39 protein-coding genes, 3 tRNA genes and 1 riboswitch (2 of these 43 cut by a window edge) are annotated in these 57,671 nt (G+C 48.8%); of the genes, 20 read left to right on the top strand and 22 right to left on the bottom strand.

Features of this window, described 5'->3' with window-relative positions:
• Positions 1 to 1,169, top strand: the 3' portion of a protein-coding gene (locus ACW9SV_RS19180; RefSeq protein ID WP_479558379.1) for a M20/M25/M40 family metallo-hydrolase. 424 nt of this gene lie to the left of the window's left edge; only the last 1,169 of its 1,593 coding nucleotides appear in the window; its start codon lies off the left edge, out of view; its stop codon occupies positions 1,167 to 1,169.
• 161 nt (positions 1,170 to 1,330) lie between these two features.
• Here ACW9SV_RS19180 and ACW9SV_RS19175 read toward each other — a convergent pair whose 3' ends face one another.
• The 18 genes from ACW9SV_RS19175 to ACW9SV_RS19090 form a co-directional block, all read right to left on the bottom strand.
• Positions 1,331 to 2,257, bottom strand: coding sequence for an alpha/beta fold hydrolase (locus ACW9SV_RS19175; RefSeq protein WP_479558378.1), 927 nt, complete (start codon positions 2,255 to 2,257; stop codon positions 1,331 to 1,333).
• Positions 2,258 to 2,463: 206 nt separating this feature from the next.
• Positions 2,464 to 4,119: a M1 family metallopeptidase gene (locus ACW9SV_RS19170; protein WP_479558377.1), complete on the bottom strand. Its 1,656-nt coding sequence runs from the start codon at positions 4,117 to 4,119 to the stop codon at positions 2,464 to 2,466.
• A gap of 256 nt (positions 4,120 to 4,375) precedes the next feature.
• A complete protein-coding gene (locus ACW9SV_RS19165; protein ID WP_479558376.1) occupies positions 4,376 to 6,958 on the bottom strand; it encodes a cellulase family glycosylhydrolase in 2,583 nt (860 codons plus the stop codon).
• Positions 6,959 to 7,179: 221 nt separating this feature from the next.
• Positions 7,180 to 8,094 carry a carbohydrate kinase family protein gene (locus tag ACW9SV_RS19160; protein ID WP_479558375.1) on the bottom strand — a complete coding sequence of 305 codons (915 nt, stop codon included), beginning with the start codon at positions 8,092 to 8,094 and terminating at the stop codon, positions 7,180 to 7,182.
• A complete protein-coding gene (locus ACW9SV_RS19155; RefSeq protein WP_479558374.1) occupies positions 8,094 to 9,431 on the bottom strand; it encodes a sugar porter family MFS transporter in 1,338 nt (445 codons plus the stop codon). Before ACW9SV_RS19155 ends, ACW9SV_RS19160 begins: the two co-directional genes overlap by 1 nt.
• 527 nt (positions 9,432 to 9,958) lie before the next feature.
• On the bottom strand, positions 9,959 to 10,867 hold the full coding sequence (locus ACW9SV_RS19150) for an ROK family protein (protein WP_479558373.1): 909 nt from the start codon (positions 10,865 to 10,867) through the stop codon (positions 9,959 to 9,961).
• A gap of 27 nt (positions 10,868 to 10,894) precedes the next feature.
• The gene (locus tag ACW9SV_RS19145; RefSeq protein ID WP_479558372.1) at positions 10,895 to 12,838 is read right to left on the bottom strand and encodes a glycoside hydrolase family 97 protein; all 1,944 of its coding nucleotides are present in this window, start codon (positions 12,836 to 12,838) and stop codon (positions 10,895 to 10,897) included.
• 119 nt (positions 12,839 to 12,957) lie between these two features.
• Positions 12,958 to 15,156, bottom strand: coding sequence for a GH92 family glycosyl hydrolase (locus ACW9SV_RS19140; protein WP_479558371.1), 2,199 nt, complete (start codon positions 15,154 to 15,156; stop codon positions 12,958 to 12,960).
• Positions 15,157 to 15,403: 247 nt separating this feature from the next.
• Positions 15,404 to 16,819: a glycoside hydrolase family 125 protein gene (locus tag ACW9SV_RS19135; protein ID WP_479558370.1), complete on the bottom strand. Its 1,416-nt coding sequence runs from the start codon at positions 16,817 to 16,819 to the stop codon at positions 15,404 to 15,406.
• Positions 16,820 to 16,928: 109 nt separating this feature from the next.
• Entirely contained in the window at positions 16,929 to 18,089 is a 1,161-nt protein-coding gene (locus ACW9SV_RS19130) for a glycoside hydrolase family 76 protein (RefSeq protein ID WP_479558369.1), read from the bottom strand.
• A gap of 78 nt (positions 18,090 to 18,167) precedes the next feature.
• Complete coding sequence (locus ACW9SV_RS19125) at positions 18,168 to 19,307, bottom strand: SusE domain-containing protein (protein ID WP_479558368.1); 1,140 nt, start codon at positions 19,305 to 19,307, stop codon at positions 18,168 to 18,170.
• Between the two features lie 34 nt (positions 19,308 to 19,341).
• Positions 19,342 to 20,967: a RagB/SusD family nutrient uptake outer membrane protein gene (locus ACW9SV_RS19120; protein WP_479558367.1), complete on the bottom strand. Its 1,626-nt coding sequence runs from the start codon at positions 20,965 to 20,967 to the stop codon at positions 19,342 to 19,344.
• 12 nt (positions 20,968 to 20,979) lie between these two features.
• The gene (locus ACW9SV_RS19115) at positions 20,980 to 24,285 is read right to left on the bottom strand and encodes a SusC/RagA family TonB-linked outer membrane protein (protein WP_479558366.1); all 3,306 of its coding nucleotides are present in this window, start codon (positions 24,283 to 24,285) and stop codon (positions 20,980 to 20,982) included.
• A 153-nt stretch (positions 24,286 to 24,438) separates the two neighbouring features.
• The gene (locus tag ACW9SV_RS19110) at positions 24,439 to 25,515 is read right to left on the bottom strand and encodes a FecR family protein (protein ID WP_479558365.1); all 1,077 of its coding nucleotides are present in this window, start codon (positions 25,513 to 25,515) and stop codon (positions 24,439 to 24,441) included.
• 242 nt (positions 25,516 to 25,757) lie between these two features.
• Complete coding sequence (locus ACW9SV_RS19105; RefSeq protein ID WP_479558364.1) at positions 25,758 to 26,426, bottom strand: RNA polymerase sigma factor; 669 nt, start codon at positions 26,424 to 26,426, stop codon at positions 25,758 to 25,760.
• A 490-nt stretch (positions 26,427 to 26,916) separates the two neighbouring features.
• Positions 26,917 to 26,990: transfer RNA gene (locus tag ACW9SV_RS19100), tRNA-Arg, on the bottom strand.
• A gap of 65 nt (positions 26,991 to 27,055) precedes the next feature.
• A tRNA-Pro gene (locus ACW9SV_RS19095) sits at positions 27,056 to 27,129 on the bottom strand.
• A gap of 112 nt (positions 27,130 to 27,241) precedes the next feature.
• A tRNA-Ser gene (locus ACW9SV_RS19090) sits at positions 27,242 to 27,329 on the bottom strand.
• A gap of 282 nt (positions 27,330 to 27,611) precedes the next feature.
• Between ACW9SV_RS19090 and ACW9SV_RS19085 the strand changes: the two genes are divergently transcribed.
• The 12 genes from ACW9SV_RS19085 to lysA all read left to right on the top strand — a co-directional run bounded on the left by ACW9SV_RS19085 (position 27,612) and on the right by lysA (position 46,003).
• Positions 27,612 to 28,580 (top strand): VWA domain-containing protein, encoded by a 969-nt coding sequence (locus ACW9SV_RS19085; protein WP_479558363.1) that lies wholly within the window; start codon positions 27,612 to 27,614, stop codon positions 28,578 to 28,580.
• The gene (locus tag ACW9SV_RS19080; RefSeq protein ID WP_479558362.1) at positions 28,577 to 29,488 is read left to right on the top strand and encodes a tetratricopeptide repeat protein; all 912 of its coding nucleotides are present in this window, start codon (positions 28,577 to 28,579) and stop codon (positions 29,486 to 29,488) included. The genes ACW9SV_RS19085 and ACW9SV_RS19080 overlap by 4 nt, the downstream gene beginning before the upstream one ends.
• 213 nt (positions 29,489 to 29,701) lie before the next feature.
• Positions 29,702 to 30,886 (top strand): acetyl-CoA C-acyltransferase, encoded by a 1,185-nt coding sequence (locus ACW9SV_RS19075; protein ID WP_479558361.1) that lies wholly within the window; start codon positions 29,702 to 29,704, stop codon positions 30,884 to 30,886.
• Positions 30,887 to 30,957: 71 nt separating this feature from the next.
• Entirely contained in the window at positions 30,958 to 32,283 is a 1,326-nt protein-coding gene (locus ACW9SV_RS19070) for a toxin-antitoxin system YwqK family antitoxin (protein ID WP_479558360.1), read from the top strand.
• A 162-nt stretch (positions 32,284 to 32,445) separates the two neighbouring features.
• Entirely contained in the window at positions 32,446 to 33,483 is a 1,038-nt protein-coding gene (gene bioB, locus ACW9SV_RS19065; RefSeq protein WP_479558359.1) for a biotin synthase BioB, read from the top strand.
• 9 nt (positions 33,484 to 33,492) lie between these two features.
• A complete protein-coding gene (locus tag ACW9SV_RS19060; RefSeq protein ID WP_479558358.1) occupies positions 33,493 to 34,656 on the top strand; it encodes an aminotransferase class I/II-fold pyridoxal phosphate-dependent enzyme in 1,164 nt (387 codons plus the stop codon).
• On the top strand, positions 34,605 to 35,258 hold the full coding sequence (bioD, locus tag ACW9SV_RS19055) for a dethiobiotin synthase (RefSeq protein ID WP_479558357.1): 654 nt from the start codon (positions 34,605 to 34,607) through the stop codon (positions 35,256 to 35,258). The genes ACW9SV_RS19060 and bioD overlap by 52 nt, the downstream gene beginning before the upstream one ends.
• Complete coding sequence (bioA, locus tag ACW9SV_RS19050) at positions 35,248 to 36,525, top strand: adenosylmethionine--8-amino-7-oxononanoate transaminase (RefSeq protein WP_479558356.1); 1,278 nt, start codon at positions 35,248 to 35,250, stop codon at positions 36,523 to 36,525. Before bioD ends, bioA begins: the two co-directional genes overlap by 11 nt.
• A 36-nt stretch (positions 36,526 to 36,561) precedes the next feature.
• Complete coding sequence (locus ACW9SV_RS19045) at positions 36,562 to 37,776, top strand: beta-ketoacyl synthase N-terminal-like domain-containing protein (protein WP_479558355.1); 1,215 nt, start codon at positions 36,562 to 36,564, stop codon at positions 37,774 to 37,776.
• A gap of 331 nt (positions 37,777 to 38,107) precedes the next feature.
• Complete coding sequence (locus ACW9SV_RS19040; protein ID WP_479558354.1) at positions 38,108 to 43,414, top strand: Ig-like domain-containing protein; 5,307 nt, start codon at positions 38,108 to 38,110, stop codon at positions 43,412 to 43,414.
• A 116-nt stretch (positions 43,415 to 43,530) separates the two neighbouring features.
• A complete protein-coding gene (locus tag ACW9SV_RS19035; RefSeq protein WP_479558353.1) occupies positions 43,531 to 44,865 on the top strand; it encodes an aspartate kinase in 1,335 nt (444 codons plus the stop codon).
• Positions 44,858 to 46,003: a diaminopimelate decarboxylase gene (gene lysA / locus ACW9SV_RS19030; RefSeq protein WP_479558352.1), complete on the top strand. Its 1,146-nt coding sequence runs from the start codon at positions 44,858 to 44,860 to the stop codon at positions 46,001 to 46,003. The genes ACW9SV_RS19035 and lysA overlap by 8 nt, the downstream gene beginning before the upstream one ends.
• 298 nt (positions 46,004 to 46,301) lie before the next feature.
• Here lysA and ACW9SV_RS19025 read toward each other — a convergent pair whose 3' ends face one another.
• Genes ACW9SV_RS19025 through ACW9SV_RS19015 form a run of 3 tightly spaced genes read right to left on the bottom strand, consistent with a single transcriptional unit; the run spans position 46,302 to position 49,926 of the window.
• Entirely contained in the window at positions 46,302 to 47,549 is a 1,248-nt protein-coding gene (locus ACW9SV_RS19025; protein ID WP_479558351.1) for a homoserine dehydrogenase, read from the bottom strand.
• Positions 47,528 to 48,583 (bottom strand): homoserine O-acetyltransferase family protein, encoded by a 1,056-nt coding sequence (locus tag ACW9SV_RS19020; protein ID WP_479558350.1) that lies wholly within the window; start codon positions 48,581 to 48,583, stop codon positions 47,528 to 47,530. Before ACW9SV_RS19020 ends, ACW9SV_RS19025 begins: the two co-directional genes overlap by 22 nt.
• A gap of 5 nt (positions 48,584 to 48,588) precedes the next feature.
• Entirely contained in the window at positions 48,589 to 49,926 is a 1,338-nt protein-coding gene (locus ACW9SV_RS19015) for an O-acetylhomoserine aminocarboxypropyltransferase/cysteine synthase family protein (RefSeq protein WP_479558349.1), read from the bottom strand.
• A gap of 281 nt (positions 49,927 to 50,207) precedes the next feature.
• Positions 50,208 to 50,322: riboswitch (SAM riboswitch) on the bottom strand.
• Between the two features lie 202 nt (positions 50,323 to 50,524).
• On the opposite strand from ACW9SV_RS19015, the gene ACW9SV_RS19010 reads away from it, so the two are divergent.
• The 6 genes from ACW9SV_RS19010 (at position 50,525) to trpS (ending at position 55,926) form a co-directional block, all read left to right on the top strand.
• Complete coding sequence (locus ACW9SV_RS19010; protein WP_479558348.1) at positions 50,525 to 51,460, top strand: phosphoribosylaminoimidazolesuccinocarboxamide synthase; 936 nt, start codon at positions 50,525 to 50,527, stop codon at positions 51,458 to 51,460.
• 68 nt (positions 51,461 to 51,528) lie between these two features.
• Positions 51,529 to 51,906: an STAS domain-containing protein gene (locus ACW9SV_RS19005; protein ID WP_062545662.1), complete on the top strand. Its 378-nt coding sequence runs from the start codon at positions 51,529 to 51,531 to the stop codon at positions 51,904 to 51,906.
• A 19-nt stretch (positions 51,907 to 51,925) separates the two neighbouring features.
• Positions 51,926 to 52,843 (top strand): ribonuclease Z, encoded by a 918-nt coding sequence (locus tag ACW9SV_RS19000; RefSeq protein ID WP_479558347.1) that lies wholly within the window; start codon positions 51,926 to 51,928, stop codon positions 52,841 to 52,843.
• 531 nt (positions 52,844 to 53,374) lie between these two features.
• Positions 53,375 to 54,172 carry a queuosine precursor transporter gene (locus ACW9SV_RS18995; RefSeq protein WP_479558346.1) on the top strand — a complete coding sequence of 266 codons (798 nt, stop codon included), beginning with the start codon at positions 53,375 to 53,377 and terminating at the stop codon, positions 54,170 to 54,172.
• A gap of 29 nt (positions 54,173 to 54,201) precedes the next feature.
• The gene (locus ACW9SV_RS18990) at positions 54,202 to 54,855 is read left to right on the top strand and encodes an alpha/beta fold hydrolase (RefSeq protein ID WP_479558345.1); all 654 of its coding nucleotides are present in this window, start codon (positions 54,202 to 54,204) and stop codon (positions 54,853 to 54,855) included.
• Between the two features lie 96 nt (positions 54,856 to 54,951).
• A complete protein-coding gene (gene trpS / locus ACW9SV_RS18985) occupies positions 54,952 to 55,926 on the top strand; it encodes a tryptophan--tRNA ligase (protein ID WP_479558344.1) in 975 nt (324 codons plus the stop codon).
• A gap of 259 nt (positions 55,927 to 56,185) precedes the next feature.
• Here trpS and ACW9SV_RS18980 read toward each other — a convergent pair whose 3' ends face one another.
• Positions 56,186 to 56,584 (bottom strand): hypothetical protein, encoded by a 399-nt coding sequence (locus ACW9SV_RS18980; protein WP_479558343.1) that lies wholly within the window; start codon positions 56,582 to 56,584, stop codon positions 56,186 to 56,188.
• 156 nt (positions 56,585 to 56,740) lie between these two features.
• Here ACW9SV_RS18980 and hppD point away from each other — a divergent pair, with 156 nt between their 5' ends.
• On the top strand, positions 56,741 to 57,671 hold the 5' portion of the coding sequence (gene hppD, locus ACW9SV_RS18975; protein ID WP_479558342.1) for a 4-hydroxyphenylpyruvate dioxygenase. The gene runs 170 nt beyond the window's last position; 931 of the gene's 1,101 nt are visible here — the first part of the coding sequence; its start codon is at positions 56,741 to 56,743; its stop codon lies off the right edge, out of view.

The following is a 57,671-nucleotide window of genomic DNA, read 5'->3' as shown; positions in this document are numbered from 1 at the left end:
CCCTCCCTGAGACGGTTACTGATTCAATAGCTTTCCAAAGATGGCTGCCTACCGTGAAAGGCAAGTTTGTGCTGATCTCCATGCCGCAGCCCACCGGCAGACCCGATTACAACTGGCAGGAATTCGCCACCAAAGAGTCTTTTGAGAAAATGAAGACCGATCGTACCGCCCAAACTGAGGCGTGGCGCACCAAGATGACCAAGATGGGCTACAACAACCGCACGTTGCCCGTTGCTTTGGAAAAAGCCGGAGCTGCTGGCGTGGTCATGTCTAACTGGTCATCGGGCTTTGGGGTGAACAAGATTTTTAGTGCGTACACCAAGAAAATACCAACTGTAGACCTTTCCCTGGAAGATTACGGCATGCTGTACCGCCTCACGGCTTCAGGACAGAAACCCAGAATCAACGTGCAGGCTGAGTCTAAAGAGCGCGGCATGGTACCTACGTTTAACACCATCGCGGAGATGAAAGGCACCCAGAAACCAGATGAGTACGTGATCCTATCCGCGCACTTTGACTCTTGGGACGGGGCCACCGGCGCCACCGATAACGGGACTGGTACCCTGGTCATGATGGAAGCCATGCGTATTCTCAAGAAAATCTACCCTAATCCTAAAAGAACCATTCTGGTAGGACACTGGGGCAGCGAAGAACAAGGGTTGAACGGTTCCCGCGCGTTTGTGGAAGACCACCCCGAAATCGTGAGTAAAATACAGGCGGTATTTAACCAGGATAACGGAACTGGCCGGGTAGCTAATTTAAGCGGCTCTGGTTTCCTGCATTCTTATGAGTTCCTGAACCGCTGGTTGGCCCCTGTCCCGACGGATATCCGCTCGCACATCCAAACCAACTTCCCGGGCTCCCCAGCCGGAGGCGGATCTGACCACTCATCGTTTGTGGCAGCAGGCGCCCCAGCCTTTTCGCTAAGCTCCCTTAGCTGGTCTTACGGCACCTACACCTGGCACACCAACCGCGACACGTATGACAAGATTGTGTTTGACGATGTTCGCAGCAACGCCATTCTCACCGCCATCTTAGCATACATGGCCAGCGAAGACCCAACCACCACTTCCCGCGAGAAAAGTATCTTACCAGCCAACCAAAGAACCGGTCAGCCCGGCACCTGGCCCGCTCAAACCAAGCCTACTCGTAAAGGTGGTGTTGAGTAGAACTTTAAATCCATAAGACTTTAAACCTTAGAATCTAAAGCTTATTTGAAGGCAGAAAAGCCTCGGAAATAGTAGGTGTACAACCTGCTATTTCGGGGCTTTTAATTTTTAAAAGAAGTTAAACCAAAAAGTTTAAGATAAGAGAAGTTAAACCAATAAGTTTAAGAAGCACTTCTACGAGCCAGCCAAAATCCACAAGCGGCAACGGCTAACCCTACTCCCAGAATAGCTGCCCAGTTTCTGTGGGTAGTAGTGACGGACGGCTGCATCTCTGCGGATAGCAGGGGTTCATAGTTGATGCCGCTGGTAACGGTGAGCACCAATTGCACGGCTTCCTCCGGCGAATCCCATTGCGGAAAGTGGCCGCAGCGCGAAAACCAATGAAGGCAGGCATCCGGGAAAAGCGCTAATGCCCTCTTGGCTTGCTTCGGAAGGCAAACCCGGTCATGTCGGCCCCACCCTATGATCAAAGGCGCTTGCAACGTACCACGCGGGGTTCCTTTCTGGGTTTCGCCGTAAGATAGGTTGTACAACAAATCATCAAACGAGGCCGAAGTAGCGAAGGTCCGCATTTCTTCCTGCACTAGCTCTGCGGGCAGTTCCCAGGGACGGGCCGAAAATTGGGGCAACAGCAGGGTGCGTCCTACCGGGTTTGCGGCAATGGCGGGTATAGCGGGTAACAGTCCCTGCACCAACCTTCTGGATGCCGCCACTGAAAAGTAGAAGAAGGGTTTCTCCCAACCTTCCCAAAACCCGCCAGGGTTCAGCGAAACCACCGCCCCTACCACTCCCCCGCGCCGGGCCAATTCCAGCACCAGCCGGGCACCCATGGAGCTACCCACCGCATCTATGCCTAGAAGACTATGGCTTTCCAGAAAGGAGGTCACCGCATCGGCCAGGGTACGGATGGACACCTCTCCTTCCAAAGGTGGGGTAGCGCCGTGCCCGGGTAAATCTATGGCGATCACCTCACGGCCCGCCTCAGCTAAACCATCTATCATCAAATCCCAGGAGCGGGAGCTTCCGCCAATGCCATGAATCAGTAACAGAGGTTTTCCCTCGCCCCGCCGGATGAAGTGCATGTCCATGTGAAATCAGGTTAGGTACTCAATTCGTTATGAGTTGCTTAGAGATACGAGGTTGAAGCACCTCGGTTCAGACTTAACCTTGATCTAGATTCCATTAAGAAAACCTAGTCGCAAAAAAGGAGGCCCTGTTTCGAGAAAGACTTAGCTAAATTTAACTCAAAACAGGACCTACAGACAAAGTAATTTCTAGTTCTGTTACTAACGGCTTATTGAACCTGTTTTTGGGTCACGTAGAAGTTAGGATCCACTTTTACCTCTGTAGTACCACCTGTTAGATTTGCTTTCTTCCAAGTGGTAGTTACAGGCTGCAACCATATTTCTTTTCCGGCGGCAATAACTTTTACGGGCAGGTTAAAACCAGTAACTGCGTTGTTCCAGCGGTACGAAAGGGTGTTCCCTTCCATCTTGTACTCCAGCACCGGAATGCGCACGTCCCGAAGGTATTGGTTAAAAAAGGCATTCAAGTCTTTCCCGGTCTGCTTGCTCAAATAGTTTTCTATCTGCGCTGAAGTGACCGTCTGGTGATAGAATTCCTTGTTCATCCCGCGTAAGATGTTGCGCCATTTTTCGTCATCGTTTACTACCTGCCGAAGGGTGTGCAGCATGTTGCCGCCTTTGGGGTACATGTCGCCGGAGCCACTGGAGTTTACCTCGTATTTGCCTATGATGGGCCGGTCGTTCCGGATTCCCTGCCGGGTTCCGATGACGTACTCACTGCCCGCTTTTTTGCCGTGGAAATACTCTACAAAGAGGTTCTCTGAGTAGTTGGTGAAACTCTCATGAATCCACATGTCGGCGATGTCTTTGTAGGTGATGTTGTTCGCAAACCACTCATGGCCACTCTCGTGGATGATGATGAAGTCAAACTTCAAACCCCAACCGGTACCGCTGAGGTCACGCCCCAAATAACCGTTCTGGTATTTGTTTCCGTAAGTCACCGAGCTTTGGTGCTCCATGCCCAGGTACGGCACCTCCACCAGTTTGTAGCTGTCCTCATAAAACGGGTATGGCCCGAACCAGTGTTCAAAGGCTTTCAACATCTGGGGCACTTGCTTAAACTGCTCTTTCGCTTTGCTAAGGTTTTCGCGCAGCACATAGTAGTTGCAATCCAGCTTGCCTTTCTCGCCGGCGTAGGTTTCGTAGAAGTTCACGTAGTCACCGATGTTCACATTCACGCCGTAGTTGTTGATGGGATTGGTCACCGCCCAATGGAAGGTTTGGGTACCGTCGGCGTGTTGCTCTACTTTGCGCAAGCGGCCGTTGGAGACATCTACCAGGTCTTTGGGTACCGTCACCCTGATCATCATGCTGTCGGGTTCATCGTACATGTGGTCTTTGCAAGGCCAGAACAAGCTAGCGCCATCTCCTTGCACCGAGGTGGCAACGAAAGGTTTCCCGTTACTATCCTTTTTCCAGGTCACGCCCCCGGTCCAGGGCGGATTGGTACTTACCTGGGGTTTTCCGCCGTACGTCACTTCCACGGTCTGCAAAGTGCCGGGAACTTGCTTGCCGGCTAATTGGATAAACCAGGCATTCCCGTCCTGCTTTACCGCCAGGTTCTTGCCGTTTTGCCGAACCTGCTCAATGCGCATGGGTGGCTGCAAGTCAATCTGCATTACTTGGTTAGCCTTCAGAACTTTGTAGCGCACCAAGTTCGTGCCTTTCATGGTGCTGTCTTGGGGGTTCACTTTAATGCGCAGATCATAGTGCACCAGGTCCCACCAGGCCCGCTCCGGCGTGATAGAGCCTCTGAGCGTATCTTGTCGCGTGTACGTGGGAGTGGTCTGGGCTTGGGTCTCTGTTCCAAGGCCTAGTAAAACCACCGTAGCTAAACCCAAAAGAGAAGAAAACCGATGTCGCATTTTTAAACTGTTTTTAAAAAAGTATAAAGGAAAAGCCTCCTCTGCTAACCCTGCCAATGACTTGCCAAAATTAGCGGGATCTCTCCTTTTGATATTTACAAGGTACAGAAGCCCATTTAAACCAAAGCCCTTGTAAGCAAATATAAGCATCTCTTACACTTAGGACAGGGAAAAAGAAAACCTAAAAAAGAAAAACCGTTTCAGGCTGCTTTTGTAAAAAACAAGCCTGAAACGGTTTCTATTAAAAAAACTCTAGCTATTTCTCAAGCCATACTGCTTCTATTTCAAAGGTGAAGGGTTGTTCTTTTTGGGCTGCTTTTAAGTCCTGGGGTAGGGAAATCTCCAGCTTTTCAGCTTGCTTTAAATTGAAGGAGCCCGCCTTTGCCCCCGAGAACTGGAACGGATGGAACCCTGGGTAAGGCCGTGGTAACAGCATAAAGGCATCTGCTTTAAAGGTATTCAGCGGCACCTCAATATCCTGAAAGGTACCCGTGGCATGTACCCTGGCGGTAAAGGCTGCAGCATTTGAAGTGATCAACCCTACCTTTACCAGCAAGCCGTTTGTGTTCGCAGTCCTAATTCTGATCACCAGTTTGCTAAAGGAGGCCAAATCATTTTCACGCCCTTTCAGTTTGTCTCCGATGAAGTGCTGAAAGCCCATGGTCTGTTCCACCGGCAGCTCTTTGGCGGTGAGTTTCAGCACTAATTGCCCAGGGTTCTCTGCTGTGAGCAGTGCCCTCTCGTCGCCTCTCCAAAGGTTCGGGAACACATAGATGGCGCGGTCTGTGGTGGCGTTAAACAAAGACAAAGCGCCTTTCTCAGCGGCGACAAACGTTTGCCAGGTGTCATTCTGGTAAAAGTCCCACGCCCAGGGGTCTCCCTCGTATCCTCCCGGGAACGTCACCTGCTTTTGACCGTCCTGCACCATGATCCGGTAACTGATCAAGCCCGGAGAAGTGAGGTCCACCGGAATTTGGGCTTGGTACCGGCTTCCCTCTACCCTCTCCATTGCGATGGTCTTGTAAACCCCCGCCTGATTATTTAGCTGAACTGTAATTTTGGCCTCAGGGGTTACGCCCACTACATTGGCCTGAAGCACAAAAGGTTTGCCCGCCGATACCTCCTTCAAGGGATGGTGCGCCACGTAGGGTTTGGTATCAAAAGGCTGGGGAGCTGCGAATTCCTTCATCTCCATATACCCAAAAGAAGATTTCCCGTTCCAGGCACCTTTTCCTTTTTTGGCCAGTAAATAGACCCCGGGTGTGATCTGAAAACTTCCTCCTTTCGCCGAGGCCTTGTAGGAGTTTCCGTCATTTACACTGGTAACGGTGAACTCCTCCCCTAATTCGGCTAGCTTGATTTGCATGGATTGGTTCAGCCACTCAATGCGGGTCACTTCTTTGCTGGGCGAGGCCTTCGCGAAAGGATCCCGGATGTGCACGGCATCGGGCATCACTTCCAGTCGCCAACCGCCTTTATCCAACTTGTCCAGGAAATAAGCCCCGGAGCCGGAGTACGCCACCACGGGCGAGCTACCCACTCCGGCTATCTGGGTCAATTTAGAAAGGTTAGCAGGCTTTGTGCGGGTGGTATTGGTATACAGGAAGGCCTGCGGCGTATTCATCTCGCTCAGGTTTTCTCTATAACTTACCCGAAACGCCCCGAAAACGCTGTCGGCTGGGTAAACGCCATAGCTTTTGCGCAAGGGAAGCTGATGGAAAGCCTTAGCTGCAATCATCAAACTAATGGCTTTGGAAGGGGTGTACGCCAGATTCAGGTAGTGGGTCTGGTACTCGGTGTTGGCGTAAGCGGTTGCCATAGGGTCATAGGCAAACTGCGTCGCCCACTGGAATCCCGCCCCCCTGAAACTCTTAGCCATGGCCGGGTACATGTAAGAACCCAGCACATCACCGGCGTCAAACTCATAGACCATGAGAGCTTTGTTTTTGAACTCGGGGATGGTGTCAAACGGGATGTGGTAGCGGTCTACGTGGGGCAGGTAATTGCCTTGGAGGGTGTGGTTTGCCACCAGCCCCGTGGGGTACCACTGAAAACTGAAACCATCAACGTTGGCCTTGGCCACGGCATCGGCGTACCGCGGCGATTCACTGATGTTGTAGAAAATAGGCTTGGTCCAACCGGTTGCCCGGATGGCCGCTACCATACGGTTCACATATTCGGTGGTTCTGGCTTTAGGTCCTGAGTGCTGGGGTTCATTGTTCACCTCGGCCCCAATAATATTAGGATCGGCCCCATACTTGAGTTTGGTGTATGGATTGACGTGGTTCAGGAACTGCTTAAGGTAGTTTTCCTGGGCTTTGAAGGCAAATTCATTTACCAGAGCCTTTTGCTTGCCGTAGAGGCGCGAAAAGCCGGGAGTGTTCTCGTCTTTCTCCGGATACCCGTTTCCCCAGAAAGCGATGGGGGTGAGCATGATTCTGATGTTACGCTGCTTCAACTTGTAGACCAGGTAATCAAACAGGCGCAGGTGCTCGTTTTCCAGCAGGTTTCCCAAGGTGTCGGAGATTTCAGTGTCCCAGACGTGTACCCTGAAAGCGTCTAAGCCCAGACGGGCCATATGGTAGACATCCTGGTCAATGGCTTTCTCAGGGTCAACGTTTCTGGCCTTCACAGACCGGTACCCGTAGGCAAACGGAACCGTGTAGTTCACCCCGAAAAATGCTGCTTCCTGGTTGTTTTTCTTCCAGCGCATGATTCCTTTAGAGTCAACGTACACTAACTCCTGGCTTTCTGCTTTCTTATTCTGGGCCAAAAGGGGCACGGAAAATAGAAAACAGGTGAATAAGAGAATGAAGTGCTTTTTAAGACTGGTTTTCATGAAATTACTTAAAAGTGATGGCTTGCCGCAAAGCTGCCCATAGGCAAACTTACTGAAGGGCGCGTTCTCTTTTATAAAGTTATCCTGTGGTTATAGGTAATTCATGATTCACCGTAAGCTTTTCGTGTGAGGCGGAGCCGGAAATTAGCCGGGCTAACCATGTAAGCTTTTCGAGATTGCTAAAGAAAGAGTGATCAAGGAGAATGAAATGGATCCTTTAGCTAGGAAGCAGGTTGGCGAAAGGTCCTCAAGCTTTCGTTGGTAATCTCCTTTGGGTTATAAAAAGGGGTGGCCCCTCTTTGGGTGGCCACGAATGCCCCAATGAGGCAGGCTCTTTCCAAGGCTTCTGGAAGGGGTTTGTGCTGCAGATAGCTGGTGAGGAAAGTGGCCAGAAAAGCGTCACCACTGCCAATTGTATCCTCCACTTCTACCCGGAAGCCTTCGTGTTCAAAAAAACCTTCCTCGGCGTAAACAGCGGCTCCCTTGTCGCCCCGGGTCACTACCGCTAACTCCCATCCAAACTTGTCTTTGAGATCTTGCATCTGGCGATGAAGATCTCCCTCCACTCCTATCCAACCGCAGATTTCCTCCAGTTCCTGATGGTTCATTTTCACAAGACTTGCCTCACTGAGCAAGCTTAGCACAAGCTCAGGCGTGTAATGAGGGGGCCGAAGGTTTACATCAAAAACTTTCCTTTTAGCTAAGGGCAGATATCGTAAAAGGGCCTGCCTTGAACAATCTCCCCTGGCAGCTAAACTACCATAGAGGAAGACGTCACTTTGGGAAATTAGCTGCGCCGTGGGTTCATCGTACTGGATGAAATCCCAGGCGACGGGCTCGATAATCGTGTAGGAAACCTCTGTTGGATCACTGGTATCAGCAGTGACTACTCCGGTTTGATGTATTTGGTCTTTCTGGATCCAATCTGTTTCGATTTGCTTGTCTTGCAGAAACCTCATCAGTTCATCTCCCAACTCATCCTGCCCCACCCTACTCACCACTGTCGGCTCAAATCCGTTGTAGCGCAGGTGAATGGCTACGTTCATGGGTGCTCCGCCGGGCATCTTACCGGTAGGCAGAAAGTCCCACAGGGTCTCTCCGAAGCATACGATTTTCTGCTGCATACCTGCCTCCATTAATGCATGACCACGCTTTTCTCAATCTTCTCCAGGGAGGTACCCTTGGTCTCCGGCATCATGCGCCAGACAAACAATAACTGCAATACCATCATGCCGGTGAAGATCATAAAAGTATGCCCGCCTCCCAGGGTTTCGGCGATGTAAGGGAAGCTAAAAGCGATAATAGCGGCCATGATCCAATGAGTGAAGCTGCCCAAAGCCTGACCCGAGGCCCGCACTTGGTTAGGAAAGATTTCAGAAATAAACACCCAAATCACGGCTCCTTGGGAGAACGCAAAAAAAGCGATGTACACGAACAAGTAAACCGGAACAGCTATCCCGCTGAACTCTTCCAGGTAAAAAGCTTTGGCAACCAACCCCAGGGTGACAATCAAGCCCAGCGAACCAATGAGCATGAGCGTGCGGCGCCCAAACCGGTCAATCACGTTCATGGCCAGCAACGTGAATAGAAAGTTGACCAAGCCGATACCAGCCGAAGAAAGTAACGCTGACTCCTGCCCCAAGCCCACCATCTCAAAAATGCGAGGTGCGTAATAGATAATGGCATTGATACCCGATACCTGATTGAAAAAGGCAAAAAGCACCGTTAAAGTGATAGGCAAGGAATGCTTCTTTGAGAACAGCGCGGGTTGATGACCCTCCTCATCCCGTTCATGGGCCGTCATCAAAATATCAGTTACCATCTGGTTCACGTTTGCGTCTGGATTGGCAATTTGGAGGGTTCTTTTCGCTTCATCTACCCTATTGGTTCTCTTCAGTAACAACCATCTGGGGCTCTCTGGCACCATCAGAAGAGTTACCAGGAAGATGATGGAGGGAACGGCTTGTATTCCCAACATCCAGCGCCAGTCGTGCTCACCGGTTCCGGCAAACAGGTAGTTGGATAGGTAAGCCACCAGAATTCCAAACACGATGTTGAATTGAAAAAGAGCCACTAACCGGCCTCTTGATTTGGCCGGTGAAATCTCCGAGATGTACAAGGGAGCAGTCACGGAAGAAACCCCCACCCCAATGCCACCTAAGAAGCGGAAAATAAGAAATGTGTACCAGTCCTGGGCCAAAGCGGTTCCTATGGAGGATAACAGGTAAAGCACCGCGATCCCAATTAAGGTGTTCTTGCGGCCATACTTATCAGAAGGAATCCCGCCCGTCAGCGAACCCAGCACGGTTCCAATCAAGGCAATAGCCACCGTGAGGCCGTGCTCAAAAACGCTCAGGTTCCACAGTCTCTGAATTGCCTTCTCAGCCCCAGAGATTACGGCCGTATCAAACCCGAATAAAAACCCACCCAACGCAACTACAATTGCCCAAAAGAATACTTTCCTACTTGCCATGAACTTGAATGTTTTTCTAAAAGGTACTGGTTTTAAAGAATCCTCAACTTCACATGCTTTAAAGTGAAAAGCATTTATCCACTAGGCTTCTATCTCTGATAGCTTAATATCTAAAACTTTCAGGAAAGTGAAATGTAGGGGAAAGTTCCCTACTTACAATTGTAAGACTAGGAGTAGGTAAAATCTTGTTTCTGCCCTGCTTTTCTAAAACTAGCCAAAAAGCCTAATCACTTCAATAGAATTTCTATTTAACTTTTGTAAAAACCCTCCTTTGCAGCTTCACCAACATTTTGGAAAAACAAATATGTCGATGAGGGGCATATCTGGTTAATAAAATTTTGAAGGTTAATCTAGTAGTAGAATGGGCACATAAAGGACACTTTATCTCCTTTAAAGGAAGTGCGACAACACACTTTAGCCTTGAAATCTTGTAGATTAATTACACCAAGCTCCATAGTGCACCTATTTATCAAGCCCTGCAAAATCAGTTTAACTGTTGTTTCCAGCAATAAGAGAAAGTCTGAATTCTACTTTCCCATTACTTTCGCGGCTTCCTCTTTCTCCAGCAGACTTCCTTTCCAGGAACTGGCCGCCCCAATCAACGCTGACTCCTCCCCCAGCTCGGCTACCCGTATTGGAATGGATAAGGCATGGTTTAGAAGATGGTGCTCCAATTCCCCAGAGAACAGATGATAGGCTTTGGAGATGTTGCCCCCGATCACCACCATCACGGCACCCAAGGGTTTCACGGTCGTTCTGATGAACTCGGCCAGATTTTTCCCAAACTCATCAAAGACTGTTTGCACGGTTAGGTTCTGCGGGGCAAGGTCGGCTAGTTCTCTCACCCCCTTTACTTCTTGGCCAGTGAGTTCCCTGAACCGGTTCACGAACCAACGGGTGGAGAGATAGTCCTCGGCGATGCCCTCCTTGAAAGGCGAATTCCACAGGTCGGCGTCTTCTACCTTGCCGTGGTGGCACCAGGCCGAGCCCAGACCGGTGCCTAACGTCAGGCCCAGCACCTGCTCTACGCCCTGGGCGGCGCCGCAGAAGACCTCGCCTAACAGGAAGCACTCGGCATCGTTCAAAAACCGGATGTCGTCTGCCTGCATGGAGAGCTTCTCTGCCAATAATTCCTTTACATTGAGCTTGTAGAGGATGTCGTATTTGTTCTGGTCCTTGATGAGGGAAACGCCGTTGGGGTAATCAAACGGGCCCGGCATGGCGATGCCGATCTTTCCCGACGAAGTACCGTCAAAGCTCTGGGCTTTTTGGATAACCTCGCACCAGTTGCCGATGATCTCGTTCACCGAGCCCTGGGTATTTATTTCACTTCTCACATAACTCCCAGATACAAGAGCGCTCGTTTCCATATCGACAAGGGCTGCGGAGATATGAGAACCTCCTACATCTATCCCCACTACTGTTGCATGATTCATAGCGTATGATTTTGGAACCGGTGAAAATTACTTCTTGCTAAAACGGGCTACCCAACCTCCTCCTTTGGCCAAGCTGGCCGAAATGGAAGAGTGCCTGTTGACCTCCAGCTTTTCCATTTTGAAATCCTCGGCATTGCGGTTGGCGTTTACCCCATCTTTCCACACCCTCATGGTGTAGTCTCCCTCTCCTAAAAAAGATAGATCCACCTGCAGCTCTCGTTCAGACCAATCGGTCATGCCGCCTACATACCAATCGCCATTTTTGGCTTTTCGGGCGAGTAACACAAAGTCCCCTACTTTGGCCTGCAAGGGAATGGTTTGTTCCCATTCGGTAGGGACTTTACTCAGGAACTCCATGGCTTCGGGTTGTTTGTAGTAGTGAGTAGGGTTGTCGGCCAGCATCTGGAGCGGGCTCTCATAAATGACATACATGGCCAATTGGTGCACCCGGGTTCCCATGCTCATGGGTTTGGACCAAACGGGTTTCCACATGTCTTTCTGGGCGTTCAGCATGGCACCGGGGGTGTAATCCATGGGGCCGGCGACCATCCGGATGAAGGGAATGGTCACGTTATGCTCGGGGTTGACGATATCGCTTCCTTTGTTTTGCTCCAGGCCCAGAACCCCTTCGTAGGAAAGCACATTGGGGTAGGTGCGGTAAAGTCCGGTCGGCTTGTAGGCGCCATGAAAGTCCACCAGCATTTTTCTTTTAGCCGCTTCTTCTGAAACCCTGATGTAATAATTGACCATCTCCTGATCATCGCGCTGCATAAAATCAACCTTGATTCCCTTGATGCCCCATTTGGCGAACTGATCCAAGGTAGGCTCCAGTTTAGGACCATCCAGCGCGAGCCAATTGGCCCATAGCACCAAGTTCACATTCTTTTGTTGCGCGTAAGTAGCCAGTTCCTCTATGTTGATGCCTGGCATCTGCTTCATTAAGTCCCTTGTGTCACTCCAGCCCTCATCCAGTATCACGTATTCTAACCCATACTTTGAGGCGAAATCAATGTAGTACTTGTAGGTTTCGGTATTGACGCCGGCTTTGAAATCTACCCCCGTGATGTTGTTGTCGTTCCACCAGTCCCACTGAACTTTGCCGGGCTTTACCCAACTGAAATCCCCTTTAGAAGGGGTGGAAAGTTGGTACACCAATTGGTTTACCAGCAACTCAGCATCATTACGGGCCACCATGATCACGCGCCAGGGAAGCGTCTGCGGAGAAGTGAACTGGGCAATATAGTCTTCCCGCTCCGCTACCCGCACATTCCGATCTCCATTCACCTTGGTTTTCTTAGGGTAATAAGGAAATACACCCTTCACTCCGCCTGTTCCATCTCCCCGAAGCCACATGCCCGCATAGTTGAGCAGGTCCGCTTCCGTAAGTAATACCTTCTTTCCTTGGACACTGAAAAGGGCTGGCAAGCTCGCTAGGCTTTTGTTGCTGATGCTGTCCAAGGACAGTTGATGGTACGCCCGCTCGTTATGGGAGAAGAATTCATCCTCCAAGGGGTACCAAGCGTTTTCAGCCTGGTTTAGCCGAAACGAGGCTATTTCACCCATAACTTTGGAAGGACCTTTCTTGTTGATGATCCAACGCCAGGCAATGCCATTGTTGTAAGCCCGCCATTCCAGCCCCAGGTTATTTGAAAAAGCCAGGCTCAGTTCATTGAAATGATCCTGAATGTCTTTTCCTTTTTGCCACACCACCGGGTGCAACACCTGGTTCACCGACCGCTTGGAGGTTTTCGTTACTTTGGAGCTTTTCCCCTTCCCAAAATCGGTTTCCAGGTGGATGGCCGAAGGGTTTATCAGGTGTTTACCGTCGGCAAGCACTTCATAGTAAATGCTATCCGAAACAGTGAGCCTGACCTCCGTTTTTTTGTCTGGGGAGAACAAGCTATACCGCTGGGCCTGTGCTACCACGGCCAAGCACAGAAACAGAATTGTAGAAATACCTTGCTTTACCATCTAGGAATGCGCTGTAGATTTTTAGAGGTGGTGGATCAGGCGTTGTAGGCTAGTTTATGAAGAACAACCCTAAAACGCCTTCTAATGATGGGCATGGGTTTGGCGTTCTGAGGCTCAAATCAATTGCCTGTGACAATGCCCAGTTCACCGCCATTGCGGAACAAGTCATGAGAGACAAAATACCCCTTCTGCGCTTTGTCATTCACCAGAATGGATTTCAAGGCGCGGTCTTTCCCCTTTTTAGTAATCTTAACCTCTTTGCCGTTCGGCAGTTTCCAGCGGACTTCATCAAAGATGGGAACCGTAACCAGGTATTCGTCATCGGCGGGCGAGAACGGGTACAAGCCCAAAGCGTTGAAGACATACCAGGAAGACATCTCTCCGGAGTCGTCCATGCCACAGAGCGCTAATCCGTCCTCTCCTATGCCGTAGAGGTCGTTCATGATGCGGTCAATCATCTGCTGTGATTTTTCGGGTTTATTTATAAAGTAGTAGGAAAACGGCGCCTCGTGGTCGGGTTGGTTTCCGTGGCAGTACTGCCCGATCATGCTTTCCACATTTCTGGCGATGTGGTTGGGGTTCCAAGGCAGGGTGAACAGAGAATCCAGCTTTGCCTCAAAGGGTTTTGGGCCACCGTACAAGCCTATCAGTCCTTTCATGTCATGCAGAGCGAAGAAGGAGACTTGCCATGCATTCGCCTCGCGGTACATGTACTCGTAGTACGGATACTGCGGATTGAAATTCTTGATCCAGTCACCGTTGGCCAAGCGGCCCCGCATGAACCTGGTTTTGGTATCGAACATGTTTCGGTAGTTCTGGGACCGTTTCATGAGCACCCGGTAGTTGGCCGTATCGCCTAAGGCTTTGGCCAGTTGGGCCAGGGAATAATCATCATAGGCATACTCCAGGGTTTTGGAAACACCGGCTTTGGCTTTCGTCTCCACGTGCGGGTTAGCAACATCTGGGTCTGAGATGAAGCCTTTCTGTATGTACTCTGTGATGTAAGGCCGCGCGCCGCCTTCCACATTGGCGTTTCTCAGAAGCAAGTTATAGGTGGCTTTCACATCAAAACTGTCTAACCCTCGAGCATAAGATCCGGCGATAAAAGGGGCGGCATGGTCTCCGTGGAAAAAGGTAGGAATGAAGCCGGTTTTATCACCCACGTCTTTGAGCGACTTGATCACATCTACCGTCACCTCTGGCGAAACAATGCCTAGTAAAATGAGGTTATTCCGGTACGTGTCCCACAGGGAAGGTTCGGTGTAATAGTTGAAATCGGCTTTGGCTCTGTTTCCTTTTGCGTCTGTATACTCTTTATTGGTATCACTGCGTAAGGCAGGCCAGAGAAAAGACCGGTACAAGGACGTGTAGAATAATTCTTTCTGTTTATCGGTGCCCCCTTTTACCTGGATTTTTGAGAGCAGGTTCTCCCAGGTGGTATCGGCCTCTTTTCTGATGGCAGCGAACGACTTGTCTCCTATTTCGCTTTCCAGATTCTGTTTCGCGTTTTCCACGCTTACAAATGAAAGCCCGATGCGCATGTCAACGGAAGCATTGCCTCCATCCTTCAGGTGTAGAATAGCCAGGCCCTTCCTTGTGTCCTCACCTCTCTTCTCCAGGCTGCTCAGCTCTGTGCTGAGGGTGGCGTAGAAGTATATCTTTTCCCCTACATCCTGGTGCCCTTGCACGGCATTCTTGCCAACTTGTTGAATGCTCCACTTTCTGACGGGGTTGTTCGCTTTGGACAAGTCGAACACAATGCTGCGGTCTTTGTTGGAGGGATAGGTGTATTGGTGAAAGCCGCTTCTAAGCGTGGAGGTAAGGTCCGCTTGGATTTGGTAGTCTTTCAGAAAAACCCCGTAAAAACCCGGGGCGGCCTTTTCCTGATCATGTGAATACCTGGAGTAAAACGCATCCTTGCCCTGGGTGCTTCCGGTGACAGGCAGCACAGGTATGTTGCAGAGGTTCCAATGACCTTTGTTAGTATGCGTGAAGGCGTGAATAAGAGTGTCTTCATACTCATAGCCCGCTCCAGACCCATACTCGGTGATAGGGCTAAGCTGAACCATGGCATTTGGAAGGGAACTTCCCGGGTACACCAGTCCGGCCCAAACGCGCCATCCTTCAGGAGGGGTATAGCCTATGATCTTCGGGTCCAGCAAAGGGGCTGTTCCAATAAAGGTGTTCACATATTGGGTGTATCCCTTATTGTTCGGATCGGTCTTAACAATTTCTTCACTAGTTGGCTTTATCGATTTAGCACATGATCCTAAAAGGATTGTCGCCAACAAAAACAAAGTACTTTTCAAGGTATTCATCAGGGGAAAGGTTAACTGGTGATGGGCTTTCACAAAAGGCTGGTTCAGCTAGAGGTTAAGAGCATGGAACACAGCTTAACGGTAAGCCTAATTCAAATGGAAGGATTTAAAGGCGCAGGAGGAATTGCAGCGAAGGTTACACTGTTGCAGAAAGGCAACGAGATAGGTCTCACATCAGAAGGAGAAAGGTTTGGAAAGCAGGAAGGTGGGGGCTCTTCCTGCAATCCTCGCCTGGTAAAACCCAGCTTTACGCCAGGAGCTTGGGCGTTTCCTGATAGGTTTTCCAGAGCAACTCCCCAAACAAGGTGTTGGCCCAGGCAAACCAGGAACGGCTGAACTTTTTAGGATCGTCTTTGTGGAAGCTCTCGTGCATGAAACCAGTGCCCCCGTGCGTGTTTTTCAGCATGTTAATACACGTCTTGATTTCCTCCTGACTGGTGCTGGTGAGGCCTCTCATGATAATGGCCATTGGCCAGATCATGTCTTTGCCCACGTGGGGCCCTCCTACTCCTTCCCCTGCTTTCCCTTTGTAGAAAAATGGGTTGTTGGCAGATAACACGAATTTGCGGGTATTTTGATAAATGGGGTCAGAAACGCTGATTGCCCCCAGGTACGGCAAAGAAAGGAGACTGGGCACGTTGGCATCATCCATCAGGTAGTGGTTCCCAAATCCGTCCACTTCAAACGCATAAAGCTTGCCGTGTTTAGGATGGTCAATGATGGCATGGTCCTTCAAGGCTGTTTCCACTTCTTTTGCCAAAGCAGTCATGTCATTAGCTGTCTTTTGATCTTTGGCGATCTTGTCCATCATTTCGGCGGCCTGCCTTAAGCTCACGACGGCAAAGAAGTTGGACGGAACCAAAAAGGAGTAAACTGAGGCGTCATCACTGGGCCTGAAAGAGGAACAGATCAGCCCTACCGGTTTTACCGGATTGCCGTACCCAGCCATGGAAAGCGTATCGGTGGCAAATTGGGTGGTGCGCTGGAACTTGTAAGGCCCTAGGTCTTGCTTGCGTTGCTGCTCTTTAAAAGTTTTAAGCGTAGTTTTCACCGCTTGATGCCACTCGGTGCCGAAGGGCTTGGTGTCATTGGTGGTTTTCCAGTAGTGATACGCTAACCGGATGGGGTAACAGAGCGAATCTATCTCCCACTTACGCTCATGCACGCCTGGTTGCATGTCAGTGTGGTCGGTCTTCCACTCCCCTACTTTGGTGTCATCGCCGTAGAATGCATTGGCATAGGGGTCTTTCAGAATGCACCGGGTTTGGCGGTTGATGACACCGGCTATCAGTTGCTTTAACTTCTCGTCTTTGTTCGCAAACTGCAGATAAGGCCACACCTGCGCCGAGCTGTCACGCAACCACATGGCATCTATATCACCGGTAATGACGTAGGTGTCTGGTTTGCCAGCTTCCATTTTGTGCGTTACCGTGGTATCTAAAGTACTGGGGAAACAGTTCTGGAACAGCCAGCTTAACTCCTTGTCTTTGACATTCTTGGTGAATTCAGCAATGGCCTGGTCAACAGACTTACTCTGGAAATTACGCTTTGCAGCAGGAATCCGGACTACCGGGAATTCTGCCGAAGCGAAGAGAAACTGGGGGTTGAAAAGCACGCCGGCTCCCACCAAAGCCGAACTCTGAATAAAGGTTCTTCTATTCATTTTGGTTGTATGCTAATGAAAATTCTGAAATGTAAAATCTGGAAAACGGATGCCGATCATTTGGCTCCTAGGCTGCTCTTGAACTTGCGTTGCCAGCTCAGCCCGTGTTTTAGTCAAGGAGGTTCAACTCATCCAACCTCGCCATGGCCTCCAGGAGCATGAGGCCAGACAGCTGGGTTGAGAAATCAGTGGATTCCCCAGGCATGTTTTTCCAGTCGGGGCTTATCAGGAGGGCGGGCCTCCGGATGCCTTTGGCATAAAGCGTTTCGGCGTTGTATTTCAGAAAGTTGATGTATTTCGCCTTTTCTACCTGCGGCACATTAGGCTGTTCAATCAAACGGGCCAGGTACCGCACCAGGATTCCCTTGAAGAGGCCACCGTCTCCCTGGTTTTCGCTTCTCAATAACCCGCCAGGGGCTAGCTCGGTGCTGTTGATGGTGGTGTTGGCGGTGCGTACGGCATCGGTCAGGTAGGCTTGGTCACCGGTGGCTTTGAAAAGCTCTTCCGCCGCGCCAATGAACACGCCCTGGTTGTAGGTAAAGATCCAGTTCTTGTCTACCTGACTATTCCCGGTTCTGTTAATTCCGTCCCAAACAATTCCGGTAGACGGGTCCACCAAGGTAGACTTCAGCCAAGTGTAGAGGGTTTTGGCCAGGTCGAGGTCCTCCTGCTTCTTCTGCAGTTGGTACAGCCTTGAGGCCAATATGATGGCCGGGGCATTGGCGGGGGTGTTTTTGTAATCCAGTTGGGTTTTCTTCCAGGCAATACCGCCGCCCTGGTTTGCATTCAAGCCGGTTTTAATGTCTTGCCACAGCAAAGTGGTTGCGTCCAGAAAAGCGGCATCTTTTGTGGCATCATAGGCCCGAAGGCTGGAGAGGGCGAGCCATTCCATGTCATCATAAAACTCGTTGGGCAGAGCACCGTTGTTTTTGTCTTTGATGCCGTTCAGCAAGCTTTTCATACGCTGAACATAGACCGCGTCATCTGTGCGCAGGTAAGCATCTACCAGCGCATCCAGGGCGTGGGCATTCCACCAGTAGTTGAAATTGGTGTTGCCGGTATTGTTCTGAATGAAATACTTCCCATCAGTGGAGAGGAAGGTACTGTAGGTTTTATCCTGCAGAGAATCTGCGGTGGCCGCCCAGTTGTACACCACTACCTCGGAGTCACGGTCATACAGCGGAAAGGGCTCCTCTTCACAGGAGCTGAAAACCCCTAACACGGCCATCAAGCCAATGTACAGGATGCGTTGAAAATGTATTGTTTTCATAAAAAGAGGCTTAAAACGTGAGGATCTTCCCCAACCCTTTTCCTGATGACAGAGCCAGGGCTGGGGAAGAACCAAGATTTATTTCACAGTGACAGAATGGGTGTACTGGTCAGCCGTCGCACTGAAATCTACTTTGATGTCAGCGGTTTTGCGGTCGGCGTTCTCATTGAATTTGAAAGAATAATCATATTGGGAACTGTTCACCGGGAACATATACCAGTAAGAAAGGGCGGTATTGCTGTTAGGCCGGCTGTTGTCACTGTTCTGGCTGCCATACCACTCCATAGATTCTTCTCCGGCCGCGTTTAATACCGTAAACCTGAATTTATAGCGCTCATCACGGCCCCAGCCTTCCTGCTTGAATTCCACCGGAGCGTTCTTGATTTCCCAGGTGCCCTTGCCAGCATACGGCAGGTCATACCAGATCTTGTTATCCGCGGAGAACCACAAACCCAAGGACTTGATTTCGGTGAATTCAGCAGAGGCGTTGTTCAGGTTCAATCTGATCCGGTACACTTTGGTATCTCCGGTAACCGTTGTGGTGCCGCCTTCTACCATTCTGCCATTGTTGATGGAGTACGTGATGGGGGTTCCGGTATTGCCCGAAGCGAAATTATAAGTACCGGCCTTCAACGAGGTATAAATCTCAAACACCCCAGATTGCGTCTGTTTGAAAGGAATGGCTTCACTAAGGGTTTCGCCGCCTTCAGAGGCAGAACCTGTGATGTACAAGGCAGAAGGAATCTCCGCGAAACCGGCAGGACGTTCCAGTTCCAACGTATGCGACACGCTGGATTTCTTCACATTTATCCCTTTTGAGGAGAAAACGGTCCATTTGATTTTCCCTTTACTTTGGGAGGCAATGCCAGCCATTTTCGCGATTTGGTTCAGGCTGGCGTAGCTCATGGTGAGCATATTACCGATTCCGTTTCCATCAGACTTGATACTGTAAATAGGATCAGAGAAGTCCCCGGACTCTTTGTCAAAAACCACTTCATAGAAGACAATGCCGTTGTCTTCTGCCATTGCCTGGCCCCATTCAAAAACAGCGCTGCCAGAGGCGGGCTCCAGTTTAATGGAGGTATTGTTTTCAGGCGTGAACAGGTTGGTTACCTCGGTTACCTGGGTATGGTCAAGTTCTTTATCATCTTCACAGCTTGTTAAAAACAACAACGCTGCCGCCCAAGAAAGGAAATGAAGGAAAATTGAATTTTTCATATGTGGATGGATAGAAGGTTAAAAAGGAGAAAATTTACCAGTTAGGATTTTGGGTTAGGTTTGGATTAAGCGCCCTTTCATCTCTGGGAATTGGCCACAGGTAGTGCTTGCTTTCATCGAAGCTTCTTTGATTGACCCTGATGTAGCCATTGTCCACCGAAGGAGAGCCAAACTGAGCTCCATGCGCCCAACCGTTCAATACCTGCCCCCCAATTCTCCATCTGCGGATATCAAATATGCGGAGTCCTTCAAAAGCCAACTCTATGCGGCGCTCGTTCCGGATGATGGTTCTCAGTTCATCCTGGGCAACCGCAGGGTAATTCAAGGCTGCTGGATCGGTGAAGCCGGCGCGGGCCCGTAGTGCTCTGATGGTCTGGTTCCAAATGGTTTCATTCATTTGCCCCAGTTCATTTTTAGCTTCGGCATACATGAGCAACACATCTGCGTACCGGATCATAATGAGGTTCAGCCCAGAAAGGAAGTTCACTGACGAGGTAGGGTCGTAGTACTTCCGGAAGTAATAACCGGTAGGAGAACTCACCCCGCCTGGTTTGTACTCATCCACGGCGGAGGCATCAGGGTCAGACCCGGGTTTGGTGTAGATGGTCTCGGTGGTGCCGTTTGGTCTCTTCCATTCATAACCGTTGTACACAATGGTAGAAGCGAAGCGTGGATCGCGGTTGTCATAAGGATCTGTTTCGTCATACTCTGACCCGGTTTCCTGTATTCTTTTTCCGTTCTGTGTCAGATAGCTGTCTACCAGTTCCTGCGTGGGCGCAAGGGCATTCAAGCGGGCACCAACAGCCAAAGGAGCGATGTCAAAGAAATGGTTGTGCGCCCTAACCTCGGGTACAAACTGGATATCCAGAATGACTTCACTGTTGTTCTCGTTCTGGGGCAGAAATAAACCCTCGTAAGAAGGGAATAAGCTGTAAGTACCACTGCTGTTGTTAAGCAACGATTCACAGGTGGTGACCACATCCTGCCACCGGCCTTCATACAACAAGGCTCTGGCTTTCAAAGCGACGGCGGCTCCTTTGGTGATTCTGCCCCTGTCCGCTGCGGCATAGGCGGTATTAACGGGTAAGGCCTCTGCAACTTGGGTTAATTCATTCAACACAAATTCCAGCACCTGGGCCCGGGGAGTTCTGGGGATTGTCTTGGCTTCCTCTACGGAGATATCGCGGTCGAAAAAGGGCACGTCTCCATACCAGGTCATCAGTTGGAAGTAATGGAAAGCCCTGATGAAGCGAGCCTCTGCTTTCATTCTTTCTTTCAAGGTGGCATCCATGTTCTCCACCCGGTCTACATTCTCTAAAAAGATATGGCAGGTCTTGATTCCGGAATAGTGGAAATTCCATTCTTCCCGTATTCTGCCAAGAGAAGCGTCATAGGTACCTGCGGCCAAGGAAGCCACGCCGTTTTGGTCTCCTCTCCCGTTGTAGGCATTGTCTGACATGCCTTCATTAAAGAAGAAATAGTCACTGCGGTACATCTGGGAATAGGCCGAGTTCAGGACACTGTTGGCCTTTTCAGTTGTTGTCCAGTAGTTGGCATCCGTGAACCGATCTTCCGGTACCAGATCTAAGTCGTTGCAAGCCGTAAAAGAGATGGTCACAACCCCTAGTAGGCAAAAGATGAATTTGGAAAATTTATGCATGTGGCTGTTTAATTAGAAGGTGACATCTAGACCAAAACCATAGTAGACAGGCGTAGGATAAGCTCTTCCACTGTTTGCCCCAGAATTGCTCAGGTTGTTGTTGAACTCAGTGACTTCCGGATCTATGAATTTCAACTTGGAGAGCGTGTAAAGATTCTGCCCCGAGAAATAGGCCCTCATAGACTTCATGCCTATTTTTCCAATGAGGGAGGTTGGCAGGGTGTAGCCAATTTGCAGGTTCTTCAGTCTCACATAAGAGGCGTCATAGATGTACATATCTGAGCCCCTCCGGAAGTTGTTCTCGGTTGATTGGCTGCCGCTGGCAGAAAGCCGCGGGTACCGGGCGTCTGGGTTCTGAGGAGTCCAGAAATCAAGCTGGTGCTGGTACATCACCTGAGAGTAATTAAAGTGGAAAGGCTCCACCAACTCACCTCTCAGGAAGGTGCTCCGCTGTCCCACTCCCTGGAAGAATACATTTAGGTCAAATCCTTTGAACCTCAGGTTATAAGTAGCCCCAAAGGTGTAGCGGGGAAAAGGATTACCCAGGACAAACTTGTCGTTTTCATCTATAATGTTGTCACCGTTCACGTCAACATACCGGTTGTCACCCGGTGACACGTTGAGCCCTGGTGGTTTAGGGCCTCTTTCAATTTCATCAAGGTTCTGAAAATAGCCATCCCGCTTAAGCCCCACATACGACCTGAAGGGCAAACCCTCTCTTAGAATCACCTGCATCTCATCTGCCCCAGTCAAGGCCTCTTTCCCTTCAAAATAGAGCACCTTGTTTTTGGAGTCTCCCAGGTTGAAAGAAAAAGAGTGGTCAAAACTGCCATGGGAAACCCGGTAGTTCAGGTTGATCTCCCAACCTTTGTTTTCTACTTTACCGGCGTTATAAGAAGGAAGCGAAGTGCCATATACCCCTGGTACACTTGGCGGGATTAGGATATCACTGGTAACCTTATTGAAGTAATCCAATGACAAGGTTAGAGCGTTGTTCAGGAAACTTGCATCAACGCCGGCGTTGAAAGTCGCCGCTTTCTCCCACCGTAAGTCTGGGTTGGCAAACGCAAATCCGGTACCGCCTACGGGTGAATTGTTAAATCCATAGGCATTTTGGTAGGTAAAGTACGTGGTCATGAACTGGTAGTCCAAAACGCTCTGGTTTCCCAAAACCCCGTAGGAGGCGCGTAGTTTCAGATCACCTAGATTGTCGCGGTACCCTGATAGGAAGCTTTCCTCAGAAATTCGGTAACCTGCGGAAACAGAAGGGAAAAAGCCCCATCTGTTGGTTCTGTTGAATTTGGAAGATCCGTCTACCCTGAAGCTGAACTCTCCATAGTACTTGTCCCTAAAAGAATAAGAGGCCCTCCCGAAAAGGGAGTTCAAGCTGGTTTCAACTGCTCTTTGGTTTGAGTTATAAGAATCTGGGCTTACTATAGTTCCAGACACCGGGGTGCCTAATTCAGGATCAGTATAGGTTTTGAATAATCCGTTGCTTCTACTGGTGTAAGATTCGTTGGAGATACCTACCAGTACATTGGTGGTATGATCTTGTGAGAAAGTTTTGTTGAACTCGGCTAAAAGCTGCGTGTTGAGAGACAGGTTCTTACTGTTCTCATCATTCGTATTCCGGTTGGCGCCCGATGTTCCGTTAGGGAAATAGTCTACCTGCATGGTTCTGGCAAACAGTTGGTTTGAAACCAGGCTCCCGCCAAATACCCCTCTCAGTTTAAAGGACTCAACTACCTCAAACTCCGCATTGATGTTCCCGAAAATATTATCGTTGTTGTACTTCCGGTAACCTCCTTTTTCCAACACACCCAAGGGGTTGAATTCTGAAAGCACATCATTCGTCAAATAGCGGCCTTGCTCATCTTTTAGTTGATAATATGTAGGCACTCTGCCTGCATCCACAATGAGCGTTTGCGTAGAGGAAGAATGGTCTTTGATCTGGCTCCGGGTATACGCCAGGATGCTGGTCAATTTTAGCTTACCGTAATCACTGGTCAGGTTGAGGCGGTAGTTGTACCTTGAATGACCATAATTTGGCCCTACCAGATTGCTCCGCTGATCTGCCACACCCGCTGAGATCAAGAAAGTAGAGGTCTCGCTGCCGCCTGACAAGGTTAGATTATGGTTTTGCTGAACAGCATCTTGGAGGATGGTATTCAGAAACCATTCATTGTCGCCCTCTTCCTGTATTCTTCTGATTTCATCTGGCCCATAAATGGGCGGCAAACCTGCATTCACGGTCGCCTGGCTTCTCAGGATAGCGTTCTCATACCCTTTTACCGGTTTGTATAAAACTTTAGGCTCCTGGATACCTACCAAAGCATTATAGGTAAGGGTTGGCCGGGTATTCTTCTTCCCTTTCTTGGTGGTAATTAGTATAACCCCGTTGGCTGCTCTTGAACCATAAATGGCGGCACTACCTGCATCCTTTAGAATAGAAACACTTTCAATGTCATTCGGATTTAACAGATTGATATCTCCCCCTACTATTCCGTCAATCACCACCAAAGGGCTATTGTTGCCCAAAGTGCTTATCCCCCGGATATTGATATTGGGAGATTGCCCGGGTTCATAGCTCGTTTGCTGAATAATAAGGTTGGGAGATGCCCCTTGTAATGCCTGGGTAGCTGTCATGGCGGGCTTTCCTTCTATCACGGCAGAAGTCACCTGATCCACAGCTCCCACCACACTGGTGCGCTGCTGCGTTCCATATCCCACCACTACTACTTCCCCCAGAGCCTGGTCATCGGCCTCCAAGGTGATGTTGATGGATGTTCTATTGCCTATTGCGGCTTCCTGGGTTTTAAACCCGATATAGGAGAAAACCAGCACTCCGCTTTCAACCCCGCTGGGTAGTTTCAAAGAATACCTTCCGTCAACATCCGTGGTAACCCCAATTCCGGCCACTCCTTTCACCACCACGGTTACTCCGGGCAAGCCATTGCCTTGCGCATCTTTCACTTCCCCGGTGATGGTGATGTCAGCTTTCACCTTGGTATTTTCCAGGAGGGTGGTCTTGGGGCGGGCGTTCTGTGGCGTGGAAGGAATGATGATATAGGTATTCTTATCTACCTTCTCAGCACTGAGGTTGTGAGGCTTCAGGATCCTTTCCATGTCCTGGGTTAAATTGCCGCTGATGGGTTTCAGGACGCTTTCCTCAGCCTTGATTTTTGAAAGCAGCTCACTGTCATAGTTGAGGTTCACCTTATAGTAGGTACCCAACTCTTTTATCACTTTAGAAAGCGATACGGTTTTTTGCTCCGTTACCATATAGCTACCAGACCGGGCCTTTAAGGAAGCAGTCATTGCTTGCCCAGACACCTGCATTGCTACACATATAAGTAAAGGAGTGAGCATTTTTTGTTTGCTAAAAGGTTTTACCATATGGACATAAGATTTAGGTACAATGTTTTAAAAGGATCTATTCTGTGGTTTTTAGCACTGGAGCCGAAGGAGATTTCAACTAATTTCCAGCTGATTGCCTTTTTGGGTAATCTTAAGTTTAAATAGTTTCTCAAGCGTGATGATGAGTACCTCTACTTTGTCATGGGGCACTGAACCTGTATAACGTCTGCTCGCATGCGCTTTATTGGTAAAGGTTACCTTGTAGCCATATACATCCTCCAGAACACGTGCTACTTCTGTAAGCGGGGCATCTGCAAACATGAGCTTGTTGTGTTGGAAAGCATTATAAACCTCTGGGTTTTGAACTGTTCTTTTCACCAGTTTTGCTTTACCACTTGTTTCAGCAGAATAGGCGGTTAACTCTCCTGGTTTAAGCGTTTCTTTTGCCAACGTTTCTTTAAAATACCCCAGAAACCCTTCATCGGACACAGAGAAGTTTACCTTTCCCTCATTCAGAACCACTTTGGTGTCTTGGGGCCTTTGCGTGGCGGTGAACTCTGTACCGATAACTTCTATGGAAACCTTCTCCGTTAAGTTAACCCTGAATTTCTGGTCATTTTGCTGATGGGTGACCTTGAAGAAAGCCTCTCCGTTTAGCGTTACTTCTCTGGGGTAATCTGAATTCCAAGGTTTCTTAAAACTTAAAGAAGAATTCCCGTTTAAAGTTACTTCAGAACCATCTGGTAATGAGACCCTTTTCACTTCACCGTAAGTTGTGGCATATGTGAAGGTTTGCCCCTGACCTTGGGCAAACAGGTAGTATAAAGCAGCACTTAGTAGTAAAAAGGCAGTTAGGCTTGCTGCTACCTTTCTAATAAGCTTCCACCCTCCCACGCGGAGGAAGCTATGGTCTTCCGCTACTCTATTCTGGTTTGATTCAGTAGGAGCATTTATCTTATCCTGAATCCGGCTCCATGCCTCTGCTTTCTCCGAGCTTTTCCAATGCTGGTCCATTCCGGCACCCATGGAGATAACTACTAATCTGGCTTGCTCTACCAGTTCACGTTTTTCCGGGTTAACTTTGATGTAGGTTTGCCAGAAAGCCGCTGCACTTTCATTTCGGTATAATACCCAATCGCAAAAGCTGGGATCTAATACAAAATCGTGCAGTGTCTGGTAATGTTCCTCCATCTAGGTTGCCTGGTGAATCGTTCTAAATAGCAAAAGGAGAAATTACCCGAAAGTGACCCATCAAAGGCATAAAAAATTTTAGTAATTTCTAAAATACCACAGAAAATTTTTCTGTTTTTAGAAAAACGCCCCAAAACCACCACATTCATTGGGATTGTTGCAATAGAGCAGGCACACCAAGGTAGTTGCTGGTTTAGAGAAATTTCATAAAGAACTGAAAAGTTGAGTTCAATGGGTCTCCTTTACAGGAGGAAACTAACCCCGCTTAGCACCAAAAAACTCACCAAGGCGTCTAGCTGGAGTCTTTGGTTGGGAAACTTTAGTTCTATTCCTAAGCCAGTCGGTTTTTCGGAAGAGTGAAAGCTTTTTTGCAGAATATCAATTGCCCTGTAAATGAGTTTGTAAACTGCTCTTGGGGTTATCTCTAACAGAGTGGCTATGTCAGAGAATTCCATGTCTTGGTAAAACCGGAGGTAAATAGCTTCGCGCTGTCGGTCTGAAAGGTTTTTTATTGCCTTTTCTAAAAGGCTGGTTAAATGGTTTTCATCTTCAAATCTAATTAGGTTATCCTCTGATGAAAACTCATTTTCCGATTTAAAGAAACTATCCCCTGCTTCAGAAAAAATTCCAGCCCCTTCTTTTGCTTTCAGCGCAATTTGCCTTCTTAATGAGCGAAATAGATAGTATTTGATGGAAGTAGTAGGCCCCAGCAAGTGGCGTCGGTTCCAGATATTTACGAAAAGATCCTGTAAGCAATCTTTCACCAACTCTCTATCTGGGTGCAAGCGAGAACCGTAATTAAAAAGCGTATCAGAAAAGCAGGCAAATATCTGGGCAAACGCCTCTTCGTCGCCCGCTCGGAATCTATCCCATAGTTCATCCTCCCTCTCCAATAATTGCGCTTTTCCCATTTATTGAACCGTTTGCCTGTAATAATATGAAAACTTTACAAAAATTTAATCTTTTAAGTCTTCATTATTTAAAGAAGATGGGCTTTACCTTTAATAAACATACCTTACCTGTGAGGTTTGCTTCTTTTAAAAGGTAATCTGCTTGAGGAAAAAGGTGGAACAAAGATTATTGCCTTGCCTCTGCTATTGATGGAAGTGCTAAGTTCTGGCATAAGCTTGCCCCTCGTTTTTTTGTATGGTCCGTAGGTGTGCTTTTCCTATTTTATTGAAAATTCACCAGCGATTTACCAGAAGCCCTTCAATAATTTAAGCGTAAGGTGATGCTTAATTAAGCCATATACTTTTTAACTCCATAGAAAAGAGGTTGGCAATTAGAAAATGGCTCTCGATTGGAGGGACTGCTTTGAAGGATAAAGCCAGAGAGTTTGGGAATTATTTGAAATAAAAAAGCCACTTACAAGTTTTACCTTATAAGTGGCTAATTGCTAAGTGATCCCGTTTGGATTCGAACCAAAGACCTACTGCTTAGAAGGCAGTTGCTCTATCCAGCTGAGCTACGAGACCATCGAAACAAAAATGAGTAATGGAGAATGTCTTTTTAGTCATCCAACATTACTCATCTTTTTTCGTCGGGGTGGCAGGATTCGAACCTACGACCTCCACATCCCAAATGTGGCGCGATACCGGGCTACGCTACACCCCGAGTCCTGCAATTACAAAGTGACAAACTTCTCTAACCTTTTTTTCTCCGTAATTGCGGTGCAAAGATAATGAATGAAGTTTTCTTTCCAAAATTTATTTTCAAAAAAACTTCGCGGAGAGAGGGGGATTCGAACCCCCGGTACCCTTTAGAGGTACGGCAGTTTAGCAAACTGCTGGTTTCAGCCACTCACCCATCTCTCCGGGCATCCCTTTCTGTTAAAGAGTGTGCAAATATAGCCTAACAAAAATGAGATTACCAAAGCTCCATCTAAAAAATTTTCCCCTTACGGCCTTCCCACCACACCATTTGCTTCTATGACAACAGCTTAGAGGCTGATAAATTTTGAAATTTATTTTCATGCTGTGCGTTTTAGAATCGTCTCTGCACCCTTTCTGTTAAAAGAGCCCTTAAATAGAAGCCAAAACCATTTGTTTGTTTCTTTATAACTTGCCGCTGCACTTACAAGCACAACTGCTCACCCCATGACCTGGTACTTACCATTTACCTCCATTGAGTTTTTCTTCTTCCTCCTGTTTGGGGTGCTCTATGGAGGATATTTGTACAGGATAAAGCGACTGGCCCAGCAATTTGCCCAGAAGGCAAACGCCATCTGGATCAAAGCCATCATCCGGAGCATCTATATGGGGTTGTTGGTGGTGGCTTTGTTAGGTCCCTCCTTCGGCGCCATGACAAAGGAAATAAGAACCAATGGCAAGGATGTGTACCTGGCAGTGGACCTATCCCAATCCATGAAAACCCAAGACGTGCCCCCCTCCCGGTTAGAGAAAGTGAAGCTGGAGTTACAGGAGTTCATCAGAAACTCCAACGCTGACCGTGTGGGGCTGATTGGGTTTTCGTCGGAAGCTTTCGTGCTGAGTCCGCTAACCTATGACCAAAGCGCACTGGAGCTTTTTGTGCAATCGCTTAAAACTACCTTGGCCCCAGCCGAAGCAGCCCAGTTAAACCCGGTGCTGGAGTTGACCCAGCAAAAATTCCAAGAGACGCAAACCAGCCGGGAAATGGAACGCTCCAAGATCCTTGTGATCTTTTCTGACGGAGAAACTTTCGGGGAGAATGTGCAGGCCTCGGTAAATGCGTTGCTCTCTCAGGGGGTACACGTGTATTGCGTAGGCGTGGGCACTTATGCCGGGGGTAAGATTCCGGAGGGTCGTACTTTCAAGAAGGACAGCAAAGGTGAAACAGTGATCACCAAACTGGAGCCTGACGCGCTGAAAGAAATAGCACTGCGCACCAAAGGCAACTACTTTGAAATAAACCAAAACATAAGCGAGACCCCTAGGTTGCTAAGCGCGGTAAATTCCGTCAAAAGTGAACTGCGCCAAACCAAGGTAGTGGAAGTGGCCGCAAACAAATACCTTTACCCCTTATTGGCTGCCCTCCTCCTCATCGCCTTGGATGTTTTATGGACCATACAAGTACTTAGGATATGATGTACATTTGGTTTATTCTGCTACTAGTCACTTCCCCGTTGGAAAACTTCCAGCGCATTGCACATCGGAACCAATATACCCAACAGGCTGAAGCCGCCTACTCTCAAAAAGAGTACCTCAAGGCATCTGCCTTGTATGAAAAAGTACGCCAATTTGAAGGGGGGAAGCCCCACCATTCGGTGGTATTAAACCTGGCTCACTCTTATTTCCATTTACACGAGTACACCCAGGCCTCTCCGTTGTATCGGTCACTTCTCAAAACCACTGATACCGAACTGCTTTCTACCGTGGCCACCCAGTTAGCCGTGATTGAGGCCGAGGAAGGAAACTATACTAAAGCCTTAGGCTTCTGCAAACAAGCCTTGAAAGCTAATGAATCAAACCAGGCTGCCCGCTACAATTTTGAGCTACTTCAAAAATACCTTCTTCTGCACCCGGAGAAGAGAGAAAACCAAAGGATGCCCCCCAAGAACACCTCCCAAAACGGATCAGGTGGTTCCCGGCAGCCCAATTCAGCGGGAAGCTCTGCCTCCCATTCGGCTAATGGTTCCACTAACCCAGGAGCAGGCAATGCCCCCGGAGGCGGAGCCGAAAACAATACACCTGAAGGCCAAAGCAATGTTGACCAAATGCAGAGCTCCGGGGAAGAAGCCGGTCTTACCAAAGGAGTGAGTAGCCAAGGATCAGGAAATGGCACTGGTAGCGGAGGCAACAAAGGAAGCAACCAGGCAGGCCAGGAAGAAGACGCCCTGCTCCAAACCCGTTATGAACGCCTGAAGAAGTTGCAGCTTAGCCCTGAGAAAGCCCGTCAGTTGCTAGACGCCATGCGCCAGGAAGAAGCCCAATACCTGCAACAGGTCCCCCGCACCAATACAAAGAATAAAAACAAAAACACTCCAGACTGGTAGCTACTTCTGAGTTTAAAATCAGATGGGTTGTTTTAAGCCACTTTTCAGAAAACTAACCTTCAAATAGGCTGGATTCTGCACCAATTGACAACTGCCCCTTTCCTTTTAAAATTTATTATTGTCACACAGAGAACCCAATCAACCTAACAAGCGTTTGGTTTTTATCTGAATAAACGATAATTTCAAACCCATAATCTAGAAAACACTACTGATATGCAAGTGAAAGAAGTATACGTTATTTCGGCCGTCCGTACTCCAATCGGGAGCTTTGGTGGGGCTTTGGCAAGTCTTACCGCCCCTCAATTGGGAGCTATCGCTATCAAGGGAGCTCTGGAAAAAGCCGGAATAGACAAAAGCCTGGTTCAGGAAGTGATCATGGGCAACGTACTGTCTGCTAACGTAGGCCAAGCCCCTGCCCGCCAGGCAGCTATTGGTGCCGGTTTAGGGTATGAAGTGGAATGTACCACCATCAATAAAGTTTGCGCCTCTGGCTCTAAAGCCATTATGTTCGCATCGCAGGCCATCATGCTGGGTCATAAAGACATCATCGTGGCAGGTGGTATGGAAAGCATGTCTAATGTGCCGTATTACCTGGACAAAGCCCGGTTCGGGGCGAAGATGGGTCACGGGCAAATGATTGACGGATTAGTGAAAGACGGTCTTTGGGATGTGTACAACGATTACCACATGGGTAGCGCAGCTGAAAACACCGCCCGTGAGTTAGGCATTACCCGTGAGATGCAGGATGAATACGCCATCAACTCCTACCGCAAATCAGCCGAGGCAGCCAAGGCTGGTTACCTGAAAGACGAGATTGTACCCGTTGAGATTCCGCAACGCGGCAAAGACTCCATCTTTGTCACCGAGGATGAAGAATACAGCAAGGTAAACTTCGAGAAGATCCCGGGTTTGCGCCCAGTGTTTGACAAAGAAGGGACCGTTACCGCGGCCAATGCCTCTACCCTGAATGACGGAGCCGCGGCCCTGTTGCTCATGAGCAAGGAGAAAGCCGAGGAATTGGGAGTAACGCCAATCGCGAAAATCAGAGGCTTTGCCGATGCCGAGCAGGAGCCGAAATGGTTTACCACCTCCCCTGCCCTGGCTATCCCGAAAGCCTTAAGAGTTGCCGGCGTTGACCCTGCAGAAGTTGATTTCTATGAAATCAACGAAGCATTCTCCGTAGTTTCCCTGGCGAACAACCATAAACTAGGTCTGGAAGGCGGCAACGTTAATGTGTATGGCGGTGCTGTATCTCTAGGCCACCCACTGGGAGCTTCCGGTGCCCGTATTGTGACTACGTTGATTAATGTACTGCATAAAAACAACGGCAAAATTGGTGTAACCGGAATCTGCAACGGTGGTGGCGGAGCCTCCGCCATTGTGTTGGAGCGGGTGTAAACCTTTTTGAACTATACTAATTCTGAAAAGCCTTACGTTAATAGTAAGGCTTTTTTTATTGTTTTGTATCCATGAAAAGGATTCTGTTTCTAGTTACACTTCTTTGTCTCTCCGTTGGCTTACACCTACAAACCCAAGCCCAGGTTAGGGTAGTCACCTACCATGATTCCCTGCAATCGGCGATCAAGGAAGTGTACTTCATCAAGGCTTCGGCAGACTCAGTCATGCATGGCTACTACCGCAAGTACTATCCCACTGGCGAGTTGGAAGCTATGGTCAAGGTAGTGGAGGGGAAACGCGACAGCCTGTACACGGAGTTTTTCCCTACCGGCAAACCAAAACTGACGGTCCCCTACAAAGACGGAAAAAAGAACGGCCCTTTCTCGGCTATTTACCCTAACGGAAACAAGCTACAGGAAGGCCAATACCTGAACGATCTGCAGAGCGGTCCTTTCAAAAGCTACCATGAAAACGGCCAGTTGAAACAGGAAGCCACTTTTGTGGAGGGTTTCCCAGAGGGGTTGGTGAAAGAGTATTTCCCTAATGGCAAGCTTCGGTCGGAGATCACCTACACCCGTAAGGTCCAAAGCGGTGTTTCCCGCACGTTTCACCCAAACGGCGAAAAAGCATCGGAGGCCAATTACCGCAACGGCATGATTGAAGGCGGCTACAAGACCTTTTATGACAACGGCCAATTAGAAACCGAGACCATCAGCGACGGCCCTACCAAACCGGCTCGTTTTAAAACGTACTACCGTTCAGGCAAACTCATGACCGAAGGCAGCGTGCTGGCCGGCAAGCCTGATGGCCCTTCCGTGGCTTATTATGAAAACGGCCAGCGGCGCAGCACCCTTACCTACAGCAAAGGCCTACGAGTTGGGTTAGCCCAGTCTTTTGACGAGAACGGCAAACTGCAACAGGAAATCCGGTATAGCAACAACGAGCGGGACCGAAAAATAACTCGTTACTATCCTTCCGGCACCATAGCAGCACAAGAAGAGTTCAAGGACAACAAGCCCGTAGGTACCTGGCAGGAATTCCACGAAAACAAAAAGTTGAAAACCATTGAGCCATACAAGAACGGCAAAATCAATGGGGAGCGTCTCACCTACCATGACAATGGACAACCTGAATCCAAGGCTACCTACTTGAACGGAAAGATTGTGAGCACCTTGATTACTTATTTCCCATCGGGTAAGATAAAATCTGAGACGCTTTACAAAGACGGGCTGCGGTTTGGTACGTTTAAGCAGCTCTATGAAAATGGGAAAACGGAGATGGCCGGCACGTACCGGAACAACCGCCAAACCGGCACCTGGACCTACTTTGACGAGACTGGGAAACAACTGAAAAAGGTGGAGTACCGCAACGGACAGGTCATCGCTGACAAAAAATAGCACCGTTTAACCCAACAGGGTAGCAGGCGCGTTTCCGTTTAAACCCTGATTTTCAGAAAACAACCATAAAACCTGGTAACAAGCGTTCGCACCAGCCGCAAAAAATTTCTCGTATTGCTTTTTCCGCCGTACTTTAGTCCCCTAAACAAGACTTTTTAGACTATGACGGACGCCCTGAACACCGCCCCTCTCCGCACGGATTGGACCATGGATGAAATTCGCGCCATCTATTATAAACCCGTGTTGGAACTCATCGTAGAGGCCTCACAGGTACACAAACAATATCAAGCCACTGGCGAGGTGCAGGTCTGCACCCTTCTTTCGGTGAAAACAGGCGGATGCCCTGAAGACTGCGCTTACTGTCCGCAGGCTGCCCGTTACCACACTGGAGTACAGGCCCACAAACTGCTCAGCAACGAAGTAGTACTAGACGCAGCCCGTAAAGCCAAAGAAGGGGGTTCCACCCGTTTCTGCATGGGTGCCGCCTGGCGCGAAGTTCGCGACAACCGCGACTTTGACCGGGTACTGGAAATGGTGGAAGGTGTGAACGAGATGGGTCTGGAAGTTTGCTGCACCCTAGGCATGGTCAATGAATACCAAGCCGAGCGCCTGAAGCAAGCCGGCCTTTACGCCTACAACCACAACCTGGACACCTCAGAAGAGAATTATAGCAACATCATTACCACCCGTACATACGGTGACCGTTTAGGCACCATTGAGAACGTGCGCAAAGCGGGTATTTCCGTGTGCAGCGGCGGTATCATTGGCTTAGGCGAAACAGATGATGACCGTATTGCCATGCTGCACGTGCTCAGCAACCTGCCGCAACACCCAGAATCGGTACCGGTGAATGCCTTGGTACCGGTAGAGGGTACCCCTCTTGCCGAGCAGCCAAGAGTAAGCGTATGGGAAATGGTCCGCATGATTGCCACCGCCCGTATTCTCATGCCAAAAACCATGGTGCGTTTATCTGCCGGAAGGCAAGAAATGCCGGTAAGTGAGCAAGCGCTTTGTTTCCTGGCCGGGGCCAACTCCATCTTCTCGGGCGACAAACTGTTGACGACCCCTAACCCGGGCTTCGCCGATGATAAAGCCATGTTTGAGTTGCTGGGCTTAACGCCTCGTAAATCCTTCAAAGCAGAAACTTCCTGCGGCGGAACCGTGGACGTTCCAACAGAGGTAGCTGTTTCCGCGGAATAACTCTCAGTCATGCAAGTGCCGGACCGTCTTATACGTCAACTGGAAAGCAGAGCCCAGAAAAGCACCCTGCGCCAGTTGACGTCACCGGTTCCTGGACTGATAGACTTCAGCTCAAACGACTATCTGGGGCTGGCCGCTTCTGAGGTTCTAGCCAAACGCATTGCCGAAGAATTAGGAGAGATTCCGGCGCACGGCGCCACTGGCTCCCGCTTGTTGAGCGGTAACTCAGTTTACGCGCAAGAGTTGGAAGCGGAACTTGCTCTTTTTCATGGAGCCGAGGCCGCGCTAGTATTCAACTCAGGGTATGCGGCTAACTGCGGTTTCTTTTCGGCGGTACCCCAACGCGGCGACACCATCTTTTATGACGAGGCCAGCCATGCTTCCATGAAGGAAGGAATCCGGCTCAGTTTTGCCCAAAGTTTTCCGTTCCGCCACAATGAGGTGGAGGATCTTAAAGCTAAACTGAAACGGGCGCAGGGTAATGTGTACGTAGCCGTTGAGTCGCTGTATTCTATGGACGGAGACTTTTCTCCATTATTGGAGTTAGCGGCTTTGTGTCAAAAAGAGGGCTTGTACCTGGTGGTGGATGAGGCCCATTCAAATGGGTTGTTTGGTAAAAAAGGCGAAGGACTTGTCTCTGCCTTGAATCTGGAACTGCAAGTGTTTGCCCGAATAATGACATTCGGGAAAGCGATTGGTTGTCACGGAGCAGCGGTAGTAGGTCCCAAGGCTTTGCAAGAATATCTTCTGAACTTCAGCCGGCCCTTCATCTATACAACTGCTCTTCCTCTGGCTTCTTTGGTAGCCATCAAGCAAGCGTACAGGCTACTGCCAGGCTTGACCGCTGAACGTAAGCAGGTACTGGAACTAGCTTCCTTCTACCAGTTCTTGGTAAACGAAAATTCTGTTTCAGAGCCGTTTTCACAAAAAGAAGCCCTAAACAGAAGCCCCATTCAGGCCTGGCACCTGGCAGATCCGTTGGCACTAAAGCAAGTAGCTCACCTTATTCAAAAATCCGGGTTTGACGTGCGACCCGTTTTTAGTCCCACGGTACCAATGGGCAAAGAGCGCCTCCGGCTGGTGCTTCACGCCTACAACACCCACGCGCAAGTACAAGAATTATGCAACCTGCTTCACCAGCACACCCCAAAAGATATTTCATTACCGGCATAGGCACCGATGTGGGGAAAACCATCGCCTCGGCCATCCTCACCGAAGCCCTGCAGGCCGACTACTGGAAGCCGGTACAAGCTGGTAACCTGGAAGACTCAGACACGCACACCGTCAAAAGCCTTATCTCTAATCTGCACACTGTGTTTCACCCGGAGGCTTACCGGCTGCAAATGCCCGCTTCGCCGCACACGGCCGCGGCTGCCGAAGGAACAAGACTCGCCTTGGAGAACATCAACCTACCAGCTACCCTAAACCACCTGATGGTGGAAGGCGCCGGGGGCATTATGGTTCCTTTGAACGAGCGGGACCTGGTGCTTGACCTTATTCTAAAGTTTGATTTGGAAGTGGTGCTGGTTTCCAGAAATTACCTTGGGAGCATCAACCATACGCTTATGGCGGTGGAGGTCCTTAAAAGCAGGAACATTCCTATTGCGGGCATTATCTTCAACGGAGAGCCAACGCCTTCTTCCGAGGAATTCATTTTAAACTATTCTAAGCTCCCTGTTCTTCCCCGCATTAAGCAAGAAGAGAGCTTTGATAAAACCAAGGTGTTGCACTACGCCCAAAATTTCAAGGATTACTTTACTACCCATGAACAATAGCCTTTCAGAACGCGATCAAAAAGTAAACTGGCACCCCTATACCCAGATGCAGACCACTCCCCCACCTATCGGGATTGTGCGGGGAGAGGGCGCCGTTCTTTTTGCGGAGGACGGGAAAGAATACATTGATGCCGTTTCGTCTTGGTGGGTGAACATTCACGGGCATGCCCATCCGCACATCGCTGAGCGGGTGAGCCAACAGCTGCGCACCCTTGAGCATGTGATTTTTGCAGGTTTCACCCATGCCCCCGCGGTAGAACTGTCTGAGCGGCTTCTACGGCTTCTTCCTGAAAACCAGGCAAAAGTATTTTACTCAGACAATGGCTCTACGGCCGTAGAGGTAGCCCTCAAGATGGCCTTGCAGTATTGGTTTAACCAAGGAGTAAATAAAACCAAGATTATCGCTTTTGAAGGAAGCTACCACGGCGATACTTTCGGGGCGATGTCGGTGAGTGAGCGTTCCATTTTTACGCGCCCTTTTCAGCAGTACCTATTTGATGTGGAGTTTTTGCCCGTACCGGTTCCCGGCCAGGAAGAACAGACCCTTGCCCGCTTGGAAACCCTTCTTCAACAGGAAGACATTGCAGCCTTCATTTTTGAGCCTTTGGTGTTAGGCACCGCCGGGATGGTCATGTACTCCCCTGCTATTCTGGACCAACTCATGGCCCTCTGCCGGACCCAAGGGGTGCTTATCATAGCCGATGAAGTGATGACCGGCTTTGGAAGAACAGGTAAGCGTTTCGCCTGTGACCATCTCAGCCAGGTACCAGATATGATGTGTTTTTCTAAAGGCCTGACCGGTGGGACTATGGCTTTGGGCGTGACCACTTGTTCCCAGGACATTTACCGCTCTTTCCTGAGCGAGGACAAAACCAAGGCCTTCTTCCATGGGCATTCGTACACCGCCAATCCGGTTGCCTGTGCTGCCTCTCTGGCCAGCCTGGATCTAGTGGAAAATTCCTCGTTTTTAGAAAACCTGGAAAGAATCAGCGCCCAACACGCTGCTTTCGCCCAAACTTTAATCGGGCAACCGGGCATTAAGGACTGCCGACAAACCGGTACTATTCTGGCCATTGAGTTTGAAGTGGGCCAAACTACTTACTTCCATTCTCTTAGGGACCAGTTGTACAATGTAGCCTTACAGAATGGTGTGTTGCTGCGGCCCCTGGGCAATATTGTGTATGTGCTTCCTCCTTACTGCATCACCAATGATCAGTTAGAAAAGGTTTACCACGTAATTGAGCAAATGCGGACGGTGGTGCAGTAGTTTTAAGGACGATTTAAGGAAACAAGGACTAAAGAGATGCGAACAGAGCGGGAGCAGGAGTGGATAGTGATCAGGGGAGTTGGGTCTGTCTCAGGACTGGGTTGTACACCTGAGGAAGTTCAGGCTTCTTACGCCAGCGGCAAAGCAGCATTTACCACAATACCTGCTTTAGGAATTGACACACCAGTAGCTCCTCTCTCCTTTTCTGCCGAAGCCCTGCTCCAGGCCCTGCTGCTGGAAAACCCCACCTATGCCACTCTTGACCGCTCGGTGCAGCTTGCCATTCTTGCCACAAGACAAGCCGTAGCACAAGCGGGCTGGAGCATGGAGCTCCATGATCCCGTGGGCATCAACATAGGTTCTTCCCGGGGAGCTACCGGCATGTTTGAGCAGTTTCACGCCGATTTCCTAAAAACCCCCGAAAAACGGCTTTCCCCTAGTGTATCTCCCAGTACAACCTTAGGCAACGTGGCCAGCTGGGTAGCCAATGATTTGCAGGCAAATGGACCTCTTATCAGTCATTCGGTTACCTGCAGCACAGCCTTGCAGGCCTTTGCCAACGGACTTGCGTGGCTAAAATCCGGCATGGCCAAACGGTTTCTGGTGGGCGGCACCGAAGCACCACTCACTCCTTTTACGCTTGCCCAGATGAAATCCATTGGCATCTATTCAAGGTTTGGTGCCCAAGAAAATCCTTGCCGTCCTTTAAATGAAGAACAGAACACCTTTGTGTTAGGCGAGGGCGCTGCTGTTTTTGCCTTGGAAAGAATGAACCAGGCCGAGCTAGAAAACGCAAACCTAAAGCAGGTAATAGAAGTGAAAGCAGTGGGCATGGGGTTTGAGCGTAGTCCTTCTAAAACTGGCATCTCCAAAGAAGGCTTGCACTTTCAATTAGCCATGCAAGATGCCCTGAAACAAGCGGGTCTTGCTCCTTCAGACGTGGATGCCGTTGTTTTGCATGCTCCTGGTACTAAAGCGGGAGACGCAGCGGAAATTCAAGCAATAAAGAAAGCATTTGGTGCACATTCTCCCTCTTTCTACTCTAACAAGCATTTGATTGGTCATACTTTGGGGGCCTCTGGCGCCTTATCAGCTGAGATGGGTAAAAATATTTTATCTACAAAAAGTAAAATAAACAACTTTAGACCTACTACAGATTGTACAAATCACAAGCACAACAGGATCATTCTAGTAAATAGCGCTGGGTTTGGCGGAAATGCTGCTAGCCTACTTTTAAGCATAACAAATTAGTAAAACAAGGCCTATTCTACCAAATTGAACATGTACCTTTGTGCCCGTCAATTTTCAAGCTCACAAAGACACATGCTATCCACCTCTTCCTTAAATCTAATTCCATTTTCCTCCCCACCTGAAATAGTAATATTAACATTATGTTAATATAATAAAACAAATACAATCTTTTGTTTTATTTACCTTCTTAAAACCAACAAAGTTTAACTAGTACCGTATTTTTTACAGTTAGCCTAGTAAATACCACCTTGTGACGAGCTTTGATCTGGGTGGTTTAAGGGCTTTTTTATTTTTCGGCTTGTAAAAGGCCGTTTCACTCTTAAGGTTTGATATGAAGAGACAACTTCTACACCCAACCCTCAGGAATAACTATATTCTTGTTTTTACTTTCTTGCTGCTGTGCCTTCAATTTAAAGTTCAGGCGCAAACCCCGGGTTTAATTTTTCAACCCGCCACGGGTAATGGCCAAGGTGTTTTAGACCCTAACAAGGACAACTATGTCTCCCGGACCAGTACTGGATATATTGGCACTAATGACATTGGGGCAACCGTTAATGAAATTCCTTACCGTTTGCTTCCCCAACTGGGAACAGAACCCCTTAATGACCTGGTGACGGGCTCTGGGGGTGGTCATACTGATTTAGCACCCAACCCTTTGTACATGGCCTTCAATGGCACGCAAGTGATGTTCAGGGTCAGACTGGGGGGTAACTCTTCTGCCTCTAAAGGCTACAGCTTTTTGATTGATTCTGATGGGGTTTTCAACAAACAGCGCCTGGCAAACGGTACATTAGTAGACTACACCACCCCTTCTAAGGTAAAGAACTTAGGTTTTGAGTTTGAGGTAGTATTGGCCCTCAACTTTGATGTGGTAATTTACCGTCACCGGGGTAGCGGAGATGACACCGATCCTTTCACTAGTAATGTGATTTGGCGGGGTAGTGCCAACGGCGGCTATAGCCAATACTTCCAGAAAGCCGTTGCCGCTTCAACCGCAGGTGGTAACGCCGATTTCTTCTTTGATTTCTACGTGCCACTTTCTGCTTTTAGCGGAGATGGCGGAGCCGGCATTAGCCCAACTACCCCACTCCGAGTGACAGGTTCTACCGTGACCAGTGCCCAAACAGGTCTGGAAGGCACAATTTCTGATGTGGGTGGTGTTGATGATAGAAATTACTCTAACGATAAGTTTACGATCTGGCGGAGTCTTATCCCTGCTTTTCCGTCCACTTCATTAAACCAGATCCAAAACGGCGAGTTTTGCCAGACAGCTGCACCTGCTGCCCCTGTAATCACAACAAACCCTGTCATCAGAGTTGGAGCCACTACCATTACAGGAACCTCCACTGAAAATGGCGGCACTATTTCCTTATTCCGTAATGGAAGTCAAGTAGTGCCCGCATCACCTGTGGTGGTGTCTAACGGAGCATTTTCCTTTCCAATACCAAGCGGGACTACGTTGGCAGCTGGAGATGTTTTAACAGTGAGGGTCACCCGGGCTGCTTCAGGGAACTGCGCGGCCAGCACATCAGTATCTTCTAATACTGTGACAGTCCAAACTCAGCAATTTGGTACTTGTACTACTGTTGCCCCAATTATAAGCTCTATTAGCAATAAAGATGCTGTATTAGGTACAACTATTTACCCAGGATCTCAAATTAGGGTTTATAAGGATGGGCTATTTTTTGGAACCGCCACCTCTAGCACCACCAACACCGGAACCGCTGCTAGTCCTTCTTATGCTTGGACTTACGATAACCCTACATATCCGAGAGATTTATCTTATCCCAGAGACGCAAGCAATGCGAATGCGGCGAAAGATTATGCAACTATAACTGCAACAGTTATTCCAACGGGGGGAGTTTGCGAATCTTCTAGATCAAATAGTATTTATGTCAACAGTAACACAGGAACACCCACTACTACCGGAACCGCTCAAACAACTCAGACTCCTACAGTAAATAATACTTTCCTATGTACAGGTACTAGTTCAATTTCTGGTACATCTGAAGTTGGAGCCTTAATTTATCTATTTATTAATGGATATCCAGTAAATCCAGCAAGTGATGGTAGTTTGACTCCTACTACAACTGCAGCGGGAACAACTTGGACAATTGATATTACTAGGTATGGGGTAACCCAAGGCAACAGAATTACTATAAGAGCAAAAGTTCCTTCAACTGATTTAACTAATTATCCGTCCGGTTATGAAGGATTATCTGCTCCGACTAGCGAATTAACAGTAGGAACCAACTGCGTAACCGCTACTCCTGTTATCACAACTACTAACGCTTGCCCTACCATCACTTCCATAGCAGGTACTTCTTCAGAACCTGCCGGCACTACTGTGGTAGTTTATCGAAGGGTAGGGACTAACCCTAATCCTGCAACGGACCCTAGGGTAACAGAGGCAGCTACTGTTGCAAACAGTAACTGGTCTGCCCCAGTTTTAGGAAATGCCAACCTAAGTGGTAATGATGTACTTTATGCTGTGGCAACGGCTCCGGGGGGTAAAACAGCAAGTGCTGCTTCTGCAACCATCCAAATTCAACCTACATCACCGGCAGCCTCTTTTGGTCTCACACTTACATCTCCAATCAAGGAAAGAGCAACCGTAATTACTGGTACAAGTATCACCAACGGAACGGTGAATGTGTACATAGATGGACAACGGATTGCCGGAACAGCTACTGTTTCAGGCGCCTCATCCACTAACCGTGTCACCTGGTCAATTGCCATAAATGCCACAAACCAAGCCAACCTAGGCACTGGAACAACTGTTACAGCTTCTATTACTCCTACGGGCGGGAGTTGTGAAAGCCAGCAGACAGGTGCCGTTACGGTATCCTGCGTGGCCCCTTCTACTACTCCAACGCTGGCCCCTGCTGCTCAAACGGTATGTAATAACAGCTCCGCAGTTCTCACAGTAAACAACTCGCAAAATGGGATAATTTACCAGGTTTACAATGGAGATGTAGCTAGTGGGCCTGCCATGGTAGGAAATGGTAGCACCATCACCCTATCTTCAGGAAACCTTACGGCTGCTACGGTTCTTACCGTTAGAGCTTTCCAGGTAGGTTCTCCAGATTGCCAAGCTACTTTAAATGGAAGCACTTCCATTACCATTGCTCCGGCTCCTAAAGCTTTGTCGGTAGCCCCCATTACTTCTTCCGTTTGTAATGGGTCAAGTGAATCGGTAACAATTGCCAATTCTGAAGAAAATGTGTCTTACCAAATTCAGGTACTGAATCCTGCAACAGGAACTTACTCAAACACAGGAACATCGGTAAGAGGTACGGGAGGAACCATCACCATTACCACTGGGGCTTTAACTTCAAGTGGAACCTTTAGGGTAGTGGGATCTCAGAATGGATGTTCCACCGAGATGGGCAACACCTTTGCGGTAAATGTTCCTTCCAATGCCTTAACCCTGGTTCCTACGGTGCAATCCTTGTGTGCAGGTAGTTCGGCCTCCATTACTATAAATAGCTCAGGGAACGGCGTATCGTATCAGTTGCAAAGGTTAGAGGGGTCAACTTTCGTTAACACGGGCAATCCGGTTTCTGGTACAGGCGGAAACATTACCCTTGTTTCGTCTAGCCTTTCTTCTGCCGGAACAAACACCTTCCGGGTGTTGGCAACTTCAGGGCAATGCGCACCTTTTGCATTGACTCAACAAGTAACCGTAAATGTAACATCAGGCACTCCAACTTCCTTTACTGTTACTCCTGGTACCACTACCGTCTGCAGCGGACAAGCCGCCACGTTGAGTCTTTCAGGCTCACAAGTGGGTGTAACTTACCAAATTTACTCCGGCACAACGGCCTTAGGAAGTATTGTGGAAGGAACTGGCAATGCCATAACACTTTCTTCCGGGGCTATTACCTCAGGGGGAACCTTCAGTGTTAGAGCGACAAATGGTTGTGGAAACCAGGTATCCATGGGAAGTACTGCTGTTACCGTTAACCCAATCCCAACCGCTTTTGCGGTAACACCTACTACGCAGGCAGTTTGTAACAGCAGCGCTGCCACCATCAGCTTAGCTGGCACTCAAACAGGAGTTACCTACCAAGTTCAGATCTACAACACTGCTACGGGTACTTATAGCACCACCGGCACAAGTGTTTCAGGAACTGGAGGGCCAATCAACTTAGTTACTGGCTCGCTTACAGCCAATTCAAACTTGAAAGTGGTGGCAACCACCACCAACGGGTGTGCTATAGACATGAGTAACAGGGTATTTGTGGCGGTTCCAACCAGCAACTTGACAATAGCCGCAGTTACTCCTTCGGTTTGTACTAACAGTACAGGGCAAGTAAGGGTAATCGCTTCCGAAACCGAAGTATTCTATCAACTTTATGAGGGCACTACTCCAGTTGGTTCTTTGGTGGAAGGCACAGGAGGAGACATTATATTAACTTCTAATGCCATCGCCAACAATACCACTTTTACGGTCAGAGCAACACCGTCCAGCCCTGCTGGGTGCGCTGCCTTCCAGGTTGGTAACCCGGTTACCATTAACGTTTCTTCGCCAACGGTGCAGTCAACCTCCCTTGCAACTGCCCCAAGCGTTTGTAGCGGCTCCACAGGAAGTATAACCTTAACTTCTTCCCAACAAGGTATTACCTACCAAATGTACAATGGAACTACTCCAACTGGTTTTGGAGTCGCTGGAACTGGCGGGACTATTACCTTAACCTCAGATCCACTAACCTCCAATGCGAACCTCCAGGTATTTGCCATCAGTTCAGGCTGCTCCAACACCGCTATGGGATCTGCTTACGCAATTACTGTAAACGCCCTTCCAACGCAATATTCTTTTGCCAACACTCAAAAGATTGTCAGACCAGAAGGTACCGTCACTATAGAGTTACCAAATTCACAAAATGGTGTAGAGTACCAGATTTACAACGGAAGTACGCCTAGCGGGGCTCGTGTAAGAGGTACTGGTGGTCCAATAGTCCTGACTTCTGGCCCTATAACTTCCTCTACCACCCTTACTGTTCAAGCGATTGGCACAGGGGGTTGTAGCAATGTGACCATGAAAGGATTCTCGTCTGTAACGGTTGACTCTGCTCCACTTCCAGTAGCGTTAACGTCCTTCACAGCACAAGCCACTGGTACTGGAGTACAGCTAGATTGGACTACCGTCGGTGAAAAAGACAATGACTACTTCCAGGTAGAGCGTAGCCTTAACGGAAAAGTTTTTGCCAACATTGGCCAGGTAAAAGGAAACGGGACTAGCAACGAGGAAATCAATTACACCTTCACCGATGCTGGAGCTCCTGCCGGAACTGTGTACTACCGGTTGAAACAAGTAGACCTGAACGGCCAATCTGAGTACAGCAAGGTTGTATCAGTGAAAGCGTTGGGTGCTAATACCGCGGCCCAGGTGGCGGTTTCCCCTAACCCGTTCACAAACGAACTGTCTTTCTCGGTGACCAGTACAGAAGAAAGAACCGTGTTGGTGGAACTGTATGACCTTAACCAGAAACTGATCTACAGAGAATCTGCTAAGGTGGCCTCCGGCAAGGTAACCCTTACCAAAAACCTTTCTACCATCGCCAACGGCATTTACATGCTGCGAGTAACTGGTTCTTCCCTGTCTGAGGTGATCAGGGTAGTGAAGAAAGACTAATCAGATCATATCTAAAGCAAAACCCCACCCGCTGCTCAGGAAAAAAAGCAGCGGGTGGGGTTTTCTTTTAGGAATCGCTTATGTTTTAGTAAATTCGCAGGTTTTATTTTATTTCTATGAAAATCATGAAATTTGGGGGCACCTCCGTAGGCTCTGCGGAGCGGATGGGTGCCGTCTCTCAACTGCTTCCCAAGCAGGAACCCGTGATTGTAGTGCTTTCTGCCATGTCAGGAACCACCAATCACCTGGTGCAAATTGGGCAGCAACTGGCCCAGGGCAATGTGGCCCAGGCAGAATCTCTCACAGCACAATTAGAGCAACACTATAAACAGGTGATTGCTGATTTATATAAACAGGAAACTTCAAAGGAAAAGGGTAAACAGGTTGTTCAGGTGGTGTTCGCCGATATCCGGGCTTGCTTTGACCGGGCATTTTCCCCTGCCACAGAGAAAATCATTTTAGCCCAGGGCGAATTGTTGTCAACGCAACTCTTCCAGATTTTTCAGGAGGAAAACGGAATCCCATCTGTGTTGCTACCCGCGTTGGAGTTCATGAAGATTACCCCAGACGAGGAGCCAGACCAGGCGTTTATCCGGGAGAACCTGAGAAAGCAGCTTGACCAGTACCCAGATAATCAGCTGTTCATCACCCAAGGATACATCTGCCGGAACGCCAAAAACGAGATCGATAATTTAAAGCGAGGCGGCAGTGACTATACCGCTTCTATTGTTGGCGCGGCTGTGAAAGCTTCTGAGATTCAGATCTGGACCGACATTGACGGCATGCACAACAACGATCCGCGGGTGGTGAAGAACACTTACCCTATCGCGGAGCTGTCTTTTGATGAGGCGGCGGAGTTGGCATACTTTGGGGCAAAGATCCTGCACCCATCCAGTATTCTTCCGGCTCAGCAGCATAACATTCCGGTTCGGTTGTTAAACACCATGCAACCCGAGGCGGCTGGTACCACCATCTCCTCCAAGAGAACCGGAAACAAAATCAAGGCAGTTGCTGCAAAAGACGGCATCATTGCCATCAAGATCAAATCTAGCCGTATGTTGCTGGCCTATGGTTTCCTGCGCAGCGTGTTTGAGGTGTTTGAGCGTTTCAAGACGCCTATTGATATGATCACTACGTCAGAAGTGGCGGTTTCCCTCACCATTGACAACCAAACCTACCTGCCCGAAATCACCGAGGCCTTGCAGCGGTTCGGGAGCGTGGAGATCGACACAGATTTGACCATTGTCTGCGTGGTGGGTGACTTCATGGAAGACAAACCAGGTGCCGCCCTTAAAGTGGTTCAGTCATTGAAGCATATTCCGTTGCGCATGATCTCCTACGGAGGAAGCAAAAACAACATCAGCTTTTTGGTAAACACCACCTATAAAGAAGATGCGTTGATCTCCATTAATGAAGGAGTGTTCCAGGAAAGAGAGGAAAGCCATGCTTAAAGAACAACTTCAGGCGTTCTCTCAGCACCAAACCCCTTTTTACGCGTATGACCTTTCCCTTCTGCGGCAAACACTAGATGCCGCAAAAGAAGAGGCCTCTAAATACGATTACCATGTGCATTATGCCCTTAAAGCAAATGCCAACGCTCCAATCCTTGCCGAAATCTTGGAGCGGGGTTTTGGGGCCGATTGCGTAAGTGGCAATGAGGTACGCAGAGCTCTTGAGGCAGGCTTTGCCCCCGAGCAGATTGTGTTTGCAGGCGTAGGAAAATCAGATGCCGAGATCAACTTTGCCCTGGACGCCAACATTTTCTGCTTCAATTCAGAATCTGTGCAGGAATTGGAGGTGATTCAGGAATTGGCGGCTGCGAAGGGGAAAGTGGCGCAGGTGGCCTTGCGCATTAACCCGAACGTGGATGCTTACACGCACAAGCACATTACCACAGGTTTAGAGGAAAACAAGTTTGGAATCAATGCCTGGGAACTGGAGGATCTATTGCCTCGTTTCGCCTATTGGTCTAACGTGAAGCTGGTGGGCTTGCACTTCCACATCGGGTCCCAGATCACAGATTTGCGGGCGTTTGAAAACCTTTGCATACGCGTGAACGAAATCCAAAATTGGTTTGAGGAACGCGACCTTAGCTTCCCGCACCTGAATGTGGGCGGCGGATTAGGCGTAGATTACCATACTCCCGAAGAAAACCCCATCGCAGACTTCGCGGCTTACTTTTCCATCTTTGACAGATTGCTGGAGAAACGCCAAGGACAGGTGGTGCACTTTGAGTTAGGCAGGGCCCTGGTAGCTCCAAGCGGAAATCTTATTTCTAAGGTACTTTACTTAAAACATGGCCAAAAGACCAACTTCGTGATTCTGGATGCCGGAATGACTGAGTTGATGCGCCCGGCCCTGTACCAGGCGTACCATAAGATTGAGAACCTTACCAGCGACTTGCCCGCCAAAACCTATGACGTGGTAGGGCCTATCTGCGAGTCTACTGACTGCTTTTCTAAAGCGGTTGAACTCCCCGAAACCAAACGTGGCGATCTAGTAGCCATCAGAACCGCCGGTGCTTACGGTGAGGTGATGGTTTCTGAATACAACCTTCGGGACAGGGTAAAGGCTGTATATCTTTCCTAGGCTTTCAAGCTACTTTATAGCTCATCTTACTAAACCTCCGTTTCGGCGTTTGTCTTTTGAAAACAGGCCCAAAGCGGAGGTTTCTTCTTTAAAGGGCTTTCAACTGCCATCAGCTTTGCAGGCGTTTTAACACCCTGTTTTAAGCTGTTTTTCCTAAAAAAGGCCACAAACGAAAACACCCGGCATAAAACCAGGTGCCTGCGCAATTTGAACGAACTAAATAAACAAGCTACTCTTTAGAAAACGGTTGATCCGTTTCAATACTTTTAAGCTCAACTTAGTAGTTAAGGAGGCTTTATTAAGATAACTCTACCTTTTCTTTTTCCTTCTTAGAAGTCGCGCCAACAAAATCGGAGGAAAGGGCCATGATATAAGCTCCAGACTTTCTGATTTGGTCTTGCGTCTTGATCAGGTTACCCAAAGAAACCGTTCCGATGACGCTGAAGGTATCGTTGTCCCGTTGCACGTTCTGCAGGTTGGTTAACCCCAGCGCGGCCACCAACTCAGGCTCGCTACAACGTAGATAAACTTCAAAACCAAAGTCCAGGGCCAAAGCCGGGGCATTGGTGGTTTTGCTTAGTTTCTTGTACCCATAGCTGTAGCCATTACTCACAGAGACGATATCTGACAGCACGGCCGCTCCGGTAGGGTGTCCGCCGGCACCGCGGCCCTTGAACAATTGCGGACCAGAGTACGCTCCCTGTACCACCACACCATTAAACTCCTGCTCCACCACAAACAGGTCGTCTGAGGCATCTACCAGGCTTGGCAAAACCACCGGCACCAACTCTCCGTCGGCGGTAAGGTGTACCGAGGCGACCATCTTGATAACCGCTTCATTTTGCTTTGCATACTCGCAGTCTTGATCACTTAGGTAATCAATACCAAAGAAGGCCACTTCTTCCGGGGCAAGCGTCCGGCCAAAAGCATGGGCCGTTAAGATGCACAGTTTATGCCGTGAATCGGCTCCGGCTACATCCAACCAGGGGTCTAACTCCGCAAACCCTTTATCCTGGGCTTCCTTCAATGCTTCTGAGTAGACTTTCTGCAGTTTGAAGATCTGGCTCAGGATATAATTAGAGGAACCATTCAAGATTCCGTGCACCCGCTCCAGAGGTTCATTGGAGAAATACTCCTCAACCGTTCTAATAATAGGAATGCCTCCGGCCACGGCTGCCTCATACAAGAGAACGCCGCCAAACTTGTTTTGTAGGTCCAAAAGCTCGGGTAAGTGGTAAGCCACCAATTTTTTATTGGCAGTTACTACTTTTTTACCGCGCCTCAGGGCTTCAGAAACAATGGTGTAGGCTTCATTGGCGTCACTAATAGCTTCCACCAGAATATCCAGGCTTTCGTCCTGAAGCACTTGATGAAAATCATACGTAAAGCTCTCTGAAGGCAAGGGCCGAAGCTTTTTAGGGTCTTTGACACAGATGCGCTCTACCTTATAAGGAAGCGACTCTTCGCGGGAGAGAAGGTCATACAAGCCCTGCCCTACGCAGCCAAACCCAAACAAACCTATTTTTAGAAGACGGTGGGAATCCATGTTTTTCTTTGTTGTTTTTTCTGTAAAAAAGTATCCAAAAGATGGCTTAATTGAGCCGTCTCCAATAAGAAGCCGTCGTGACCGGCCTCAGAATGTATTATCTGGAAGGTAGCATTAGGAATGTATCTGGCTACAAACTTTTGCTCATTCACCGGGAATAGTTGATCGCTGTCCACCCCAATCACCAGAGTCTCGGCCTGTACATGGCGCAATGCCTCCTGTAGGCTCCCCCGGTTACGACCTACGTGGTGACTGTCCATCATCTTGGTCAGTTGCCAGTAAGAAAAAGCATTGAACCGTTTGGCTAGCTTCTCTCCCTGGTATTGTTGATAGCTGGCGGCCCGGTACGTTTTTTTCAGGTCTGAGGAGTTCTCTTTCTGCGCTTGGTTGTACGAGTTATAAGTACGGTAAGACAGCAACGCAATGGAACGGGCCGTTTTCATTCCGTTCAATCCTGCATCATCCGTGGCCAATTGCCAGGTGACATCCTGTTCTATGGCCATGCGCTGACTTTCGTTTAAGGCAATGGCCCATGGAGTTTGCCGGGCATTGGCAGCAATCTGCACCAGCCGGCGGGTAACGTATGGGTACTCCACCGCCCACGCCAATGCCTGCTGTCCGCCAATAGAACCTCCAATGAGAACATTGATTTGCTCTATACCCAAGTGCTCCCGAAGGGCATCAAACGCCCGTACCACATCCAGGTTGGTTAACGTTGGGAAAGCATGGTAATAAGGTTTACCGGTATCTGGGTTTAAACTCAAAGGTCCGGTAGATCCGTAGCAACTGCCCGGCGTATTGGCGCAGACAATAAAATGCTTGGCAGGGTCAAAGGTCTTGCCTTCACCAAACAGGTCGCCCCACCAATCTTTTACAAAAGCGTTTCCGGAAAAGGCGTGGCAAACCCACACTACGTTGCTTTTATCTTCATTCAGGGTGCCCCAGGTAGTATAAAAGAGTTGGAAGCCGGGCAAAGATTGCCCAGACTCCAGCGTAAATTCATCTGTAAATTCAAAAACGCGTCCTTTCAACATGGCTTCTACTCACTTACTGCGGCCTTCAACTTCGGTTCCTGTACTCTCACTTTGGCAAACGCCTGTTCAAAATCTGCTTTGATGTCCTCTAGGTGCTCAATACCCGCAGACACCCGCAGTAGCGTGGGGTTTACCCCTGCTGACAACTGCTCTTCTTCATTCAATTGTTGGTGCGTGGTAGAGGCTGGGTGAATGATCAGGGTTTTGGCATCGCCTACGTTTGCCAGATGGCTCACCAATTCTAGACTGTTAACAAAAACCTCGGCCTCTTCTTTGCCCCCTTTCAAGTTGAAGCTTAACACTCCACCGAAGCCGCGTTTCAGGTACTTTTTCGCCAAAGTATGGTAAGGACTGGAGGCAAGGCCCGGATAATTCACACTCTCCACTAAAGGATGCTGCTCCAGCCACTGCGCCAAAGCCAAGGCATTCTCAACCGTGCGGTCTACCCGTAGCGACAAGGTTTCCAAGCCCTGGATTAATTGAAAGGAGTTGAACGGGCTTAAGGCCGGCCCAAAATCACGAAGACCCTCTACCCTGGCCCTAATAGCAAAGGCAATGTTCCCGAAGGGTCCATCAGCCCCGAATACTTCCCAGAAGTTCAGGCCGTGGTATCCTTCTGAAGGCTCACTGAACTGCGGGAACTTTCCATTACCCCAGTTGAAGTTTCCGCCATCTACAATCACGCCGCCCACGCTGGTCCCGTGCCCGCCAATCCATTTGGTGGCAGAGGCCACCACTACGTTGGCTCCGTGCTCTAATGGTCGGAACAAATATCCGCCCGCCCCAAAGGTATTGTCTACCACCAACGGAATCTGATGCCCCGCCGCTACCGCCGCAATGGATTCAAAGTCTGGAATGTTGAAACGGGGGTTGCCAATAGTCTCCAGATAAAGGGCTTTCGTGTTTTCGTCAATAAGGGCCGCATACGTGGCTGGTTCATCATTCTTAGCAAATCTTACTTCAATGCCCAAGCGCTTGAAAGCTACCTTAAACTGGTTGTAAGAGCCACCATACAGGTTGCTGGAGGCCACGAAATTGTCACCTGCCTGCAGGATATTATTTAAGGCAATGAATTGAGCCGCTTGCCCTGAACCAACGGCAACGGCGGCCACGCCCCCTTCCAAAGCGGCAATGCGTTTCTCAAACACATCGGTGGTGGGGTTCATGATGCGGGTGTAGATATTCCCGAATTGTTTTAGCGCAAACAGGTTAGCCCCATGCTCTGCGTTCTCAAAAACATAGGAAGTAGTTTGGTAGATAGGCACCGCCCGTGAACGAGTGGTAGCATCTATTTCTTGGCCAGCGTGTAGCTGAAGGGTTTCAAAACGATAAGAATTAGACATGATTATAGCCGGTTACAATTGAAAAATTGAACAAATTCAAGAGCCAGAAAACTAACAGACAACAGGTTCCCTCCTGCCGCTGTGCGTCAGGCCCCTAAAGAAAATTTAAATTACTTTAGATGAGGGGATTAGCGACAACAGCAACAAATATCCATCATGGACATAGTGCACATTCGCGTAATAGAGGAGATAATAATAGGTGTGTTACCTTTTGCCGCCATGGTCAGGTGCGGCGCTGCATTGTTAGAAGTGGCGTTGATTTGCTTTTCCATCTTCGTATCAATTTATATTCCCCAAGTGGCAATATGTCCCCTGGGATCAGGACTTAGCACCTTACACGGCTGGTAGGTTGCTAGAGCTTCATTGAGCCTGTCTCTCCGCTCTTCTTTATAAATCAACTACCGGAATAATTGACTTGATGCTGCAAATCTATTAACGAAATCTTTAAACCCAAATAAAATTGAAAATATTTTGCAATTTATTTTCAAAAACCAACAAATGTTAGTAAATGTAGGCCACGGCCTTCCTAAGGGTTTGGGAGAAATATACTTGTCCCGTCTGTAACCTTTCCTAACTTTGCCGCCGTTAGTCATCTGCCATGCAAGCGTTAAAAGAAACCAACTTCCACTTTCCAGAACAAACCGGCTTTTACCGGGGCAAGGTTCGGGATGTTTATTATTTCAAAGACAAACTGGCCTTGGTGGCCACTGATCGGATCTCTGCCTTTGACGTGGTGCTGCCGCGGGCCATCCCCTTTAAAGGACAGGTACTGAACCAAATTGCAGCCACCTTTTTAGAAGCAACGGCCAATGTAGTGCCTAACTGGGTTCTGAGCCAACCGGCTCCTAACGTCACGATTGGTCGCCAATGCGAGACGTTCAAAGTGGAAATGGTTATCAGAGGATATTTAGCGGGCCATGCCTGGCGTGAATACAGTGCCGGTAAGCGTACCTTGTGTGGCGTGTCCCTGCCGGAGGGGCTGCGGGAAAATGACCCGTTTCCTGAACCAATTATCACCCCTACGACCAAAGCCGCCGAGGGCCACGATGAAGACATCTCCAGAGAGGAAATCCTGAAACAGGGTATCGTTTCTGAGCAGGATTACGTTCAACTGGAGGCGTACACCAGAGCCCTATTCCAACGCGGAACTGAACTGGCCGCCGAGCGCGGACTTATCCTGGTGGATACCAAATATGAGTTTGGGAAAGCAGATGGCATCATTTATTTGATAGATGAAATACACACCCCTGATTCTTCAAGATTCTTTTACTCAGAAGGTTATCAGGAACGCCAGGAAAACGGTCAGCCACAGCGACAACTTTCAAAGGAGTTTGTACGTCAATGGCTGATTGAGAATGGCTTTCAGGGAAAAGAAGGTCAACAAGTGCCCGAAATGTCTGATGCAAAAGTAACTGAGATTTCACAGCGCTACATAGAATTGTATGAACAGTTGTTAGGCATAAAGTTTGTTCCCCAAGACTATGCCAGCCAGCCACATACGCTCCAAGAGAGCATTGCGGCCAACATTTTTTAACTTACTTTGTTAAAGATATTCCACCAAAAATTGGTAGATTCGCACTCTAAACCTTTTTGCTGTTACTTATGAAGTACACAATTGATAAAAAAGAGAATTACACCATCATCACCATAGATGAAAAAAAACTAGACACCACGATCGCACCTGATTTGAAGTCTGAGTTTGTGAAGTTGAATGCAGAAGGTATTACTAACCTGATCCTGGATCTTACCAACGTAAAATATACTGATTCTTCCGGACTATCCTCTATCCTGATTGCAAACCGTCTTTGCAATTCTTCCGGGGGGGTTCTTATCCTTACTGGCTTGCAAGAGCACGTAACCAAGCTGATCACGATCTCTAAACTGGAGTCTGTATTGAACATTCTTCCAACCGTTGAAGAAGGCATTGACCGCGTTTTCCTGCACGAGATTGAAAGCGATCTAACCAAAAAAGAAGAATAGATATTAAGCGGGCTGCAGTTTGGACTTTGAGCTAAAAATTCTTGGGAGCTCTTCTGCCACCCCGTCTTTTGATAGAAATCATACCGCCCAACTACTCACGGTTGGCAATCAGATTAACCTGATTGATTGCGGCGAAGGTACACAAATGCAGCTGATGCGATACAAAGTAAAGCATCAGCGCATTTGTAATATCTTTATAAGTCACCTGCACGGTGACCATTACTTTGGTCTGGCGGGCCTGCTTTCTACCATGCACCTGCAGCAGCGCACCGGCCACCTTAATCTATTCGGCCCGAAGGGTTTAGCCGAGATCATCACCCTCCAATTCAAGTACGGTGGCACCCAACTCCCCTACCACATCAATTTTGTGGAAGTGGACACTACCATCTGCAAGAAAATCTACGAAGACAAATACATGACCGTTCACTCGCTGCCCATGCAGCACCGGGTGCCCTGTTGTGGCTATTTGTTTAAAGAAAAACCCAAACCCCGCCATTTACTTAAAGGCAAGCTCCCTTCTTTTTTAACCCCTCCTCAATTGGTAAGGCTTAAATGGGGCGAGGATATCCGAAATGAACAGGGCGAGATTCTGGTGCGCAACCAAGATGTTACCACAGACCCAAAACGAAGCCGCAGCTACGCCTACTGCTCTGACACTAAGTACAAAGAAGACATCTTGCCTTATGTGAAAGGAGTTGACCTCCTGTACCATGAGTCTACCTTTTTGAGCGACATGGAGCACCGGGCCACCCATACCTTTCATAGCACCGCCGCCCAAGCCGCCACTTTAGCGGAGAAAGCCCAAGTTAGGCGACTTCTCATTGGGCATTTTTCGGCTCGATACAAAGATCTCTCTCCTTTGCTAGAAGAAGCGCAGGCCATTTTTCCTAATACGGCTTTGGCTACGGAGGGGAAAACGATAAGTGTGTTGGAGTAGGGATTTTGACTTTGTTGGTTTTTGGGTGCTTTTAATTTGCTGTAGCTGACGTAGCTTCTGTTAGCCTGCTTGTAAAAGCTTTATTGTTTCATTTTTGCTTTGGTGCGCTCAAGGCCGCGAGGCCTCGTCTTCCGGCCTCGCGCTGCTGTTTTAGCCTTGGCCAGTAGGCCTGCCTGCGGCACCAGGTCTATAACAAAGGCGCTCACCCGAAAGACTGGAATTGGGTTCTTTTGCCTGTTACGTTGCATAGCCAAGTAGTTTGTACTTTTACCTTCCCCAGTTCAAGTCTATGGATTGAACCTTCAATTGTCTGTCGGTTTAAATCATTATGGTTAAACCTTTTCCTTTAAAAATTCGATCTTTTGAACATCCCAAGGTAAGCTATCTACCTACTAAAATGATTCTATTATAGAGTAGGAAAGGCATTTAGGAACTGCTTTGGAAAGACTGACCAGAAACCAGAGTTTTTCTCATTATTGCTTATTTCTTGCTTTCCTTCATCTTTACAGGCTCAATCAGCTTTATTTAGAAATGCAGCAAACTTCTTCCACTTCTGTTTCTGGGCTAGGTTTTAGGAAACGGAAGCTATTCATGGTTCTATGCGGTATTTTCCTGACGAATGCGCTGTTGGCTGAGTTGATTGGGGTGAAGATCTTTTCGGGGGAAGGGTTGTTTGATCTGCCGGGGGCGCAGATTCCGGTACTGGGGGCAAAGTTGGACTTCAACCTGACGGCAGGCGTTATCATTTGGCCGGTTGTCTTCGTCACCACCGATATCATCAATGAATATTTCGGGAAGGACGGGGTTAAGCGCATCAGTTATTTAACGGCGGCATTAATTGCTTATGCTTTTCTGGTCATCTTAATTGCCACGGCTTTACCACCGGCGCAGTTTTGGCAGGACATCAATAGCAAGGGGCCCAATGGAACCGCTTTTGACATGAACTTCGCTTTCAATAAAGTTTTTAGTCAGGGGCTGGGCATCATTGTGGGTTCTTTGGTTGCTTTCCTGCTGGGGCAGTTATTAGATGCCCATGTGTTCCATTGGCTGAAACGGTTAACTGGGAATAAAAAAATATGGTTGAGGGCCACGGGTTCTACCTTGGTTTCCCAGTTGGTAGATACGGTAGTTGTGCTGTTCATCGCCTTTTACCTTTTCGGTGATTGGGACCTGAAAACAGTACTTTCCGTCTCTGTGATCAACTATTTGTACAAGTTCACCGTGGCCGTTGTACTGACGCCGGTTCTCTATGTCGCCCATTCAGTGATAGATCGGTACCTGGCCCAGGAGCAGGAGGTTTCTTTGGAGACGTACATTTCCAAAGACTAAGTTAGTTTAAAGCCTCAGGACTACTGCTCATGAATCAACCTCCTTTGTATCTTCTAAGTGGTCTTTGCGCCGATGAACGCCTGTTCCAATTCCTGCAGTTACAGCACCCAAATCCTATAGTCATCCAATGGATTACCCCCGAGCCGCAGGACACCATGGCTTCCTATGCCACGAAATTGATATGGCAAATGGAATTGAACTCGGAGCCTCCTGTATTGGTAGGTTTAAGCTTCGGGGGAATGATGGCGCAGGAGATCGCCAAGCAAATTCCGGTTAAACATGTGATTCTTTTATCAAGTTTAGCCAACACCCAGGAGTTACCCTTGCATTACAAATTAGCCGGAGCCTTACAGATGCAGAAATGGCTTCCGTTGGGCATGTTCAAGGAGTGGGTATCTCCCGCCAACTGGCTCTTTGGAGCGCACACCCCAGAAGAAAAACAGATTCTGAAAGCCATCATCCAGGAGACTGATATTCCTTTTCTGCGCTGGTCGTTAAACCAGATTCTGTTGTGGCGTCACCAAGCTGCAAAAGAAGGAGTGATTGTAATCCATGGAGACCAGGACAAGGTGCTTCCGGTGCCCAACTATCCTGTTCTTCATCTGGTAAAAGGAGGCGAGCACTTGATGGTCATGAGCCGGGCGGAGGAAGTGAGCGCCTTAATTAATCAATACCTTTCATAGAAGTTTAGGCCTCCTTTTCTCAAAAACAGCTCCAAAATAGAAAGGCTTTCCTGTTTGCTCCCCAATCGCTTTCTTTGTGCAAACATTCAGTACAACATGGCACGAATACTTACCGGCATTCAAAGCAGTGGGCGTCCGCACTTGGGCAACCTGCTAGGAGCCATTCTTCCCGCAATAGAGCTTTCCAAAAATTCAGGCAACGACTCCCTCTATTTCATCGCAGACTTACACTCCCTCACTTCCATTCGGGATGCGCAGGAGCGAAAGATGAATACGTATGCCGTAGCGGCTGCTTGGCTGGCCTTCGGGTTTGATACAGACAAAAACATTTTCTACCGTCAGTCAGATGTGCCCGAGGTAACCGAATTGACCTGGTATTTGAGCTGCTTCGCGCCGTACCCCATGTTGGCCAACGCCCATTCCTTCAAAGACAAATCGGCCCGCCGTGGATTGTCTGACGTGAATGCCGGTCTGTTCACCTACCCTATTCTCATGGCTGCCGACATCCTGCTGTACGATGCCGAGTTTGTGCCCGTGGGCAAAGACCAGATCCAGCACCTCGAAATCACCCGCGATGTCGCCAGTTCCTTTAACCACATTTACGGCGAGACCTTTGTTTTGCCGGAGGCGAAGGTAGACGAAACTGTGATGACAGTGCCAGGGATTGACGGGGAGAAAATGAGCAAGTCCTACGGAAATACCATTGACATTTTCCTGCCAGACAAAGACCTGCGCAAACGGGTGATGAGCATTGTCACCGACAGCAAAGGTCTGGAAGAACCTAAGGACCCTGCCACAGATAACACGTTCCGGTTGTACTCGTTGTTGGCCTCAGAAGAGCAAGTTGAGACCATGCGCCAAAACTACCTGGCAGGCGGATACGGATACGGACACGCCAAACAGGCCCTATATGACCTTATCTTAACCAAGTACGCAGAGCCGCGCGAGCGTTTCCATTACTACATGAACAACTTGCCGGAACTGGATGCCAAACTAGCAGAAGGAGCCGCTAAAGCCCGCGCTATTGGAGCCCCGGTTTTGAAGCGAGTTAGAGAAAAGCTAGGATTTTAAGCTCCACAAAAAGTAAATCAGGAATAAGAATTTAGAACTCTTCTTCCAACCTAAACAGGAGAGCCGGGCCTAACGAGACCCGGCTCTCCTGTTTTCATCCGCTTTTAAAGGGCCTTAATTCTTTCAAAGCTAAACCAATCCATAGCTTAAGGCTTCATTTCTAAAAGAAATGCTTAAAACAGAAATGGCTCCTGCCTAGGAGAACCTACACGGGAGCCATTTATCTTATTGATCAATTAATTACTATCGGGCGGAGAGACTACCCTTTCCAAACTTCTTCGCGCACGTTTTTACCTACGCTTAGGATAAGACGAGTTGGGTTGGGAACCAGCACTAGGCGTGCTTCTTTGTTAGGGTAAGCATCGGCTTCAACCCAAACACCCTGCTTGCCGGTAAGGTCCACTTGGCCTTCGGCGTTAAGGGCTTCTGGTAAATAGGCGGTCGGCAGAAGGACATCGGTGTCTGGGCAAACCTGCATGTGCACATCGCCAAGGACATCTTCCAGATACTCTCCGTAATTGTCATTGAACTCATCTTCCAAATCGTGCAGTTCTTCTTCCACGTCGTCATACCGATCATCGTTGTAAGAAAGTTTGCTTAACTCCTGCTTCTTCTGGATTATAGTGACCAGCGCTTTATTCAGTTCCTGGATATTCATGGGTTCTTATTTTTTACAAATTTTATAACATCTGAGACTATTTCCAAGTAGACCCGCCAAATCCATACGCTAAAAACCTATTTTCTTTCCTCCACAATTATTCTATTTTTACACAAATTGTCATTCAAACCAGAGCTTTACCTTAAAAACTCTTCTATGGCTGAGCCCACCGATTTTCTTCCCCTAAACGGTACAGATTACATTGAATTCTATGTGGGCAATGCCAAACAGAGCGCCTATTACTACCAGAGTGCTTTTGGGTTTGAGCTGGTAGCCTATGCCGGACCTGAGACCGGAGTACGTGACCGGGCCTCGTATGTGTTGCAACAGGGCAAGGTTCGGTTTGTGCTCACCACCTCTCTCCTGCCAGACTCACCCATCTCTGAGCACGTGCGCCTCCACGGCGATGGCGTGAAAGTGATGGCGTTGTGGGTAGACGATGCATACAAATCGTATGAGGAAACCATCAGCCGTGGGGCCAAGTCAGCGGGCGAGCCCCAGACCTTAACCGATGAGTTTGGCGAGGTAAGAATCGCTTCTATCTACACCTACGGCGAGACGGTGCATACCTTTGTGGAGCGCAAAAACTACACCGGCGCCTTTATGCCCGGGTTCAAGCCGCGCAAAAGCACCGTGCCTGTGACACCGGTAAACCTCAAACACGTGGACCACTGCGTAGGAAACGTAGGCTGGGGTGAGATGAACACCTGGGTAGACTTCTACGCCAAGGTGATGGGCTTCCAGTTGCTGCTCACTTTTGACGACGAGGATATCTCCACAGAGTACTCGGCGCTCATGAGCAAAGTGATGAGCAACGGCAATGGTTACGTGAAATTCCCCATCAACGAGCCCGCCGAAGGAAAGAAGAAATCGCAAATTGAGGAATACCTTGATTTTTACCACAGCCCCGGTGTGCAGCACATTGCTATCGCCACTGATGATATTGTCCATACCGTGGGCGAGTTGCGCAGGCGGGGGGTTGAATTCCTGACGGTTCCTAGCTCTTACTACGAAGACCTGCTGGACCGCGTAGGAACCATTGAGGAAGACCTCAAGCCCCTGCAGGACCTCAACATTTTGGTAGACC

It is taken from the genome of Rufibacter sp. JT20002 (assembly GCF_056491185.1).
Note: the sequence above shows the minus strand (reverse complement) of the source record. Positions and strands in the feature narration are given on the sequence as shown.

Coding starts and splice junctions, on each gene's coding strand:
- ACW9SV_RS19145 (WP_479558372.1), bottom strand. CDS start 12,838: ATGGTAAAGCAAGGTATTTCTACAATTCTGTTTCTGTGCTTGGCCGTG.
- lysA (WP_479558352.1), top strand. CDS start 44,858: ATGCTTAAAGAACAACTTCAGGCGTTCTCTCAGCACCAAACCCCTTTT.
- ACW9SV_RS19170 (WP_479558377.1), bottom strand. CDS start 4,119: ATGCGACATCGGTTTTCTTCTCTTTTGGGTTTAGCTACGGTGGTTTTA.
- ACW9SV_RS19005 (WP_062545662.1), top strand. CDS start 51,529: ATGAAGTACACAATTGATAAAAAAGAGAATTACACCATCATCACCATA.
- ACW9SV_RS19140 (WP_479558371.1), bottom strand. CDS start 15,156: ATGAATACCTTGAAAAGTACTTTGTTTTTGTTGGCGACAATCCTTTTA.
- ACW9SV_RS19135 (WP_479558370.1), bottom strand. CDS start 16,819: ATGAATAGAAGAACCTTTATTCAGAGTTCGGCTTTGGTGGGAGCCGGC.
- ACW9SV_RS18990 (WP_479558345.1), top strand. CDS start 54,202: ATGAATCAACCTCCTTTGTATCTTCTAAGTGGTCTTTGCGCCGATGAA.
- ACW9SV_RS19165 (WP_479558376.1), bottom strand. CDS start 6,958: ATGAAAACCAGTCTTAAAAAGCACTTCATTCTCTTATTCACCTGTTTT.
- ACW9SV_RS19035 (WP_479558353.1), top strand. CDS start 43,531: ATGAAAATCATGAAATTTGGGGGCACCTCCGTAGGCTCTGCGGAGCGG.
- bioB (WP_479558359.1), top strand. CDS start 32,446: ATGACGGACGCCCTGAACACCGCCCCTCTCCGCACGGATTGGACCATG.
- ACW9SV_RS19120 (WP_479558367.1), bottom strand. CDS start 20,967: ATGCATAAATTTTCCAAATTCATCTTTTGCCTACTAGGGGTTGTGACC.
- ACW9SV_RS19115 (WP_479558366.1), bottom strand. CDS start 24,285: ATGACTGCTTCCTTAAAGGCCCGGTCTGGTAGCTATATGGTAACGGAG.
- ACW9SV_RS19155 (WP_479558374.1), bottom strand. CDS start 9,431: ATGGCAAGTAGGAAAGTATTCTTTTGGGCAATTGTAGTTGCGTTGGGT.
- ACW9SV_RS19125 (WP_479558368.1), bottom strand. CDS start 19,307: ATGAAAAATTCAATTTTCCTTCATTTCCTTTCTTGGGCGGCAGCGTTG.
- ACW9SV_RS18995 (WP_479558346.1), top strand. CDS start 53,375: ATGCAGCAAACTTCTTCCACTTCTGTTTCTGGGCTAGGTTTTAGGAAA.
- ACW9SV_RS18980 (WP_479558343.1), bottom strand. CDS start 56,584: ATGAATATCCAGGAACTGAATAAAGCGCTGGTCACTATAATCCAGAAG.
- ACW9SV_RS19075 (WP_479558361.1), top strand. CDS start 29,702: ATGCAAGTGAAAGAAGTATACGTTATTTCGGCCGTCCGTACTCCAATC.
- bioA (WP_479558356.1), top strand. CDS start 35,248: ATGAACAATAGCCTTTCAGAACGCGATCAAAAAGTAAACTGGCACCCC.
- ACW9SV_RS19130 (WP_479558369.1), bottom strand. CDS start 18,089: ATGAAAACAATACATTTTCAACGCATCCTGTACATTGGCTTGATGGCC.
- ACW9SV_RS19175 (WP_479558378.1), bottom strand. CDS start 2,257: ATGGACATGCACTTCATCCGGCGGGGCGAGGGAAAACCTCTGTTACTG.
- ACW9SV_RS19070 (WP_479558360.1), top strand. CDS start 30,958: ATGAAAAGGATTCTGTTTCTAGTTACACTTCTTTGTCTCTCCGTTGGC.
- ACW9SV_RS19085 (WP_479558363.1), top strand. CDS start 27,612: ATGACCTGGTACTTACCATTTACCTCCATTGAGTTTTTCTTCTTCCTC.
- ACW9SV_RS19045 (WP_479558355.1), top strand. CDS start 36,562: ATGCGAACAGAGCGGGAGCAGGAGTGGATAGTGATCAGGGGAGTTGGG.
- ACW9SV_RS19110 (WP_479558365.1), bottom strand. CDS start 25,515: ATGGAGGAACATTACCAGACACTGCACGATTTTGTATTAGATCCCAGC.
- ACW9SV_RS19025 (WP_479558351.1), bottom strand. CDS start 47,549: ATGGATTCCCACCGTCTTCTAAAAATAGGTTTGTTTGGGTTTGGCTGC.
- ACW9SV_RS19060 (WP_479558358.1), top strand. CDS start 33,493: ATGCAAGTGCCGGACCGTCTTATACGTCAACTGGAAAGCAGAGCCCAG.
- ACW9SV_RS19010 (WP_479558348.1), top strand. CDS start 50,525: ATGCAAGCGTTAAAAGAAACCAACTTCCACTTTCCAGAACAAACCGGC.
- ACW9SV_RS19150 (WP_479558373.1), bottom strand. CDS start 10,867: ATGAATCATGCAACAGTAGTGGGGATAGATGTAGGAGGTTCTCATATC.
- trpS (WP_479558344.1), top strand. CDS start 54,952: ATGGCACGAATACTTACCGGCATTCAAAGCAGTGGGCGTCCGCACTTG.
- ACW9SV_RS19160 (WP_479558375.1), bottom strand. CDS start 8,094: ATGGAGGCAGGTATGCAGCAGAAAATCGTATGCTTCGGAGAGACCCTG.
- bioD (WP_479558357.1), top strand. CDS start 34,605: ATGCAACCTGCTTCACCAGCACACCCCAAAAGATATTTCATTACCGGC.
- ACW9SV_RS19080 (WP_479558362.1), top strand. CDS start 28,577: ATGATGTACATTTGGTTTATTCTGCTACTAGTCACTTCCCCGTTGGAA.
- ACW9SV_RS19040 (WP_479558354.1), top strand. CDS start 38,108: ATGAAGAGACAACTTCTACACCCAACCCTCAGGAATAACTATATTCTT.
- ACW9SV_RS19015 (WP_479558349.1), bottom strand. CDS start 49,926: ATGTCTAATTCTTATCGTTTTGAAACCCTTCAGCTACACGCTGGCCAA.
- ACW9SV_RS19020 (WP_479558350.1), bottom strand. CDS start 48,583: ATGTTGAAAGGACGCGTTTTTGAATTTACAGATGAATTTACGCTGGAG.
- ACW9SV_RS19105 (WP_479558364.1), bottom strand. CDS start 26,426: ATGGGAAAAGCGCAATTATTGGAGAGGGAGGATGAACTATGGGATAGA.